Source organism: Massilia sp. CFBP9012 (assembly GCF_034045115.1).
Lineage (GTDB): Bacteria > Pseudomonadota > Gammaproteobacteria > Burkholderiales > Burkholderiaceae_D > Telluria.
In genome coordinates this window covers 170,016-226,047 of sequence record NZ_JAXCWM010000005.1, presented here as the reverse complement: position 1 = coordinate 226,047, position 56,032 = coordinate 170,016, and the positions used below count along the sequence as shown (strand labels likewise).

Sequence of the window (56,032 nt, the reverse complement as noted above, 5' to 3'; positions counted from 1 at the left end):
TGGCATCCAGGATGAAGCGGTCGCCATTGTTCAGGACGATCTTGCCGTCCTCAAACTTGCCGACGCGGATCTTCGGACCCTGCATATCGGCCATGATGGCCACTTCGCGGCCGCACTCCTGGGCGGCGCGCCGTACCAGGGCAGCACGATCGATATGGTCCTGCGCCTTGCCGTGCGAGAAGTTCAGGCGCACGACGTCGACGCCGGCGCGGATCATTTTGACGAGAATATCGAAGTCGGTCGAAGCAGGGCCGATGGTTGCGACGATCTTGGTGCCACGGTACATGGATTGTCCTTGTATAAAAACAAAGCGCAGCAGGGCTGCGCTGGGGTCTCTTTTTTAGACGCTGCGTTGCAGCAGGATGTCGACGGCAGGCAGCGTCTTCCCTTCCAGGAACTCCAGGAAGGCGCCGCCGCCGGTCGAAATGTAGCCGATCTGGTCGGCAATCTTATATTTTGCAATCGCGGCCAGGGTGTCGCCGCCACCGGCGATCGAGAAGCCCCGGGACTGGGCGATGGCCAGCGCCAGGGTCTTGGTGCCCTCGGCGAACTGGTCGAATTCGAAGACACCGACCGGACCGTTCCAGACGATGGTGCCGGCCTTGGCGACCTGCTCGGCCAGCATGGCGGCGGTTTTCGGGCCGATGTCGAGGATCATGTCGTCGTCAGCGACGTCAGCGACGTCCTTGACGGTGGCCGCCGCGGTCGGGGCGAATTCCTTCGCGCACACGACGTCGACGGGGATCGGCACCTGCGCGCCGCGCTGGGACATTTTCTCGATGATGGCCTTGGCCTCGTCGACCAGGTCGTTCTCGACCAGCGACTTGCCGATATTCAGGCCGACGGCCTTCATGAAGGTATTGGCGATTCCGCCGCCGACGATCAGGTTATCCACTTTATCGGCCAGGCTTTGCAGGATGGTCAGCTTGCTTGATACCTTCGAGCCGGCGACGATCGCCAGCAGCGGACGCTGCGGCTGGCCCAGGGCTTTACCCAGGGCGTCCAGTTCAGCGGCCAGCAGCGGGCCGGCGGCCACGATCGGGGCGAACCTGGCGATGCCATGGGTGGTCGCTTCGGCGCGGTGGGCGGTGCCGAAGGCATCGTTCACGTAGACGTCGCACAGCTTGGCCATTTTCTGCGCCAGTTCGTCGCTGTTTTTCTTCTCGCCTTTGTTGACGCGGCAGTTTTCCAGCAGCACGACCGAGCCAGGGGCGACGTCGACGCCGTCCACCCAGTCCTGTTTCAATTCGACGGATTGGCCCAGCAGCTCGGACAGGCGCTTGGCGACCGGCGCCAGGCTGTCTTCCGGCTTGAATTCACCCTCGGTCGGACGGCCCAGGTGGGACGTCACCATCACCGCTGCGCCAGCCTTGAGCGCGGCCTGGATCGCCGGCACCGAAGCGCGGATGCGCGTGTCTTCGGTGATATTGCCAGCGTCATCTTGTGGGACGTTCAGGTCAGCGCGAATAAAGACGCGCTTGCCTTGCAGCGCTTGTTGGTCGATCAGGTCTTGCAGGCGGGTGAAACGGAGAGCGTCCATTTGGTCGGCGTGGCAATAGTGAAAAAACGTCATTGTACATTAGCTGACGGGGCCGAAAACGTGCAGTATGCGCAGCGCCGTAAAGACAAGCATGCCGAATAAAATCGTTAGCAGCATGTTACGACGCCACATATAAAAGGCGAAGGCGGCGACCCCGGCCAGCAGTTTCGGGTTGGCCAGCGTGAACTGGACCTCGCCCTGCGTATCGATCAGGAAGTCGGGCCCGATGATGGCCGCCAGCGCGCAGGCCGGGGCATAGCGCAGCATTTCCTGCACCCGTGGCGGAATCGTCACACGGTGGCCGATCATCCAGAACGAGCTGCGGGTGGCGGCGGTGGCCACGCACAGCACCCCGATCACGACCCAGATTTCCCAATCAGCCACGGCGCACCTTCGCTTTCGCCAACGTTTCTTCGATCACCATGGCGGTGACCATCCCCACCAGCACCGCCAGCAGCAGCCCCAGCTTGTACGGCAGGTCGTAGGCCAGCACCGAGATCGCCCCCGCCACCAGCACGCCGCACAGGGCGGCATTATTGATCATCAGCGGCACCATGATGCACAGGATGGCCAGGGTGCCGGCAAAGCCCAGCCCCCATTCGGCCGGCACCGCGCTACCGAGGAAAATACCGACAAGGGAACCGATCTGCCAGGCAAACCAGTTCGGATACATCAAGCCCTTCAGGTAGGACAGCTTGCCCGCCACCGGCGCCAGGGTCGGATAGCGCTGCAGGAAAAGCGCGACGGTCAGATCGCCCGAGATATAGCCAAGATAAAAGCGTTGCTTCCACGGCAAGTGAGCGAAGTGCGGCCCCAGCAGTGCCGAAAAAATCACGAAGCGCAGGTTGACCACCAGGGCGGTGGCGAAGATGACCCAGATCGGGGCCTGGGCGGCGATCAGCGGCAGCGAGGCCAGTTGGGCCGAGCCGGCAAACACCAACAAGGTCATGCCCATCGCCTGCGGCACGGAAAGGCCGCTCTTGACCATGGCGATGCCGACCACCAGGCCCCAGGCGGCGATGCCGAACAGGGTCGGCAGGCCGGTCTTGAAACCTTCGTTCCAGGCGTCGCGGCTCGGCGCGTCGCCGATGGCGGCGGAAAGCTGGCCTGGATCGTCGGCCGCGCTCATGCAGCGGGTTGCGGCGCGCGCAACACCACACGCATCTCACCAAAAGGTGTGGCATTCTTGCAACGGCGGACAGGGATGTCGGCGAAGGCGGCAGGCTTGAAACGGTCGGGCATGAAACGCATGGATGGATGTGTTACGGGCTGGACGCCCAATATAACAGGCGTCGCTCTTGCTCTTTATGCTGAGCGCATTATTTTACGGTCATTTCGACAATAGAGCGAATCCGTTAAAATCCAGTCTTTGCCTAACTTGCCTGACGGAGAAACAGATGAATCAAAAGACGATGCCTGTGGTGGAGCTCACGGCCAAGGACCTGCCGGCCTATTGCCCCAACCCGGCAATGCCGCTGTGGTCCTCGCACCCGCGCGTCTTCCTCGACTTCGACCACCATGGCGAGGCCAAGTGCCCTTACTGCGGCACCGGCTATCGCCTGGCGCCGGGCACCGTGCTCAAGCACCACTGATTTTTTCGCTACTGCTCGAGCACCACTGATTTTCTCGCTACAGTACGCACGTCGTTCCCGCGCAGGCGGGAACCTAAGTTGCAGGCGTATCGATAGCGCTTGAAAAACTTGGGTTCCCGCCTGCGCGGGAACGACGTTTTAGGGCTGACAATGGTGGTGAGTTTTCTCTGAGCTGCCTTTCATTCATGCACTACCCCGCCCCCTCGTGGCTGCCTGGCGGCCACCTGCAGACCATCTATCCGGCGACCTGCATCGCCAAGCCGCCGGTCGCCTACCGCCGCGAGCGCTGGCACAGCGCGGACGGCGACTTCGTCGATCTCGACTTCGTGGATGGCCAGCCCGGCCAGCCGCTGGTGGTGCTATTCCATGGCCTGGAAGGCAGTTCCAACAGCCATTACGCCCGCGGCCTGATGGCGGCGCTCGCCGCGCGCGGCTGGTCGGGCGTGGTGCCGCATTTTCGCGGCTGCTCCGGCGAAGCCAACCTGGCGCCGCGCTTCTATCACTCGGGCGACGCGAGCGAAGTCGACTGGATCATCCGCAAGCTGCGCGCAGCCCACCAAGGCGCGCTGTATGCGGCCGGCGTCTCGCTGGGCGGCAATGCGCTGCTGCGCTGGCTGGGCGAATCGGGCCACGGCGCGGAAATCGTCGATGCCGCCTGCGCCGTGTCAGCCCCGCTCGACCTGGCGCGCGGCGGAGAAGCGCTGTCGTCCGGCTTCAATCTGCTGTATACCCGGATGTTTCTGCAGACGCTCAAGCCGAAGTGCCTGGCCAAGCTGGAGCAATTTCCTGACCTGTTCGACCGCACCGCCCTGCTGGCCGCGCGCGATCTGTACGCCTTCGACAACGTTGTCACCGCGCCGCTGCATGGCTACCGCGACACCGACGACTACTGGAACCGCGCCAGTGCCCGCCACGTGCTGCACGACGTCACGGTGCCGACCCTGGTGCTCAATGCCCGCAACGATCCCTTCTTGCCGGGCATCCATCTGCCGGCGTCGGCATCCAACGCGGTGACGCTCGAGTATCCCAAACAGGGCGGGCACGTCGGCTTTGCCGTCGGGCCGTTCCCGGGACGGATCGACTGGCTGCCGCGGCGTATCCTTCACCATTTCGACACTGTAGGCAGCATGCGCGCGCTGGCGCCGGCCGAACCGTGCGATGCTGCTAGAACCTGTCCCGGTGGGTGAGGGGAAGTTCATGGCGATGCATGGCGAGCGTGAGCAAGGCGCGAGGAGGCCGCATGGCGAGCCATGCAACGACGAGCAACGCAGCGCACGCTTGCCAGGCGCGGCAGGAACGACTCTCACCCACCGGGACAGGTTCTAAACACTATGGATGAAATCGTAAAACAGGCAATGGCCAAGTGGCCGAACGTGCCCCACTGCTATGGCTGGCTCGCGCTCGATGCGCGCGGCGGCTGGCGCATGCGCGACGAAGCGGCGCAGCGCGCCAACGCGCCGGGCGACCGGCTGAACAATGACAAGCTGGTGGGTTTCATCAACCGTAACTACCTGCACGACGAGCGCGGCAACTGGTATTTCCAGAACGGGCCGCAGCGCGTGTACGTGAATCTGGAAGCCACGCCTTTCATCGCGCGCACCGATCCGCAGCAGGGGCTGGTATTGCAGACCGGGCAGGCGCTGGCCGATGTCGAACGGATCTGTCTGAGCGATGCCGGCGCGCTGGTGTTCGTGGCGGGCGAGACGGTGGCGCAGCTGGACGACCGCGACATGGCACAGGTATTGGGCATGCTCGAGCTCGATGGCGCCGCGGCTTCGGACGAGGCGGTGATGGCGTGGCTCGAAGATGGCAACGGCCGCCTGTTCCTGCCGTGGAACGGCAAGCAGCTTGCCGTCGAGCGCGTGGCGGACGAGGAGATGCCGGCCAGGTTCGGATTCAAGCAGACGCCGGCGCCGTAGGCGCGCTCACCGCTCTTCGGCTTCTTCTTTCGCCTTCTTCTGCTTCTCCTGCAGTTCGCGCACGCGCGCATCGATCACGGCCTGGTCGTAGAACGACGCATCGCTGGCCTTGCGCGCCAGTTCGAGCTGGGCCATCGCCGCAGGAACGGCGCCGGCCAGCACGTACGACTCCGCCAGCGACATGTGCTGCAGCGCGAACTTGCCCTGCTTGGCATAGGTCCTGGCCAGCATGTCGTGCAGCTTGCGTTCCTCTCGATATTGCTGGGCCTGGTCGCGCAGGAACAGCGCGGCCTCGTCGAACCGGTCGGTCGCGATCAGCGCCTCCGCGTACTGGTGCGCGAGCGAGCGCGACAGCGGGTAGCGCTGGTGCGCCGCATCCGCTTCCTTGACCGCTTCTTCCAGCACGGCCCTTGGCTGGCCCGGCGCCATCTTGATCTCCAGCGCCAGCCCGGCGAACATGGTCGCGCCGTCGCCCACGTTCGACGCCGCCACCGACAACACGCCTTCGCGCGGCTTCATGGTCTCGAGCGCCCTGTCGAGCCAGCGCTGGGCGCCGGCCAGGTCATTCTGCTTGAGCGCCAGGTAGGCCAAGCCGTATTGGGCCCCGGCCTGCCACTGGCGGTGGGGCTGGTCTCTGAGTTGGGCCTCGAAAGTGGCGCGGATCTCGCGCCGGCCCTGCTCGCTCGCGTCCTGCAGCACGCGAGCGCGCGCGCGCACCAGATGAAAGTCGAGACTATCGACGCGCTGCTTCTTGGGAATCTCGCGGATGCGCGCCTGCATATCGGTGATCCGCTCCTGGGTCAGCGGGTGGCTGCTCAGGCTGGCCAGCCCGGGCGGCAGGTCGCCATACAGCCTGGAGGCTGCCTGCAAGCGCCGGAAGAAAGCGACGATGCCGGTGGTATCGTAGCCGCCCGCCTCCATGATCTGGAAGCCGACGCGGTCGGCTTCGCGCTCGGCGTCGCGGCTGAAGTTCAGCTGGCGCTGGACGGCCAGGCCCTGGCCGCCCATCAGCACGCCCATGGCCGCATCCGAGCTGGCCCGGGCCGCCAGCGCCGCGAGGATCATCGACGCCAGCGGCAGCAGGATATCCTGGCGCTGCTGGCCGATCCTGCGCGCGATGTGGCGCTGGGTGACGTGGCCGATCTCGTGCGCCATCACGCCGGCCAGTTCCGATTCGGTCTGGGCCGCGATGATCAGGCCCGAGTGGGCGCCGATGAAACCGCCCGGCATCGCAAATGCGTTCAGGGCCGGATCGCGCACGGCGAAGAAGTGGAAGTCGGCGTTGGTCTCGCCGCGCGCGCCGGGCACGGCGGAGACCAGGCCGTTGCCAAAATTGTTCAGGTATTCGGAGATCGGCTCATCGTCGAGGTAATCGCGATCGCGCCGGATGTCGCGCATGAACTCCTCGCCCAGCTTGCGCTCGACGACGGGCGACAGGTCGCCGCGCGCGGTGTCGCCAAGCGTGGGCAGGCGGGTCGAATCGGGCCGCCTGAACACGTCGGACTGCGCTGCAACGGGGAAGACGGTCGCCATGCACAAGGCCATGACGGACAATGAGGAGCGCCAGCGGCGCGCCAATGCTGGACGGACGACGGATTTCACGGTGCTATCATACCTGCATCCGGGTGCATGTTGCTGCCCAGCGAACCTTTTTGTAATCAGAACACACCGACCGAGTAATGACGAATCCGATCCCCACCGCAGACAACTTGACCCACTTCGACGCCACCGGCCAGGCCCATATGGTCGACGTCGGCGCGAAACAGGACACGCACCGCACCGCGGTGGCGGCCGGGACCATCCGCATGAAGCCGGAAACGCTGGCCCTGATCACGTCGGGCAATGCCAAGAAAGGCGACGTGATCGGCATCGCGCGCATCGCGGCGATCATGGCGTCCAAGCGCACCAGCGACCTGGTGCCGCTGTGCCATCCGCTGCCGATCACGCGCGTGGCGGTGGATTTCGAGATCGACGAGGCGGCCAGTAGCGTGCATTGCCGGGCGCAGGTGGAGACCATCGGCAAGACTGGCGTCGAGATGGAAGCGTTGACTAGCGTGCAGGTGGGCCTGCTGACTGTGTACGATATGTGCAAGGCGGTCGATCGGGGGATGGTGATGACCAACGTGCGGGTGATGGAGAAGCATGGCGGCAAGAGTGGCGACTGGACGGCCGATATCGACGCCTGACCAGTTCGACAACTTGCCCAATGCTGTAGACAACGTCAATACTCGGCCTATACTGATGGGCGACGCGCAATGCGTTTTTCCCCACTTCAACCAGCCATCTGCCCGAGAGGATGTGTCATGACGACCGCATACCCGCAGTTCACCGCATCGACTGTCCAGCTGAACGCCGTGCCCTATCAAGATGCATTCCTGAAAATCGCCAATGTCTACGCGGATTCGACCCGCGCCAGCGTGGAGCAGCTCTGGATCAGCTCGTCCAAGATCATCATGGAAGAGACGATGAAGGCTTTCATCGCCGCCTCGCAGTCATGCGCCGAAGCCTTGACCAGGAATGCCGTGTCGGTCCAGCAACAGTCATTCGGCCGGCTCATCAGCGCTAACCAGAAGGCGGTCGAGATCATGGGCCAGAGCTTTGCCGACGTCATGGCGGCCGGCTGGAAACCGGCGCGCTGAGCGCTCCGCTTCATCATCCTTTCGAAAGGAGTCGTCGATGGCACGCAGCATCACTCCATTCCTGATGTTCGAAGGTACGGCCGAGGAAGCGATGCGCTTCTATGTTTCGCTGTTCGCCCGCTCCGAAGTCAAGCAGATCGAGCACTACAAAAGCGGCGAGGCTGGCTGAATGACCGCTTTGGCGTGTCCTGGCAGATGAACCTGAGCTGAACCGGGGCGTTCGACCTCACTGGTCTTTCAGGCCCAGCCTTTTGGCAGCGGCAATCCTTCCTGGAGAGCCAGGCGTTCCATCGCCGCTTCCAGCACGACCCGCGCGCGGCCCGAAGCCAGCGCCAGTTCGGCATGCAGGGCGGCGTCTTCCGGATTGCGCGATGCACAATGCTGGCTGTAGCGCTCGAAGCTGCCCACCATCATCAGCAATTCGGTCAAGTGACGCGGGCATTCGCAGGTCAGGCGGTTACCAGCGGCCGCGATATTGGCCAGGTCCTCGTCGGCAAAACGCGGCGGGGCGACGGCGGCGGCCACCGGCTCCTGTAGCGGCGGGCGATGGCCGGTCAGGGCAGACTGGCATAGCAGCGCCAGTTCGTTCAGGTCGGCCGGAATACGCGCGACCAGGCAGCCTTGCGCACGCAGGGTGCGGATCGTGGCGCTCGAGCAGAAGCGGTACAGCACGACGACCGCAGCAACGCCGCTCGCCTCGCGCGCGGCGGCAATGGCCGGCATCACGCGTTCATCGAGTTCGGACTGCTCGATCACCAGTACGTCGGCGCCTGCGTCACGTGGTAACTCTTCCGCCATTGCAAGGCCCGCGGCGTTGCCGCGTACATCCAGGCCGAGGGCGCTCTGCCCCATGGCGGCGACGCGCCGCGCCAGCATGGCGCCCACCAGCAGCACACGCACCGGCGCTGCCTGGAGGGCCCGTGCCTGTCCATCCATGCCCAGCATCGATTGCAACTGATCACGACTCAGGCCAGCAAGGACACCGATCGAGTGCCCCTGGTCGACCAGCTGCTTGAGCAGGCCGAGGCGCGCGACCTGTTCGGCCGAGTAGAGGCGCTGGCCACGCTCGGAGCGCTGGGCATCCGACAGACTGTAGCGGCGCTCCCATACGCGCAGCGTTTCAACTGGCAAGCCGGCTAACCGTGCCGCTGCGCCAGTGCGGTACATGATCCGCTCTTGTCCCGTTTTGAATGAATCCATGATTGAGTGTCCCAAATTGAACCAGATATTGATAACGAATGCTGTAACACACTGAAGAAAATGACGGTTACGTGTTCAACAGTACGCGGCAGTCTGACCAGTTGCTCGCGCACGAGTGCTCCCCTTTCTTGAGATCATCAAATGAACAAGGTTTGAACCCATTTTATAGGACAGATTCGATTCACACATTAGACTACGCTACTAAATCCACGTAAATTGGCTTCAGGTCGGTTCATTGCGAACCTATCAACCCAACTTCTGGAGCCAATATGAAAAAGATCTTGATTGCTTTGCCCCTCGCATTCGCCTTCGCGTCCGTCCAGGCGGCGGACATCGTGGATACCGCGAAATCGGCCGGCACCTTCAACACCCTGGTCACTGCGGTGCAAGCTGCCGGCCTGACCGATACCCTGAAGGGTCCAGGTCCGTTCACCGTCTTTGCCCCGACTGACGCCGCCTTTGCAAAAATCCCGAAGGCCAAGCTGGACGCCCTGCTGAAAGACAAGGCAGCACTGTCCAAGGTACTGACCTATCACGTGGTGCCTGGAAAAGTCATGGCTGCCGACGTCAAGCCTGGCGACGTCAAGACCGTCGAGGGTAGCGCGTTCGCAGTAAAAGTTGCGGGCGGCAAGGTCATGGTCGACAAGGCCACCGTCACCAAGACCGACATCGCAGCCGATAATGGTGTGATCCATGTGATCGATACGGTCATCATGCCGAAGTAAACCCGGCCTCCTCGTCGAGATAGTTCCCATCCCGTTCATTCCCGGCGGTGGGAATATGTCGGCTTCATGCCTGATGACATCGTGGTAAATTGCCGGCTTGCCTGCGGCACCCGGCCGCGGCACTGATCGACGAGGATGGAATGACATTTCGCTTGCTGACGATGGCAGCGGCCCTGCTGGCCGCCACCACCGCGACCGCCGCGCCGCGCGGCTTTACCGTGGAAGACCTGGTCAATATGGAGCGGGTGGGCAGCCCGGCCGTATCGCCGGATGCCACGCGCGTGATCTATACCGTGCGCAGCACGGACATGGAAAAGAACCGCGGCAATACCCAATTGTGGATGGTCGACCTGCGCGCCGCCAAGCCGGCGCCGCAGCGCCTGACCCAGCATGCGTCCAGCAGCAGCGACCCGGAATGGTCGTCTTCGGGCGACGCCGTCTATTTCCTGTCGGCGCGCTCGGGCTCGTCGCAGGTATGGCGCCAGCCGGTCGCCGGCGGCGAGGCGGTACAGGTGACGAACCTGCCACTGGACGTCGACAATTTCCGCCTTGCGCCAAGCGGCGACCGCCTCGCCTTCAGCCTGGCCGTGTTCCGCGACTGCACCGACCTGGCCTGCACCAAGTCGCGCCTGGATGCCAATGAGAAGGACAAGGCCACCGGCAAGGTCTATGACCGCCTGTTCGTGCGCCACTGGGACACCTGGGGCGACCACCGCAATGCGGTGCTGTTCTCGGCGCCGCTGGGCGCGGATGGCAAGGTCGGCGGCGAGCCGGTCAGCCTGTCCGGTTCGCTCGACGGCGATGTGCCCTCCAAGCCGTTCGGCGACCGCGAAGAATACCGCTTCAGCCCGGACGGCAAGACCATCGTGTTCTCGGCGCGCATCGCCGGCAAGACCGAAGCCTGGTCGACCAATTTCGATTTGTACAGCGTGCCGGCCGCGGGCGGCGCAGCGCCACGCAACCTGACCCAGGACAATCCGGCCTGGGATACCAAAGGCACCTTCTCGCCCGACGGCCGCACCCTGGCCTATCTTGCGATGGCGCGTCCCGGCTTCGAGGCCGACCGTTACCAAGTCATGCTGATGGACGTGGCCAGCGGCCAGAAGCGCAAGCTGGCGGCCGACTGGGATCGCTCGGCCGGCAGCCTGGTGTGGCGTGCGGATGGCAAGGCGCTGATCGTCGATGCCGAAGACATCGGCCAGCACCGCCTGTTCTCGATCGACGTCGCCAACGGCAAGGTGACGCCGCTGACCGACAAGGGCGCGGTCGGCGCCTATGACCTGCGGCGCGATACCCTGGTCTACACCCACGCCAACCTGCAGTCGGGCGCACAACTGTTCTCGATGAAGCTGGGCGGCAAGCCGATGCAATTGACCGATGTGAACACGGAACGCTTGAAGGACGTGCGCTTCGGCGAGTCCGAGCAGTTCTCGTTTGCCGGCGCCAATGGCGAGACCGTGTATGGCTACGTGATGAAGCCGTGGAATGCGCAGCCCGGCCAGAAATATCCGGTCGCCTTCATCGTCCACGGCGGCCCGCAAGGCAGCTTCGGCAACAGCTGGAGCTACCGCTGGAATCCGCAGGTGTATGCGGGCGCGGGTTACGCGGCCGTGTTCATCGACTTCCACGGCTCGACCGGCTATGGCCAGAAGTTCACCGATTCCATCAGCAACGACTGGGGCGGCAAGCCGCTGGTCGACCTGCAGAAGGGATATGACGCGGCGGTGCAGAAATTCTCGTGGCTCGATCGTTCACGCGATTGCGCGCTGGGGGCGTCGTACGGCGGCTACATGATGAACTGGATCGCGGGTAACTGGTCGGATGAGTTCAAGTGCATCGTGAATCACGATGGCGTGTTCGATACGCGCGGCATGGCGTACTCGACCGAGGAACAGTGGTTTACCGACTGGGAGAGCGGCGGGCCTTACTTCAAGGTGCCGGAGAACCATGAGCGCTTCAATCCGGTTCATCACGTGAACAAGTGGAAGACGCCGATGCTGGTGATTCAGGGTGATCTGGATTTCCGCATTCCTACCGCGCAGGCGTTGGGGACGTTTACCGCGCTGCAGCGCATGGGTGTGGAGAGCAAGCTGCTGGTGTTCCCGGATGAGAACCATTGGGTGTTGAAGCCGGCGAACTCGGTGCAGTGGCATCACACTGTGGTGGGGTGGCTGGATCAGTATCTGAAGACGCAACCTGCTGCGAAATAAGGCTGAAAAGCAAAAAGCCCGCTGTGAAGCGGGCTTTTTGCTAGGCAAGCGAGGATTACTCGGTCGGGGTGGTGGTCGGGGTCGTCGCTGGTGGATTGTTTTTGGTAATCGCTTCCGAGGCAGCTTCATTGGTGATGGTTGCCGATGGAGTATTCCTCCAAGCCAGAGTCGCCGCGCCTTCTTCAGTCACAGGTTCCATGGTGATCGTACCGCCGTTGACGCCGTCACCGATCGTACTGCTCAGAGTAACAAGGATTTCACCACCGTCAACTGCAACACTAGCGATTTCTGAAGTCGCGAACGTTGCTGGAACACCGTTACTACCGCTGTCGCAAGAGTCCAAGCCACCGTTTTCCTGCGAGCACACCGCTACGGCGGTTTTGACGGAAGAAACCGACGCAAGCGCCGCAGCAACCTTCGAACGAATGGTGTAGTTGCTGTACTGCGGAATTGCGACCGCTGCCAGGATACCGATGATCGCAACGACGATCATCAGTTCGATCAGGGTGAAGCCGCCTTGGGCGTTTTTGCTTGGCATTTGCTTGAAGTTCATTTTTCTCTCCAGGAGTGGTATTTCAAAAAGTAGGACTACGTATCTTGTACTGCTCTGCTGCTACGCTTTCCTATATGCAAGCGGCGTGCCAGCTCGAAAGTAGCAAGAAACTGTCGATTTTATGAATACCCTGATAACAAAATGCTGTGCCATGACAAAATCTGATGCCTCCAGTGACAAAATTTGTCAGTGCCATGCGGCAATTTTTGTCAGGCGACGAAGATTGGCGACGAAAAATGGACTCGCAAATAAAAACGGGGAGCCGAAGCTCCCCGTTTTAGCGCTCGATCAAGAAATCGTCAGGATTACAGCATTGCCTTCAGCAGACGCGCCATTTCCGACGGGTTCTTGGTGACGGTGATGCCGCAGGCTTCCATGATTTCCAGCTTGGCTTGCGCGGTGTCTGCGCCGCCCGAGATCAGCGCGCCGGCGTGGCCCATGCGCTTGCCTGGAGGCGCGGTGACGCCAGCGATGAAGCCGACGACTGGCTTCTTCATGTTGTCCTTGATCCAGTAAGCCGCGTTGGCTTCGTCCGGGCCGCCGATTTCGCCGATCATGATGACCGCGTCGGTGTCAGGATCGTCATTGAACATCTTCATGACGTCGATGTGCTTCAGACCATTGATCGGGTCGCCGCCGATGCCGACTGCCGACGATTGGCCCAGGCCCAGTGCGGTCAGCTGGCCGACTGCTTCATAGGTCAGGGTGCCCGAACGCGACACGACGCCGATACGGCCCTTCTTGTGGATGTGACCTGGCATGATGCCGATCTTGATTTCGTCAGGGGTGATCAGGCCTGGGCAGTTCGGACCCAGCAGCAGGGTCTTGGAACCGGCTTTGGCCATGCGATCCTTGATTTCCATCATGTCGCGGACAGGGATGCCTTCGGTGATGCAAATTGCCAGGTCCAGCTCGGCTTCGACGGCTTCCCAGATTGCAGCTGCTGCGCCAGCTGGTGGGACGTAGATCACCGACACGTTGGCGCCAGTTTCTTTCTTGGCTTCAGCAACGTTAGCGAAAATTGGAATGCCTTCGAAGTCCTCGCCGGCTTTCTTCGGGTTCACGCCAGCAACGAAGGCTTCCTTGCCGTTCGCGTAGTCGCGGCACATACGGGTGTGGAACTGGCCGGTCTTGCCGGTGATGCCCTGGGTGACTACTTTGGTATCTTTGTTGATCAGAATCGACATTTTTATTTCCTTAGCGAATTAGGCTTTACCAGCGGCGGCGGCAACGACCGACTTCGCTGCGTCTTCCATCGTGTCTGCGGCGATGATCGGCAGGCCCGATTCAGCCAGCATCTTCTTGCCCAGATCTTCGTTGGTGCCCTTCATGCGCACGACCAGTGGCACTTGCAGCGACACGGCTTTCGAAGCAGCGATCACGCCTTCAGCGATGACGTCGCAACGCATGATGCCGCCGAAGATGTTGACCAGGATAGCTTTCAGGTCAGGGTTCTTCAGCATGATCTTGAAGGCTTCGGTCACTTTCTCGGCCGTAGCGCCACCGCCCACGTCCAGGAAGTTGGCCGGCTCGCCGCCGAACAGCTTGATGGTGTCCATGGTCGCCATGGCCAGGCCGGCGCCGTTCACCAGGCAGCCGATATTGCCGTCGAGCGAGATGTAGGCCAGGTCGAATTTCGATGCTTCGACTTCAGCTGGATCTTCTTCGTCCAGGTCGCGGTAGGCGACGATTTCCGGACGGCGGTACAGGGCGTTGGCGTCGAAGTTGAACTTCGCGTCCAGGGCGATGATCTTGCCGCTGCCGGTGACGATCAGTGGGTTGATCTCGGCCAGCGATGCGTCGGTTTCCCAGTAGGCTTTGTACAGGCCTTGCAGGTTGGCGCGAGCATCGGCGATCGAGCCAGCAGGCACGCCGATCTTGGCGGCGACATCGTCAGCCTGCGCATCGGTCAGGCCGACTTTAGGGTCGATCACGACATTGTGGATTTTTTCTGGGTTGCTGTGCGCGACTTCTTCGATGTCCATGCCGCCTTCCGACGAGGCCATCAGCACGACTTTCTGGGTGACGCGGTCGGTAACCAGCGACACGTACAGCTCTTGTTTGATGTCGGCGCCTTCTTCGATCATCAGGCGACGCACTTTCTGGCCTTCAGGGCTGGTCTGATGGGTGATCAGCTGCATGCCCATGATCTGCTCGGAGTATTCCTTGACCTGCTCGATCGACTTGGCGACCTTGACGCCACCGCCCTTGCCGCGGCCACCAGCGTGGATCTGTGCCTTGACGACCCAGACCGGACCGCCCAGCTCTTCAGCGGCTTTGACAGCGTCTTCGACCGACATGCACGGAATGCCGCGCGGAACGGTCACTCCGAATTTTCGGAGGATCTCTTTGCCCTGGTACTCATGGATCTTCATGCTGGCTTCCCTTCTTCTATTACTGAATTAGAAATACGGTTGAACTACAAAGATAAAAACGACGAACGCTAACCCGAGACGGCCTTGATCGACCAGCGTGGGTAGTATTTGGCCACGGCAGGGCCGTCGCTGCGCAGGGCATGGCAACGGTCGAGCTCAAATGGACGGTCGGTTGACGAACCGCCGAGCCCACCTGGGGCGTCGACATTGTCGTCAGCAAAGGCTTGCAAGGCTGCGGTCGGCAGCACCTGGGCCAATTCGGTCAAATGGGTGCAGCCGAGCACGCCGGATAGGCGGTCTTTCAGATGCAACCGGAAATGGTTCACGAGCGAGAGCCCGATCAACTTTTTGTAGGCAGGGCCGATGGTATCGCAATAGCCCGGATACGGGACGGCATCGGATGCGGCTTCGGCGTCGACGATGTTGAGGTCGCGGTCAATGGTCACGCGCAGCTTGAGGTCGTGCACCGGCGTGCCGCCGGGCCGTTCGCCGGAAGCAAGCGCAACAGTACGCGTCTTCACATCGCGGATGCTGGCATCGAGGTCCCACAAGCCATCGTCGCGCGCGAACGCTTCGACTGTGATGGCGCGCGTATGCCGGAGCGAGCGCGATACGGGAGGTGACAGAGGCATAAATACCAGTGCCGTCGAGACGGCGGTTAGTGATGCAGCCGGTGTGCTTTGTGCACGTCACCGCAGCTTCTGCGGCGACAACCGCTCATGCGGCGCTGCTTAAACCCGCAAAGTTTAGCACAGCGTCCACAGCGGCGCATGGGAAAGAAAGGTCGCTAAGGGATACTACGAGGAGATGAAGGGACTTCGAGACAATATGACGGCGCGTTTGTCGCTTATATTATTCACCTGTCTTTAATGAACGCCGCCACCCCATTCACAATATGAATATAAGATATGTATTTGGGATAGGATCAGTGGATGACCTGGATGGCCAGGCGAGAAAAAGCGCCAGCGTGCAGCGCCATCACCCGTTGAGGAATATGCCTTGGGCATATCGGGAATGACGCTCCACGCTGGCGCCTGGAGAGAGTGTGTCCGCTGATCATTGTCAAGGACATCGTGCCCCTGGAGGCACGGCGTAATGACGCACATTGATGACGCACATTGTAGTCGAACGCGTGGACGGAAACCCGTCCACCCTACGCCAGGGCGGCCCTTACTCTGGCAGCTCGTCGTCCGCGGGGCTACCCTGCATCGCCACCCGCGCAGCACGCTGGGAAAACCCGCGCTGCAACAGAAAGCGCATCTGCTTGGCGCGCATCGCCGCGTCGGTGGCGACGGTGCCGAACTTGCGCTGCCAGACTTCGACGGCGCGCGCGGTCTCGCTGTCGGACAGCCCGGCCTTGATCTCGACCAGCGCATCGCCGGTGACGCCATGGCTTTGCAGCTCGGCCACCACACGGCTATTGCCGTAGCGGCTGGCCTTACGGTTGATCAGGGATTCGGCGAAACGTTCCTGCGACAGCCAGTTATTCTTTTCAAGAAAATCCAGAAGGGCGTCGACGTCGTCGTCTTCCTGGGCATACTTGGCCAGCTTGCGCCGCAATTCGAACCGGCTGTGCTCGCGCTGCGACAGATAGCGCAGCGCGCGCGCCTTGAGGCTCAGTGCCGGTGCTGGCATGCGGACACCATCGTCGACAACATGGCGCGGACGGACGGGCAGTAGGCACCCAAGGCGCTACCCTGCCGCGCCGTCCTCGCCAGACGATTATTCACCAACAGCCTGCAGCTTCGGCTTGTCGTCGCCACCGGCTGCTGCCGGCGGCAGTTCGCGCACGCCCAGGGCGGCACGGACCTTGTTCTCGATCTCACGCGCCAGGGCTGGACGATCCACCAGGAACTGACGGGCATTATCCTTGCCCTGGCCGATACGCTCGCCGTTATAGCTGTACCACGAGCCCGACTTCTCGACGATCTTGTTGTCGGCGCCCAGATCCAGGATTTCGCCTTCGCGCGAGGTGCCTGCTCCGTACAGGATGTCGAAGTGGGCCTCTTTGAACGGTGGCGCGATCTTGTTCTTGACGACCTTGACCTTGGTTTCGTTACCGATCACTTCGTCGCCCGACTTGATCGAGCCGGTACGACGGATGTCCAGGCGCACGGAGGCGTAGAACTTCAGTGCGTTACCGCCAGTGGTCGTCTCTGGGCTGCCGAACATGACGCCGATCTTCATGCGGATCTGGTTAATGAAGATCACCAGCGTGTTGGTGCGGTTGATCGAACCGGTGAGCTTGCGCAGCGCTTGCGACATCAGGCGCGCCTGCAGGCCCGGCAGCGAGTCGCCCATATCGCCTTCGATCTCGGCGCGCGGGGTCAGTGCCGCCACCGAGTCGATGACCACCAGGTCGACGCTGCCCGAACGCACCAGTGCGTCGGTGATCTCAAGGGCCTGCTCGCCGGTGTCGGGCTGCGAGATCAGCAGATCGCTCAGGTTGATGCCCAGTTTTTGGGCATAGGTCACGTCGAGTGCGTGCTCGGCGTCGATGAAGGCGCAGGTGCCACCCAGTTTTTGCATCTGGGCGATGGTCTGCAGCGTCAGGGTGGTTTTACCCGACGATTCAGGGCCGTAGATCTCGACGATACGGCCGCGTGGCAGGCCGCCGACGCCCAGGGCGATGTCGAGGCCCAGCGAGCCGGTGGAAACAGTCTGCACTTCTTCGACCGGCGCATTGGCATCCATGCGCATGACCGAGCCCTTGCCGAACTGCTTTTCGATTTGCGCCAGGGCGGCTGCCAGCGCCTTGCCCTTTTCAGCGGCGTTCAATGCGGATTTTTTGTCGTCCATGGTGTACTTTCAATCGTGGAGTAGGCAAGGTGTGGGCGCGCACGCGCACTTCAATAGCCACTACTGTATAAAAATCCAGTGGTTTTTGCAAGCACTAATACGTGACCATTTTGTCAATAAATGGGGTGAGGCTCGCATTGTTGCGACAAATCAAACACAATAGGACCTGGAACGTGACTACGTGTCCACTGTCCCATGCACGTCGTTCCCGCGAAGGCGGGAACCCCAGGCCGCCGCAATGCCAGCACGTATAAGGCAGCGGCACGCACGCAAACTTGGGTCCCCGCCTGCGCGGGGGCGACGAGCGAGAGTCAACAAGCAAATAACGAGGTGCCACCATGCGAATTCTGCTCGCCGAAGATGATAGCGTACTTGCCGACGGCCTGACGCGCTCCCTGCGCCAGTCCGGCTACGCCATCGATTACGTCAAGAACGGTCAGGATGCCGACACCGCCCTCTCCACCCAGGAGTTCGACCTGCTCATCCTCGACCTCGGCCTGCCGAAGATGTCGGGGCTCGAAGTGCTGCGCCGCCTGCGCGCCCGCGCCTCGCTGCTGCCGGTCCTGATCCTCACCGCCGCCGATTCCGTCGAGCAGCGCGTGGAAGGCCTCGACCTGGGCGCCGACGACTACATGGCCAAGCCGTTCGCCCTGTCCGAACTCGAGGCGCGGGTGCGCGCCCTCACCCGCCGCGGCGCCGGCGGCGGCCCGGCCGTGGTGCGCCACGGCCCACTGGTCTACGACCAGGTCGGCCGCAGCGCCTACATCAACGAGCAGATGCTCGACCTGTCGGCGCGCGAACTCGGCCTGCTCGAGGTGCTGCTGGCGCGCACCGGCCGCTTGGTATCCAAAGAACAATTGGTCGACCATCTGTGCGAATGGGGCGAAGAAGTCTCCAACAACGCGATCGAGGTCTACGTGCACCGCCTGCGCAAGAAGATCGAAGTCGGCGGCGTGCGCATCGCCACCGTGCGCGGCCTGGGCTACTGCCTCGAGAAATTCTCCGAGGCCGCGGCGAGCGCCTCCGCTGAACGCGCAGCAGCAACGGCATCGGCAACCGTCGCCGACAGGTGAACGAACGCGACGCCGGCTTCACGGCCGGGACTGAGTACACTCCGGCCACGACGGCCGAGCCGACCTACATCCCGCCGAATCCCGAGCCGGACGAGAACATCCGGCACTCGCTGTTCGGCGAGATCCTCGACTGGATGCTGGCCCCGCTGCTATTGCTGTGGCCGATGAGCATCGCCATCACCTATCTCGTCGCCAAGTCGATCGCCAACCAGCCCTTCGACGACGCGCTCGAAGACCGGGTCACGGTGCTGAGCCAGCAGATTCGCAACGTGGGCGGCAAGGCCGCCGGCCAGTTGCATCCGTCCGGCCGCGACATCCTGCGCGCCGACGACGTCGACAGCGTCTATTACCTGCTGGCCGGGCCCGATGGCGAGCTGCTGGACGGCGACCGCGACCTGCCGCGTCCGCGCCTGAACGCGGCCGACGAGCACGCACGCAGTGGCGCGGTCGAGTTCCGCAACGACAGCATCCACGGCACGCCGATCCGGGTCGCCTACACCTATATCAATCTCGACCCGCTGCACGAACGCTCCCCGCAGCCGCCGCTCGAACCGCCGCTGGCTTTGGTGCAGGTGGCCGAGACGCTCGATAAACGGGCGCACCTGGCGGGCGAAATCATCAAGGGCGTGATCCTGCCCCAGTTCATCATCCTGCCGGTGATCCTGGCCCTGGTGTGGTTCGCGCTGTCGCGCGGCCTGACCCCGCTGGCCGAGCTGCAGCAGCGCATCCGCGCGCGGCCCCAGGACGACCTGTCGCCGATCGATCCGCGCCAGGTGCCGGAAGAGATCTCGCCGCTGGTCGGCTCCTTCAACGACATGCTCGAGCGCCTGGGCGAATCGATGGCGATGCAGAAGCGCTTCATCGCCGACGCCGCGCACCAGATGAAGACCCCGCTGGCCGGCATGCGCATGCAGTCCGAACTGGCCCTGCGCCAGCTCGACCCGGCCGAGATCCACCGCTCGCTGGAACAGCTGGCCAAGAGTTCGGAATCGGCCACGCGCCTGGTGAACCAGCTGCTGGCGCTGGCGCGCGCCGAAAACCAGCCGCAGGCCGGCCTGGCCTTCGCCGGGATCGACTTGCCGGTGCTCGCGCGCGAGACGGTGCGCGACTGGGTGCAAGCCTCGTTCGCGGGCGAGATCGACCTGGGCTTCGAACCGCCGGCCGCCGACGAAGGCCCGGTCGTCATCGCAGGCCAGCCGCTGATGCTGCGCGAACTGCTGTCGAACCTGATCGACAATGCGCTGCGCTACACGCCGGCCGGCGGCAGCGTCACGGTGCGCGTGCGGCGCGACGGCGCCGGCGGACCTGCGCTGCTCGAGGTCGAGGACACCGGCCCCGGCATCGCTCCCAACGAGCGCGAACGCGTGTTCGAGCGCTTCTACCGCATCCTGGGCAGCAATACCCAGGGCAGCGGCCTGGGCCTGGCGATCGTGCGCGAGATCGCGCGCCAGCACGGCGCCGAGATCGACATCTTCAACAACCCGCGCTGCCAGTCCAAGCGCTTCCCGGGCTGCCTGTTCCGCCTGACCTTCCCTCCCCCGCTCCATGAACCCGACGCCGCCCCCTGATCCCCACCATGACGAAGCGGCACGCCGCCGCGCCGCCAACGCCACGCACTGGGAACGCACCCGCAAGATGACCCTGCTGCTGCTGGCGCTGTGGCTGGCGACCGGCTTCGGCACCGTGTTCTTCGCGCGCGAGCTGGCGCGCTTCGAGGTGTTCGGCTGGCCCCTGTCGTTCTATATGGCGGCGCAAGGCGCCTCGCTGGTGTCGCTGGCCATCATCGGCTTCTATGCCTGGCGCATGCGCCGGATCGATCGCGACGCCGCCGCGCAGGCCGCGGCCGGGGCGGAGCCACGATGAGCGGCAAGCCACCCTATTTCAGCAAGCTGGCGCGCTACTACCTGTGGTACACCGGCTGCTTCGCCCTGTTCCTGGTTGCGGTCGCCCTGCTCGAGCAGGAAGGCATGCCGCGCCTGTGGATCGGCCACCTGTTCATGTTCGCCACCATCGCCCTGTACGCGATCATCGGCGTGATCTGCCGCACCTCGAGCGTCACCGAATACTACGTCGCCGGACGGCGCGTGCCGGCCATGTTCAACGGCATGGCCACCGCCGCCGACTGGATCTCGGCGGCCAGCTTCATCAGCCTGGCCGGCGGCCTCTACCTGCAGGGCTTCGACGGCCTGGCCTTCATCATGGGCTGGACCGGCGGCTTCGTGCTGGTCGCGCTGCTGATCGCGCCTTATCTACGCAAGTTCGCGCAATACACCGTGCCCGATTTCCTGGCGGCGCGCTACGGCGGCGGCGCCGGCGGACGCGGCGCCCCGGTGCGCGCGCTGGCGGTCGGCGCCACCATCCTGGTGTCGTTCACCTACGTGGTGGCGCAGATCTACGCGGTCGGCCTGATCGCTTCGCGCTTCACCGGCGTCGATTTCTCGATCGGGATCTTCCTGGGCCTGGCGAGCATCCTGGTGTGCTCGTTCCTGGGCGGGATGCGCGCCATCACCTGGACCCAGGTGGCGCAGTACATCATCCTGCTGGTCGCCTTTTTGATTCCAACCATGTGGCTGTCGGCCAAGCATGCCGACAATCCGATTCCCGCGGTGGCCTATGGCTCGCTGATGCCCAAGCTGACCGCGCGCGAAGCCGAACTGGCCAGGGACCCGCGCGAAGAACAGGTGCGCGCCGAGTTCCGCCGCAGGGCCGACGCATACGCGGGGCGGCTGGACGCCCTGCCCGAATCGCTGGAGACCGGCAAGCTGGAAGCCCAGCGCCAGCTGGCGGCGGCGCGCGCGCGCAATGCCTCGCTCACCGAGGTGCGCCAGGCCGAGCGCGCGTTGGCCACCTACCCCAACTCGGTGGACGAGGCGCGCTCGCAGTGGAGCGAGCGGCGCGACGCCAACCTGGCGCGGGCGCGGCCGCCCGAACCGCACGCCGAACCCTTCCCCGGCGCCACCAAGGAGGAATCGGACAACCGCCGCAACAACTTCCTGGCGGTGGTGTTCTGCCTGATGTTCGGCACTGCGGCGCTACCCCACATCCTGATGCGGGCCTACACCACGCCGTCGGTGAACGACACCCGGGTCTCGGTGTTCTGGACCCTGTTCTTCATCCTGCTGGTGTACCTGACGATTCCGGCGCTGGCGGTGCTGGCCAAGTACGACATCTATACTTCGCTGGTGGGAAGCGACTTTTCGGCGCTGCCCACCTGGATCTCGTACTGGGCCAATGTGGACAAGGCCAATCCCCTGGTGAGCGTGGCCGACATCAACGGCGACGGCATCGTGCAGCTGGCCGAATTCGCGATCGACGCCGACGTGCTGGTGCTGGCCACGCCGGAGATCGGCGGCCTGCCCTACGTGATCGCGGGCCTGGTCGCGGCCGGCGGCCTGGCGGCGGCGCTGTCGACCGCCGACGGCCTGCTGCTGGCGATCTCCAACGCGCTGTCGCACGACGTCTACTACAAGATGGTCAACCCGAGCGCCTCGACCCAGAAGCGGGTCACGATTTCCAAGCTGCTGCTGCTGGGGGTGGCCTTCATCGCCGCCTATGTGGCCTCGCAAAAGCCGGCCGACATCCTGTCGCTGGTAGCGGCGGCGTTCTCGCTCGCTGGTTCTACTTTGTTCCCGGTGCTGGTGCTGGGCGTGTTCTGGAAGCGCGCCAACCACCAGGGCGCGATCGCCGGCATGCTCGCCGGCTTCGCGGTCTGCCTGTACTACATGCTGCGCGCCAGCCCGGCACTGGGCGGCAGCCTGGATGCCGCCTGGTTCGGCATCCTGCCGATGGCGGCGGGCGTGTTCGGGGTGCCGGCGGGGATGCTCACGGTCGTCGTGGTGAGCCTTCTCACACCCCGGCCCAGCCGCGGCAGCGAAGGCATGGTGGACTATATCCGGGCGCCGGAATGAGCGGGAGTGCAGCCGTGCGGCCGCATCCCCTCAGGAGAACAGAATCTGATACTGCGGTCCGCGTCCCGGCGCGCCGGCGCCAGGCAGCACGGGCGCCATGTCCAGCACGTGGGTGCCCAGCTCGGGATGGGCGATCTGGTAGCTGTCATGCGCCAGCACGACATCGGGAGGGCCGTCGAAGATCAGCGACAACGGCGTGCGCAGGTGTTCTGGCAAGCCGCGGCGCGGATGCTCGACGGCTTCGACCAGCTTCAGGGTAAAAGGACCCTGCGAAGTCTGGACGGTGAAGTCCGTGCCGACCAGGGGCTCGAACTGTGCAAGAAAAAAATCCATGGATTGAGCGCCTTGATGGTTGTGGCAACGCGACCATGCAGGCATGATGACGCTGTCTCGTTTCAGAATACCGCATGTATACGCTACCTCACCCCCTGCGCCTGCGCAATGCCGATAGGGACGATGCCGCCTTCGCATGCGCCCTGTACGCGTCGACGCGCGACGACCTGCGCGCCCTGCCACTGCCGCTGGCGATGGTCGACAACCTGATTGCGATGCAGCAGGATGCGCACGAACAGGGCCGCCGCAGCGTCTTTCCCGATGCCGAGGTGCTGATCCTGGAACACGCCGGCGAACCAGCCGGTCGCATCGTGTTCGACGCCACCGGCGCGCACTGGCGCCTGGTCGACCTGGCCTTGCTGCCGGCGCTTCGCGGGCGTGGCCTGGCGCGCGCCGCCCTCCTCGCGTTGCAGCAGCGCGCCGGGTCGCGCGGCGCCAGCATCGGCCTGTCCGTGATGCGCAGCAACGTCACCGCCATCGGCCTGTACCAGCGCACCGGTTTCGCGATCGTGGACAGCGACGAACTGCGCCACGAAATGCGCTGGCAGCCGGCATGAGCGGCGCGCCGGACGACGTCACGCGCTGGCTGCGGCTGGCGCCCGTATTCGACGTCGAGCGCCTGCGCGCCGACCTCGACACCGCACTGGCCCTGCACTGGCAAGCCCATTACAACGACCAGGCCCATCAGGGCAGCTGGACCAGCATCGCATTGCGCTCGAGCAGCGGGCGCCCGGACGACATCCATGCAGGCGACGCGCCTGGCTTCACCGACACGCCGTTGCTGCTGCGCTGCCCTTATCTGCGCCAGGTGATCGACAGTTTCGCCTGCGACAAGCAGTCGGTGCGCCTGATGGCGCTGGACGCGGGGGCGCGCATCAAGCCGCATCGCGATCCGGGCGGCGCCTTCGAAGATGGCCTGGCGCGGCTGCACGTACCGATCGCCACCGATCCGGCCGTACTGTTCACGCTCGACGGCGAAGACGTGCATTTCGGCGCCGGCGCCACCTGGTACATGAACGCCAGTTGCCTGCACGCGGTGCGCAACGACAGTGGGCAGCCGCGCATTCATCTCGTGCTCGACTGCGTGCCCAATCCCTGGCTGCGCACACTGTTCGAGGATGCGGGATGGCGGGCTCCGCCGGGGCCGAAGTATGGCGACCCAGTCATCACCGATGCCAATGTCGATAATGTGATCAGCCAGTTGCGCGCGCTTGGTACACCGGCGGCCGAGGCCATGGCAACCCGGCTAACATACCTGGCTTTAAATTCGTGACTTCAAGGAAACTTCGATGCTAGGATGCTCCAACGCGCATTTGGGCATCGAGCGATGCGCGCCACGAAGCGGCAATACGAACCGCACTACTCTACATGATGTACAAATCTGAAAAAGGGGATGTCAATGGAAGCTTTTATAGGAACGATCATGCCGGTGGCGTTCACGTTCGCACCGCGTGGCTGGATGCTGTGCCAGGGCCAGCTTATCTCCATCCAGCAGAACTCGGCGCTGTTCGCGCTGCTCGGCGTCCAGTATGGTGGCGATGGCGTCAACACCTTCGCCCTGCCCGACCTGCGCGCCCGCACCCTGGTGGGCATGGGCGCGTCGCCGATCGGTATGACCGTGCTTCAGGCGCAGCAATTTGGCACCCCGAATGTGACGGCGAACTCGGCCGGCACGGCCAGCACCATGCTCACCGCCGCAAACCTGCCCCCGCACAATCACACGGTGACGATCGCGGGTGACCAGTTTGGCGCCACGTCGACCCTGCATGCCTGCTCGACCGGCCCAGGCTCTCCCGCTCCGGCGCTGAACAGCGCCCTGGGTGGTTCTGGAGGTGGTAGCGGTGCCGGCAATATTTACGTCACCGGCAAAACCCTAGACGTAGAGATGGACCCGACCAGCGTGACGACCAAGGTGACCGGCAGCGTCACCGCCACCACCAACAACTCCACCGTCGCCCCGACTGCGCTCCAGATTCCTTTCGTCACTCAGGCCACGTTCAGCGTGTTGCAGCCCTCGCTCGGCATGAACTTCATTATCTGCGTCTCTGGCATTTACCCAGCGCGCAACTGAGCGATGACGCAGCCTGGATCGGTACTGAGGCATGACGGCTGGCTGCGCTGGCCCAAGGTCGATCCCGGCACGCTCGATTCGCTGCGCGACTGGTTTCCGGTCGCGCTGGACGGCGACGAAGTCGGCTGGCGATACCTTCCCGGGCGCTTCACGGCGCCCTTTTTCGCCGATACCCTGATCGAGCAGGAACGCGCCGAACGGCGCGTCTGCCACACACCGCATGACTGGCTCGAGCGCACCGGTCCGGCAGTCCCTCCCAGCGTTTTCGTCTTTCACGCGTCGCGCTGCGGCTCGACACTGTTGTCCCAGATGCTGGCCAGCCTGCCGCAATGCGTGGTGCTGTCCGAACCGACCGTCATCGACGATTTCCTCATCCGCTACGGCTCCGCGCCGCCGGAAATCGCCGCGCCCGGCCTGCGCCGGCTGATGGGTGCGCTGGGCCAGCAGCGCCATTCCGAAACCCATGTCATCGTCAAGCTCGACTGCTGGCATATCCGCCACCTGCCGCTGCTGCGGGCCGCCTTTCCCGGCGTGCCGTTCTGGTTCCTGTACCGCGAGCCGCGGGCGATCCTGGCTTCGCATGCGCGCCAGCGCGGCCGGCAGATGGTGCCAGGCCTGGTGTTTCCAGTCGAGTTCGGCGCCGGCCTGGCGCCGGCCGACCTGGACGGCTGGTGCGCGCGCGTGCTCGAGCATATCTTCGGCGCGGCGCGGGAACACGCGCACGAACTGAGACTGCTCGACTACCGGCAGTTGCCGTCTGTCGTATGGGATGAACTGCTGGAAGAACTCGGCATTGCCTGCACGCCGGCCCAGCACCAAGGCTTGCGCACGCGCGCCGCCTTCCACGCCAAGTCGGGGCTGGCGCCGTTCGCCGGCGACCCGGCCCCGCAAACGCCAGCGGCGCCGCATCTGCTCGAGATGCTGGCGCCGCTGTATGCGCAGCTCGAAGCGCTGCGCCTGGGCCGGACGGGCTGAGGCCCGCCTCCCGCCGCTTACACCAGGAAGTCCCAGTCCAGCACACCGCGCTGGTGACCCACCATCTCGGCCGACTCGACGAAACTGGTGGCGACCTGCTCCAGGGTCATGCCGCGCTCCTCCATTGCCGCCCTCCAGAACGCCAGTCCTTCGGCCTCGGCTTCACGGTTGAACAGCGCCTGGTACAGCAAGCCGATATCGTTGGCGGCGTCGCCATTGAAGTCGCCATGCTGCGCCACGCGTTCGCTCGACGCGATCAGTTCCAGCGCGATCGTACCCCAGCTGAGGCCGTTATCGCGGTGGTCGGCCCAGTACTCGAAACCGTACAGGTCGGCCTGGCGGCCGAACACGGTCTGGTACATGCCGGCCAGCGTGTTCAGGCCCGCGCCGTTCTCGACCGCGACATTGCCGTCGCCGAAGCGCAGTTCCTCGACGTTGACCACCAGCGCCTTGGCATCCGGCGCCGCCTTGCTGCTCACGACCAGGTAGCCGTTGTGCGCCTCGATGTCGTAATCGCCGCGCACGCCCGCGAAGCTGGCCGCGTCGCCGCCCTGGCCGCCGTGCAGCGTGGTGACGCCGCTGGCCGCGGCCTGCTGTGCGCTGGCGCGTCCGCTGGCCGAACCCGCATCCACGGGCGCGCCCGCAGCCAAGGTGAGCAGGTCGCTGCCGCCGCCGGCGAACACGCCGTTGTTGTTGCCCGCCAGGACCGTGAAGTGCTGGCTGGCGCCATCGCCGGCCAGGATGGCGCCAACGCTGCCGGTGTACACCGTCGCCGCGCCGACCAGGGCCGCGAAGTCGACATCGACCAGTTCGATGGACGCGCCGTTTGCCAGGCCCGCGGTTTCGATCACCAGCGCGGTGCCTTGGGCCCCGGACGGATTGAAACCGGTCAGGACCAGCGCATCGGTCGTGCCAGGATTGCTGACCGGTTTGACCGTATGCACCAGCAGCGAGCTGTAGCTCAGGCCTTGCAGGAACGAGGTGCCGTTCTGGACCAGATGGCCCTGGTCGTCCGGTGCATGGGTCGGGGTAGCCGCCCTGATCGAGGCGATCAGGAATTCCAGCCCGCTCGCGGCGCCGACGCTGGCGCCGCTCGACGACAAGCCGAAACCTACCGGCAACTGCGCCAGCAACTGGGTCTGGCCACCGCTGGAAGCCAGCGGGATGTCGGCCAGGCTGGCCTGGCCGTCGGTCTCGTTGCGGCTGCCGGTGACGATCGGCACGGCGACCGTGGTGCCGCTCACGCCACCCGGCAGCGTGACCGGCGTGGTCGTGACCGGCATGCCGTCGACCACGGCCGGCGGATTCGGTTGCGGATTCGGGTTGGGGTTTGGATTGGGCTCCGGGTCCGGATTCGATACCGTGACCGTCAACTGGAATGGAGCGCTCTTGACCGACTCGTTGCCGGCCTTGTCATCCTGGGTCACGGTCAGGGCATGGGCGCCGCCGCCCAGCGAGACTTCGATGCTCCACACGCCGTCGGAGTTGGCCTGGCCGGAACCGATCCGCTGGTTGCCGTTGTACAGGTAGACCATGGCGCCCGGATCCGCGCCGCCACCCTCGATGACCTGGGTGGTGCTCTCGGTGCGGCCGTCGCCTTTCTCGCCGGTGTCGCTGCCGGCGGCCAGCTTCGGCACGGCCGGCGCGTCCGGGGCCTTGGTGTCGATCGCCAGCGCCGGCGTCACGCCGTTCGTGCCCAGGTTGCCGGCCAGGTCGGCATAGCTGCTGGCGGCGACCGTGATGCTGGCGTTGCCTTCGAAACCATCGGCCGGCGTGAACGTGGCCGTGCGCGTGGCGCCGCTGCCGCTGATCGCCGACAGGACGCCGCCGCTCACCACCACGTCGCCCGCCGCGCCGTTCCAGGTGAAGGTTGCGCCTGGATCTTCGCTGAACGTGAAGGTGATGGTCGCGCTCTCGCCGCGCTTGACTGCGCTCACATTGCTGGTGATCGTCACGCTCGGCGCCAGGGTGTCGAGACGGTAGTCCCTGGAGTACTCCTCGCCGGCGTTGCCGATGGCGTTGACCACCCGCGCCGCCACGGAATCCTCGCCCGCGAGCAGCGCGGTGCCGATCGACCAATTCTCGGCATCGATGCTCGCGCGGCTCCAGTGCTTGCCGCCGTCGACCGATACTTCGACGTATTCGCCGGCCTTCAGTTGCGCATCGAGCTCGCCGCTGATGATCTGCGCCGCGGTCCTGGTGACCAGGTCGGTCTGGAAGGTGCCGGTATCGGCAGAGAACTTGAGGCTGGTTGCCTTGGTGGTCGGCGCGTCGGTCACGATCTCGAGCTTCAGCGGGGCCGACGCCGGACCGGCATTGCCCGCGGCATCGGTCGCGACCGCGGTGATGTCGTATTTGCCCTGGACCAGCGCGACATCGCTGGCAATGCGCCAGGTGCCGTCGGTCGCGACGACCGATCCGATCTCCCGTTCTCCCGCGAACAGCGTGACCGTGGAGCCGGCTTCGGCCGTGCCGCTGAAGGTCGGGGTAGTGTCGCCGGTGATGTCGTCGTCGTCCTCGCTGCCGGTGTCCGACTCGGCCACCAGGTCGGGGATGGACGGCGCCGCCGGCGCCCTGGTGTCGAGCACCAGCGTCGGCGACAGGCCCGGGCCGCCGTTGTTGCCGGCAGCGTCGACGTAGGCGCCCGCGCCGACCGTGATGCTGGCCGTGGTCGTGTCGACGTTATCGTCCGGCGTGAAGGTGGCGCTGAACGTCAGGCCATCCCGTGTCAGGTCGCCCAGCGTGCCGCCCGAAAGCTGGATGTCGGCCTTGGTAAAGCTGTTGCCCGGATCCTCGCTGAAGGTGAAGGTGATGGTCGCGGTTTCGCCGATCCTGAGCTTGGCGACATCGCTGGTGATGGACAAGGTCGGTGGCGTGAAGTCGATCGTGATCTCGGCACCGGTTGCTGCCGCGCTCTCGTTGCCGGCCGCATCGACCGCGCGCGCGCTGATCGTATGCTTCCCTTCGCCCAGTGCCGCCACCGGCGCGATCGACCATGCGCCATCGACGGCCGTACCAGTGCCGATCACATTGTCCCGTGCGTCATACAGGACCACCGTGGCGCCCGATTCAGCGGTGCCGGTGAAGGTTGGACGGTCGTTGGCCGTGATGCCGTCTCCCGCGACGCCGGTGTCGCTGACGACGGCGAGCACCGGCGCCGAGGGCGCAGCCGGCGCCAGGGTATCGAAGGTCAGCGAGGTCAGCGACGCGGACGCGCTGTCATTGCCGGCCAGGTCGGTGAACAGACCCGCATCGATGGAGATGCTGGCGCTGCCGCCGTTCTGGCTGACGTTCGGGGTGAAGACAGCAGTGCGCTCGAGGCCGCTGCCGCTGACTGCCGACAGTGTGCCGCCAGTCACCGTGATGACCTCGCTGGACAATGTCACTCCCGGATCTTCGCTGAAGGTGAAGGTGATGGTGGCGGTGTCACCGGCCTTGAGCTTGGGCTTGTCGCTCGTGATCTCGACGGTCGGGGCTTCGGTGTCGAGCGTGTATGCGTATTTCCCCACCGGACCGGCATTACCGATCGCATTGATGACGCGTACTTCCACCTCGTGCTCACCTTCTTTCAGGGTCGCGTCCAGGGACCATGTCGTATCGCCGGCCACGGCCTCGGCGTCCCGCCATTTTCCGTCGAGGTAGACCTCGACCTTCTCGCCACTGGCGAGCGCGGCGGAAAGCGTGCCTTCCAGCGTCTGGCTGGCGACGTTCGTGATGCGGTCGCCGCCGATGCCGCTGTCGGCGCTGAGGGTGAACGTCAGGTTTTCCGTGTCCGGCGCCGCGGTGATGATCGTGACGGCGAGCGCGTCCGAGGCAACGCCCTGGTTACCGGCGAGATCAGTCGCCCTGACCGTGAAGTCGTAGTCGCCCCCCTCCAGCGCCTCGTCGACCGTGACGCTCCACTTGCCGTCGGTGTCGGCCTTGCCGCTGCCGACCACGTTCCCATCGGCGTACAGGGTGATGGTCGCGTCTTTCTCGGCGGTGCCGGTGAAGGTGGGCATGGTGACGCCGGTGATATCGTCCTGGTCGTCGTCGCCGCTATCCGATGCCTCGGCCAGGTCCGGCGCGGATGGCTTGCCGGGCGCAGCCGCATCGTATTCGTAGGCATGGCTGAACGCCTCGCCGGCATTGCCGGCGGCGTCGAATACGCGCACCACCAGCGTTCCCGTGCCCGTGATCTGTACGCCGGCGAGCGACCACGCGACGCCGTCCGCATCGATGCCGGCCTGGGTAAAGCTCGCACCGTTATCGATCGAGACGCCGACCCATTCGCCCTGTGCGAGCGGCGCCGTCAGTACGCCGGACACCACCTGGTCCGCTTTGTTGGTCACGAAATCGTCGGCCCGCGCACCGGTGTCGTCCGAGAACTTCACTTTATCGACCTGCGCCGTCGGCGGGGTAAAGTCGATCGTAACCGACGTGCCGCTGGAAGCGACACTGACGTTGCCCGCGACGTCGACCGCCTCGGCGGTGATGGCATGGGTAGCGCCGCCAAGCTGGTTGACCTCGAGCGACCAGCTGCCGTTGGCCGCGGCAACCGTGCTGCCGATGAAATCGCCGTCAGCGTACAGGTTGACCGTGGCGCCGCCTTCGACGCTGCGAGCCACGCCGTAGAAGGTCGGGGTGCGGTCGTTGGTGATCGTATCGACCTTCGATCCGCTATTGCTGTCGGCGTGCAGCAGCGGCGCCTGCGGCTGGTCGGGCGCCACGCGGTCGACCGTGAGCGTCAGCACTGGAGAAGCACCGCCCGTGTTGCCCGCCTTGTCGGTGGCGCGGGCGGTGATCGCGTGCGACCCATGGGCCAGCGGCAGGTCGATCGACCAGCTGCCGTCGAGGTTGGCGGTCGTGCTTGCGCCCGGGATCGCGACGCCGCCGCTGTACAGCGTGATCACGCTGCCGCCTTCGGCGCTGTTGGCTGCGCCGCCGATGGTCTGGGTGACGGCATTGGTGATATTGTCGTTCTTGACGCCGCTATCGCTGCCGGTCGCCAACACTGGCAGCGTCGGCGCGCCCGGCGCAAAGGTGTCGATGACCAGGGAGAGCGGGTTGGAGGCGATGCTGGCGTTGCCGGCCTCATCGCTGGCCACGACGGTGACCTGGTAGCTGGCGCTGGCCAGCACGCTGCTGGTGACGTCCCAGCTGCCGTCGGCATTCGCGGTGGTCTGGCCGATCAGGGTGGCACCGGCGTACACACGCACCGTGGCGAGTCCTTCGACGCTGCCGGCACCGCCAGAGAATGTCGGGGTGCTGTCGCTGGTGATGTTGTCGCCCACGACGCCGGTGTCGCTGGCTGCTTGCAGGACCGGCTGTGCCGGCTTGCCTGGCGCCAGTGTGTCGAAGGTGATCGACGACAAAGAGCCGGCGCCGCCGTTGTTACCGGCTGCGTCCGTGTATCTGCCGGCTTCCACTGTGATGCTGGCCTCGCCGTTATTCACGCCGTCGGTCGGTGTGAAGGTGGCGGTCCAGGACCTGCCATTACCACTATCGGTCAGGTTGCCGAGCGTGCCCCCACTGACCTGGACGTCGCTGCGCTCGAAGCCGTTGACCTGTTCGCTGAACGTGAAGGTGATCACTGCGGTCTGGCCAATCTTGAGCGGACCGGGGACGTTGCTGGAGATGGCCAGCGTCGGCGCCAGGGTATCGATGACGATGGCCTTGCCGCCACCAAGTGAGTCCGCAGTATTCAGGGCAGGCAGGACCAGCGACGCGTCGGCGCCGCCGTTGCTTCCCTTGATGGTGGCGCCGGCTAGGCTGAGCGAACCGGTGCTGAAGTAATTGAGGTCGGTGCTGCTATCGCCGGACTGGATCGTGTATTTGAAGGTCAGGGTATTGCTGCCGCTGCCGCTGTCGTACAGCGCAAGGCGGTCGGTAGCACCAGTCTCGAGCTGCAGGGTCGGAATGCCGCCGGCCACGGTCACAGCCTGGTCGAAGGTAACGGTCACGAAGATGTCCTGGCCAACTCCGTAGGCGCCGTTCGCGTTGGTGGACGAGACGGACGTCACTACCGGCTCCGGCGGACCTGGCGGTTTGATATCGACCAGTTCGAAGTCATCGAACGCGAGGTAGATCATCTTTCCGCCGTTCGACGACGGGTCGGCTTTCACAGTAAGCTTGGAAATCCCGACCAGTCCAACAAAGTTCAATATTTCATACGTGACGTCGCTATCTGATGGGTAATCCGGGGTACTCACCGTCTGGGGGCTGCCTATCGGATTCCCGTTCGCATCGTAGGCGATGAAGATGAGATCCTGGCCCAAGCTGCCAGTCTCATAGTTCGCCACGCGAATGGATTTCGGCGTAAATATCTGTTCATTCTCGAACGAAAAGGAGATGGCGGTCTCGCCCTGAGCACCCAAGTCACTGCTAATGTAACCCTTGTCGTAATTGAAGATACCCTTGGTGAGGCCGTCGATTTTGAGCAAGTAGTCGGCGTCGTTATTTACCCTGTACAAAATATCTATGCCGGGATTGGTTTCGCTGCCGTCACTAGCGAAATTGGCGAAACTCTGAAAATTAATAATGGCCGAAATTCCCGTGCCCGCCAACGTCCGCTGGTAAGACGCCGCCAGTGCCGGATCGACCACTGCCGTGGTGTCGACGTCACCACTCACAATTTCCAATACCCAGTCACCGCCCTGCGCGGCGTCACCAGTCAGGTTGTTCGACGCCGCCACGTCGGCGCCGGTGGCAGCAGCCAGGCTGCCGACCAGCGCAAGGCCCGCATCACCGGCGCCCACATTGCAGCCATACAGCAGGATGTCCCCACCCTCGGCCATGCTGCGGCCGATCGCCTGCAAGTCGGCGGCATGCGCTGACACGTCGGCAGCGCCCAGCATCAGTGAACCGAGGCTGACACTGCCTTGCTGTCCATGCGAGATGACATGCAAGGCATCGATGCCGCTGCGTCCTTCCAGAGCGTCGGCGATCTGGCGCAAGCCATCGCGGGCGGCGTCGAGAATGACGATTTCCTTGTCGGCACCAAAGCCGCGGATCAGCGTGTCGATGTCCGGCACGTCGCGTTCGATGAAGACGATTTCCTTGCGCGCGGCGGCAATTGCCAGTTCCGGTACGGTCTGGCTGAATACGGCAGCGTCAATGGCCGGGTTCGGTGTCGATGCGATGAACAATTCACCGAGGGCGGCCTGCTGGTGTTTGGACGTCATGCTTGCTTTCCTTGTTGTGCGCTCTGCGGCGCGATCACATTGGCGGCGCTGCCGGCCGTATCGGTCCAGAAGGACATCTTGTTGAATCGGTCAAACAGGTCGGGCGGGATGATGGTCTGGCGCGGCTTGTACTCGACCCGCGAGCGCACCTTGTGCAGCCCGGGCGCGCCGAGCCGGACATCGAATTCCTCGGCGTCATACTCCACGTTGTCGAAGTCGTGCGCGAAATGCGGTTCGCCCAGGAAGTCGTAAATCAGCGGCATGACCTTGGCAGGGGCCCTTGCCAACAGCTCGTAGTCGACCAGCAGCAGCGACGACGCATGCTCGCCATAGAAGGCTTCGCGCAGGGCGGCCCAGGGATGGCCGACGGTGCCGTCGTGCTGGCCCAGGCCTTCCAGGCGGCTGGTCACGGTGCCACGCGCACCGGCGCTGCCGAACAGGCGCGTGTGTTCATACGGATTGGCGCGGTACAGGCGTTCGAAGCTGTCCATGATCCAGGCCACGCTGCGCACGCAGGCGATCACTTTCGCCTCTGGAAACAGGTCGCGCACCAGCGGCATGCGCGCGCACCAGGAGCGGCTGGTGTCGAACACGACCTCGCGCCCAGCGTCCTGGTAATAAGAATCGAACAGGCCGCGCAGCAGTGCGCGGCGCTTGTCGCGGCTGACGACGGACGCGAACTCACTGCTGGCGCTGACCTGGCCCAGTACCGCATTGCAGAGCGATGCGACGGGGCTGCTCATGCCGGCATGGAAGCGCGGATTCTGCAGCAGGATGCCCGACAGCAAAGTCGAGCCGGAGCGCGGCAGGCCGGAGATAAAGTGGAACTTGCGCTCCTGAACAGCGATACTTGAAGTCATGAAGAGACGAACGGACGCGGCAGGCGTCCTGTGACCGAAATATCCTTGATGATCCTAGAAAAATAGCTGGGCAGCAACGAATTCTGCATATTCAGAAGTCGTTTTTTGCAAGTTCGGTACGATTTTGTTGGTTTTTGTACCGACCTATCAATTTCGTCAGGTGACAAAGTATCAAGGCGTGAGGATTGATGAGATTTTTCCCTGGTAGCAAATGCTAGGCTAGGCCATGCCATCACCGGCCCTATAAAAACAATCTTTTCACGGAAAAACATGTCTGTATTTACCCGCGCCGCATGCGCCGTCGCCCTGGCCGCCTCTGCCCTGTGCGCTGTGCCTGCAACCCTGGCCCAGGCGCCGGCCACCGCCACGCCGCCACCGATCTCCGCCTTCTTCGCCAATGCCGCCTTCGGCGGCGCCAAGCTGTCGCCCGACGCCCGCCACCTGGCGGCGCGCTCGTCCACCAAGGGCCAGCGCGACTTCCTGGTCGTGGTCGACCTGCAGAACAACAGCGGCAAGATCGTCGCCTCGTACAACGATGCCGACGTCGGCGATTTCGAGTGGGTCAACAACGAGCGCCTGATCTTCAATACCCGCGACCGCAACGTCGGCCTGGGCGACACCACCAAGGCGCCCGGCCTGTACGCGGTGGACCGCGACGGCGCGCAATTCGTGCAACTGGCCGAGCGCACCGGCGGCGGCCTCGTCACCGCCAGCCCCAAGGGCCGGCGGCTGCTGCCCTGGCATACCTATATGCTGGGCCAGCGTGGCGCCCAGGATTCGGACCACGTCTACGTAATCAGCCCGGTGCTGGACATGAAGCGCGAAGTCCGTTACGTGAATCTGCTGCGCCTGAATACCCGCACCGGTTCGACCCAGGCCGTGCCGCGTCCGGGCAACGCCAAAGGCTGGCTGCTCGACCACAAGGGCGAGCCGCGCCTGGCCAGCACCAGCGAGGACGGCCGCATCACCCTGCATTACCGCGAGCCCGGCGACGGCAGCTGGCGCGAGCTGGCCAGCTACGCGAGTTTCGGCGATGGCCAGAACATGGTCCAGCCGGTCGGCTTCGGCCCGGACGGCACGCTGTACGTGGTAGCGCGCGGCGGCAGCAAGTTCACCTCGCTGTACGCCTACGATGTGGCCACCCGCAAGCTCGGCGCCGAGCCGCTGCTGAGCGCGGCCGGCTACGACATCGACGGCAGCCTGGTGGTCAACCGCGACAAGATCCTGGGCATGACGCTACGCACCGATGCGGTCTCGAACGAATGGTTCGATGCGGGCATGAAAACCCTGCAGGCAGCCGTCGACAAGGCGCTGCCGGCCACCATCAACGTCTTGTCGGTGCCGGCCCAGGCCGATTCGCCGTGGGCGCTGGTGGCCTCGTATTCGGACCGGATTCCGGCTGTCTACCACCTGTACAACCGCCAGACCGGGCAAGTGAACAAGGTCGCCGACACCCGCCCCGGCATCGTTCCCGCGCAGATGGCCCGCCAGGAATTCGTGCGCTACAAGGCGCGCGACGGACTCGAGATTCCCGCCCTGCTGACCCTGCCCGCCGGCGCCAAGCCCGGCGGCCTGCCGCTGGTGGTGCTGGTGCACGGCGGCCCTTATGTGCGCGGCAAATCCTGGGGCTGGGACCCGGAATCGCAGTTCCTGGCCTCGCGCGGCTACGCGGTGCTCGAGCCAGAATTTCGCGGCAGCACGGGCTTCGGCGCCCACCACTTCCAGGCCGGCCTGAAGCAATGGGGACTCAGGATGCAGGACGATCTCGCCGACGGCGCGCGCTGGGCGATCGCCAAGGGCATCGTCGATCCGCAGCGCATCTGCATCGCCGGCCCCAGCTACGGCGGCTATGCCACCCTGATGGGCCTGGTCAACGATCCCGATCTGTACAAGTGCGGGATCAACTGGGTCGGCGTCACCGACCTGGGACTGCTGTTCGACAATGGCTGGGTGTACAGCTCGGATGCGACCGACGAGTTGAAGGCCTACACGCTGCCGCAGATGCTGGGCGACCCGGTCAAGGACGCGGAGCGCTTCAAGGCGACCTCGCCGATCCAGCAGGCGGCGCGCATCACGCGGCCGCTGCTGCTGGCCTACGGCGGGGTCGACGAGCGGGTGCCGCTCAACCACGGCACGCAGTTGCGCGACGCGGTCATGCGCACCAACCAGCAGGTCGAATGGGTCCAGTATCCGGAAGAAGGCCACGGCTGGGCACTGGAAAAGAACCGCATCGATTTCTATACGCGGGTCGAGAAATTCCTCGACAAGCACATCGGCAGCGGCGCCGCGCGCTGACCGGACGCGCGTTCAGGCGGCGCCGATGATTCCGCGCCGCGCGAGTTCTTCCAGGAGCCTGGCGACTTCCTCGCCCACCGTCGAGGCGGCGCTGTCGACCAGCACCTCGGGCGCTTCCGGCGCCTCGTAGGGCGAGGATACGCCGGTGAATTCCGGCAGCTGCCCGGCGCGCGCCTTGCGATACAGCCCTTTGGGGTCGCGCTGTTCGCATACGGCGAGCGGGCAGCGGCAATACACTTCAATGAAGTGCGGCGCCGGCACCAGCGCGCGGGCGCGCTGCCGGTCGGCACGCAGCGGAGAAATGGCGGACACCAGCACGATCTGGCCGCTCTGGCAGAACAGGCGCGCGACCTCGCCGATGCGGCGGATGTTTTCGGAACGTTCGGGGAGAGAGAAACCGAGGTCGGCGCACAGGCCGCCCCGCACCTTGTCACCGTCGAGCACGAACACACTGCAGCCGCGTTCGAACAGGGCGCGCTCAAGGGCTTCGGCCAGGGTGGTCTTGCCGGCGCCGGAAAGACCCGTGATCCAGACCACCGCGCCGCGGTGGCCGGTCCGCAAGCGCCGCTCCTCGTCGGTGACGGCGGCCGGCGTTGCGGGGAACGTCATGCGCTTACAGGACGATGGTCTGCGCCTGGCCTTCTTCGCGGGCGCGGATCTCGCCGATGCGGTACACGGTCTCGCCGGCCGCTTCCAGCTGGGCGAACGCCGCATCGGCGTTTTCTTTCGAGACGATCACGGTCATGCCGATGCCGCAGTTGAACACACGGTGCATCTCGGCATCGGCCACGCCGCCGTGCTGCTGCAGCCACTTGAACAGCGGCGGCATGGTCCACGACGACGCGTCCAGCACCGCGGTGAGCTTATCCTGCAGCACGCGCGGGATGTTCTCGACCAGGCCGCCGCCGGTGATGTGCACCAGGCCCTTCACTTCCATCGACGCCATCAGCGCCAGCAGCGGCTTGACGTAGAGGCGGGTTGGCGCCATCAGCACGTCGGACAGCTTGCGGCCGTGGAAATCGGATTCGAGGTCGGGCTTGGCCACTTGAATAATCTTGCGCACCAGCGAGTAGCCGTTGGAGTGGATGCCCGACGACGCCAGGCCCAGCACCACGTCGCCCGGGATGATCTTGCTGCCGTCGATGATCTGCGATTTTTCGACTGCGCCGACGGCGAAGCCGGCCAGGTCGTATTCGCCGTCAGGGTACATGCCCGGCATTTCGGCGGTTTCGCCGCCCAGCAGGGCGCAGCCCGACTCTTCGCAGCCCTTGGCGATGCCCGAGACAACGGCGGTGGCGGTGGCCACGTCCAGCTTGCCGCAAGCAAAGTAATCGAGGAAGAACAGCGGCTCGGCGCCCTGCACCAGGATGTCGTTGACGCTCATGGCGACCAGGTCGATGCCGACCGTGTCGTGACGGTTCAGCTCGAACGCCAGCTTGAGCTTGGTGCCCACGCCGTCAGTACCCGAGACCAGGACCGGTTCCTTGAACTTCTTGCTGATCTCAAACAGACCGCCGAAGCCGCCGATCCCGCCCAGCACGCCTTCGCGCATGGTGCGCTTGGCGAGCGGCTTGATGGCTTCGACCAGGGCGTCACCGGCATCGATGTCGACACCCGCGTCGCGGTAGGAGAGAGAAACATTAGATGGTTGGCTCATGGTATTTGGCAGCGGAGGCGGTAAAATAGGAGGCGACCGGCAAAACTGGTCAATCCACTATTTTAGCAAAACGGTTCCCCTCATAAGCCGTTTAACGAATATAACATCGAAACTTGACCTTACTGGCATGCCATTTTCCCCCACGTCAGGCATGAAACGGCCCACGCCATGAAACAGCTGGTGCTCGATTTAGGCGCCGAACCGGCCCAGAGCCTCGACACCTTCCAGGTGGGGGCGAATGCCGAGATGGCGCACCTGATGCACCTGTTCGCCGAGCGCAGCTCGCGTGAACACTTCGCCTATCTGTGGGGCGACACCGGCGCCGGCAAGACCCACCTGCTGCACGGGCTGGCGGCCAGCCCCGGCGCGCGCTATATCGCGGCCGACGCGCCCGCCGCCTCCTTTTTGCACGCGCCGGATGTCACGCTCTACCTGCTCGACGATTGCGACCGCCTGAGCCCGCAGCGCCAGATCGACGCCTTCGCCCTGTTCAACCAGATCCGCGAGCACGGCGCCTACATGGTCTGCACCGGCCCGGTGCCGCCGGCGGTGCTGGGGGTGCGCGAAGACCTGCGCACGCGCATGGGCTGGGGCCTGGTGTACCAGATCCACGGCCTGTCGGACGACCAGAAGATCGCGGCGCTCACGCACGCCGCCGAGGCGCGCGGTTTGACCTTGTCGGCCAGCGTGTTACCCTATTTGTTGTCTCATTTCAAACGCGACATGCGTTCCCTGTCGACCATGCTGGACGCGCTGGACCAGTATTCGCTCGAAACCCAGCGCCCGGTCACGCTGCCCCTGCTGCGCGACCTGCTGTTGCAAGAGAACCTGCCGCTTGAACCCAAAGAATGAAAAACCTTGCCCTGTTTGACCTCGACCACACCCTGCTGCCGCTCGATTCGGACCACGAATGGGGCGAATTCCTGGCGCGGGTCGGCGCGGTCGACGGCGCTGCCTACCGCGCCCGCAACGACGCCTTCTTCGCCCAGTACAACGCCGGCGTGCTCGATCCGGTCGAATACCTCGAGTTCGCGCTCGGCACCCTGGCGAGCTTTCCGCGCCTGGAGCTCGAGGCCTTGCACGCACGTTACATGCGCGAAGTGATCGAGCCAGCGATCAAGCCGCAAGCCCTGAAGCTGGTGCGCGAGCACCAGGACGCCGGCGACCTGGTGGCGATCATCACCGCCACCAACCACTACATCACGGCGCCGATCGCGGCCGCCTTCGGCGTCGAGCACCATATCGCGGCCATGCCCGAACGCGACGCCGCCGGCAAGCTCACCGGCCGCCTGGCGGGCACCCCGACCTCGGGCCCAGGCAAGATCACGCATATGCACGCCTGGCTGGAGCGCCTGGGGCAGCCGTTCGGCAGCTTCGGCCGCAGCCATTTCTACAGCGATTCGCACAACGACATTCCGCTGCTGTCCATCGTCTCCCATCCGGTCGCGACCAATCCGAGCGCCGCGCTCGCGAGCCACGCGCAGCAACAGGGCTGGCCAACCATCCAACTATTCAATGATTAAAAAATTCATCCGTAAAATCCTGGGTGTGAAAGACCAGCGCGACGCAACCGAACCGACCATCCTCGGCCCGGAAGAACATGGCATCGACCCCAAGAACGTCTCGTCCAACGCGATCCGGGTCACGCAAACCCTGCAGGAAGCCGGCTTCAAGGCCTTCGTGGTCGGCGGCGCCGTGCGCGACCTGCTGCTGGGCGTGAAGCCCAAGGACTTCGACATCGCCACCGACGCCACGCCCGAACAGGTCAAGAAGCTGTTCCGGCGCGCCTTCATCATCGGGCGCCGGTTCCAGATCGTGCACGTGATGTTCGGCCAGGACCTGCTGGAGGTGACCACCTTCCGCGGCAACGGCAGCGACAACGCGCCGAAGGACGAACACGGCCGCGTCCTGCGCGACAACAGCTTCGGTCCACAACATGAAGACGCGGCGCGCCGCGACTTCACCATCAACGCCATGTACTACGACCCGGCCAGCCAATCGGTGCTGGACTACCACGGCGGCATGGAAGACATCCGCGCCAAGCTGCTGCGCATCATCGGCATGCCGGAAGCGCGCTACCGCGAAGACCCGGTGCGCATGCTGCGCGTGGTGCGCTTCGCGGCCAAGCTGGGCTTCACGATCGAGCCGACCACGCGCGCGCCGATCCCCGTCATGGCCCCGCTGATCGACAATGTGCCGGCGGCGCGCGTGTTCGACGAGATGCTCAAGCTGCTGCTGTCGGGCCACGCCCTGGCCTGCCTCAAGGAGCTGCGCTCGGCCGGCCTGCACCATGGCCTGCTGCCGCTGCTGGACGTGGTGCTGGAGCAGCCGATCGGCATGAAGTTCGTGACCCTGGCCCTGGACTCCACCGATGCGCGCGTCAAGGCCGGCAAGGGTGTGTCGCCCGGCTTCCTGTTCGCGTCGCTGCTGTGGCACCAGGTGCTGGAAAAATGGACCGCCTACCGCGCCGCCGGCGAAGCGCCGATCCCCGCGCTGCACCTGGCGGCCGACGCCGTGCTGGAAACGCAAACCGAGAACCTGGCCCTGCAGCGCCGCATCGCCACCGATATGCGCGACATCTGGGCCATGCAGCCGCGCTTCGAGCGCCGCGCCGGCCGCGCGCCGTACAAGCTGCTGGAACACCCGCGCTTCCGCGCCGGCTACGACTTCCTGCTGCTGCGCTGCGCCTCGGGCGAACTGCCGGCCGAAGTCGGCGAATGGTGGACCGAGTTCTATGCGGCCGAAGGCGGCGACCGCGAGCGCCTGGTGGTCGAAGCCAGCACACGCGAGCGCGAAGGTGGCGCCAATGGCGCGCCGAAGAAGCGCCGTCCGCGCCGTGGTCCGCGCAAATCCGGTGGCGAAGGCAGCCCGGCGCCGGCAGCAGGCGGCGGCGAGGAATGATCGCCTGGGTCGGGATCGGCGCCAACCTGGGCGACGCCCAGGCGAACGTGCTCGACGCGCTGGCGCGCCTGGCGCGGATGGGTGGCAGCACGCTGCTGCACACCTCGAGCCTGTACCGCACCGCCCCGATCGATTCCAGCGGCGACGACTACATCAATGCCGTGGCCTGCATCGACACCAGCCTGGCCCTGCACGACCTGCTCGCCGCGCTGCAAGCCATCGAGCAGGCCCATGGCCGCGAGCGGCCCTACCACAACGCGCCGCGCACGCTCGACCTCGACCTGCTGCTGTACGGCGACGAGGTCATCGTCAGCCCGACCCTGACAGTGCCGCATCCGCGCATGCATGAACGCGCCTTCGTGCTGCAACCGCTGCTCGAAATCGCACCCGACATCGACATTCCCGGCCACGGCCCGGCGCGCAATTTCGCGGCGCTGGTGGCCGGCCAGACCATCGCCAAGCTCGCGTAGGAAAGCGCACGCCATGAACCTGCCCGTCTGGGCCCAGACCACGGGCCTCCTGATCCTGTCGAACGTCTTCATGACCTTCGCCTGGTACGGCCACCTGAAAGGCCTGCAGCACCGCGCCTGGTACGTGGCGGCCCTGATCAGCTGGGGCATCGCGCTGTTCGAATACCTGCTGCAGGTGCCGGCCAACCGCATCGGCCACACCCAGTTCTCGCTGGCCCAGCTCAAGATCATGCAAGAGGCGATCACCCTGACCGTGTTCGTGCCGTTCGCGATGTTCTACATGAACGAACCGTTCAAGCTGGACTACGTCTGGGCGGGCCTGTGCCTGGTCGGCGCCGTCTACTTCATCTTCCGTTCATGACCATTTGCCTGCAGCTTCGCGGGCGCCGCATTACACTACGCGGATCTGGACGTTCCAGTTTTACCAAAGGATTTGTATGAGCTCTTATTTGCAGGGTAACGATATGGCCACGACCGGCGCCGCCACGGTGCCGATGCCGGTGCCAGCGTTGCCGAAGGCCGTGACCGTTCCCGCGCTGCTCGCCAAGCGCGCAGCCGGCGACAAGATCGCGATGCTGACCTGCTACGACGCCAGTTTCGCATCGCTGATGGACCGTTGCGGCGTCGAGATCCTCTTGATCGGCGACTCGCTGGGCATGGTCTGCGCCGGCCACGACTCGACCCTGCCGGTGACGGTGGCCGACATGGTCTATCACACGGCCTCGGTCGCGCGCGGCAACAAGAACGCGCTGGTGCTGGCCGACATGCCCTTCGGCAGCTACGGCAACCCGCAGCAGGCCTACGACAGCGCGGTGCAGCTGATGCGCGCCGGCGCCCACATGGTCAAGATCGAGGGCGGCGCCTGGCTGGCCGACACCGTGCGCCTGCTGGTCGAACGCGGCATTCCGGTGTGCGCGCACATCGGCCTGACCCCGCAGTTCGTGCACCAGCTGGGTGGTTTCAAGGTGCAGGGCAAGACCGGCGAAGGCGCCGAGCGCCTGAAGAACGACGCGCTGGCGCTGCAGGCGGCCGGCGCGGCCGTGGTGCTGCTCGAGGCGGTGCCCGCGACGCTGGGCAAGGAAGTCACCGAGATGCTCTCGGTGCCGACCATCGGCATCGGCGCCGGCCCCGACTGCTCGGGCCAGGTGCTGGTGATGCACGACCTGTTGGGCGTGTTCCCGGGTCGCAAAGCGCGCTTCGTCAGGAACTTCATGGATGGCCAGACCAGCATCGACGCGGCCGTCATGGCCTATGTCGCGGCCGTGAAGGACGGCAGCTTCCCGGCGCCGGAGCACTGCTTCTAAGAGAGCATCATGGGCCAGCAATCGACTTCGCGTCTGTTCCTGGCCCTGTGGCCGTCGGCCGCAAAGCTGGGATCACAAAGCTGGGATCACAAAGCTGGGGTCACAAAGCTGGGGTCAGGTCCGACCCCACGTCCTGTGCGCGAGTACGTTACCGCTTGAGCACCCCCGCGCTCAGCGCGATGACGATCCCCGACAGCGACAGCGCACCGAGCGCCACCATCACGCTCGAGTGCACCGCCACCCAGCCCAGCACCGGCGGCGCCAGCAGCAGGCCGCCATAGCCCAGCGTCGCCACCGCCGCCACGCCCGCGCCGGGATGCATGCCGGGGATGCGCGCGGCGGCGCCGAACAGCAGCGGCACCACGTTCGCCGCGCCCAGGCCGACCAGGGCGAAGCCGCAGCTCGACATCACGAAATTGGTGCTGAGGACCGCCAGCGCCAGGCCAGCGAACATGGCCAGGCCGCCGATCACCATCACCCGCGTCGCGCCGACGCGCAGGATGATGCGGTCGCCGGCGAAGCGGCAGGCCGCCATCGCGATCGAGAACGCCGAGTAGCCCAGCGCCGCCGACGCCGGCGAGGCGCCGGTGCGCTCCTCCAACAGCAGCGCGCTCCAGTCGACCAGCGCGCCTTCGACCGCGAAGCACAGCAGCGCCAGCAGGCCGAGGCCAAGGGCGGCGCCGCGCGGCAGCATGAAGTGGCTGCCGCTCGCATGCGCGGCGAAGCCCAGCACGCGCGGCGCCGTCAGGGCCAGCACCACGGCGGCCGCCACCGCCACCATCAGCGCGCCTTCGCCATGCCCCAGGCCCTGGCCGACCAGCACGCCGCCCAGGCTCGCGCCGAACAGGCCGCCCAGGCTGAAGAAGCCGTGGAACGACGACATGGTGGGCAGGCCGCGTGCGGTCTCGACCTCGCTGGCGTTGGCGTTCATGGCCACATCCAGCGCTCCGTTGGCCACGCCGAACAGGAAGGCCGCCACGAACAGCAGCGGCAGGCTCGGCATGCCCATGATCACGGCCGTCATCAGTGCGAAGGCAAAGCCCGACAACAACACCATGCGGCGCGTGCCCCAACGCCCGGTCAGGCCGCCCATCAGCGGCATCGCCATCAGGGCGCCGCCGGCAATCGTCAGCAGCACCAGGCTCAGCATGCCGGTATCGATGCCCATGCGCGCCTGCACGGTCGGCACGTGGGCTGCCCACAGGCCGATGCCGGCGCCGTTGAGGAGGAAGACGGTCGAGATGGCCCAGCGGCCGGCTTCGACGCTGCGGGGAATCGCGTTGGTGACGTGGGTCATGCTTCGGCCTTTGCAGTCAATGTCAGATCGAGTTGAGGATGGCGTTCGCGCAGACGCGCAACGGCCTGCGGCGGCGCATCGGATTCCAGCACCAGCTGGTCGATGCGCTCCAGCGCGCCGAACAAGAAGGCGGCGCGCTCGTCGAAACGTTCGTTGAGCACCGCGGCAGCGCAGCGCGCGCTCACCGCCAGCATCGCTTCCTTGAGCGCCGCCTCCTCGGGATTCGAGGCGGCCAGGCCGCGTTCGACATCCACGCCGCAGACGCCCACCAGCGCCAGGTCGGGCCGCAGGCGCCCGACCTCGGCCAGGGTGGCCGCGCCATAGGTCGCGCCTTCGTCAGGGTGATAGGTCCCGCCCAACAGCACGATGCGCGTACGCCTGAAATGCCCCAGCGCGAGCGCGATCTGCGGACTGTTGGTGACGATGGCCGCCGCGCAGCCGTCTTCCAGCAGGCGCGCCAGCGCCAGGTGGGTCGAGCCGGCGTCGATCAGCACCGTCTCGTCCGGGCGGATGCATGCGCGCAGGCCGTGCGCCAGCAGCATCTTGCGCGGCAGGTCGGCCTCGGCGCGCTCGCCGAAACTGGCCGCGCGCCGCAGCCGCACCGCGCCGCCGTGCACGCGCCGCAGCAGGCCGGCGGCGTCGAGATCGCGCAGGTCGCGCCGGATGGTGTCTTCGGACGTCGCCAGCCGCCCCGCCAGCTCGGCGGCCAATACCCGCCCCTCACGCTCGACCGCGTCGACGATCGCCTGGCGCCGTTCTTCCGGCAATTGCATAGTTCGCTCCAGTTCGTTTGATGCGCCACTGTACACAAACCGGCAATTTCATGCAACAACATGCAGAAACGCGCAGAGATGCGCGTCGTCGCATCCAGGACGCAACTGGCGCCGTATTTCCTGCAACTGAGCGCATGGCATGGCGCAAGCGACGCAATCTCGACGATACTTTGCAGATGAACCAGACCAAGCCCGCTTTCCTTTCCCCCATGTGGCGCATCTACCTCGGTGCCTGGCTGGCCTATATCGTGTTCATTGCACTGGTGCTTCAGAACGAAACCCTATTGAGCGGCAAGTTCGATCCGGTCATGGTGTTCTACGCGTTCGTGAGCATCGCACCGGCCGTGCCGGTATTGGCATTGACCTGGCCGCTCACGGGCTGGTTCGAACAGCGCCAACTGGGACTGACCTGGCGTTTCGCGATTCATCTGGCGGCGGCGCTGCTGTTTGCCAGCGGCGCACATTTGCTGCAGGTATTGCTGCAACAGACCCAGGATCGTGCACTGGACTGGCATATCTGGCCATTCATGTACAACGTGATGATCTATGTGATGGTGGCAGGAATCTTTCACACCGTGCGCGCCAATGCCGCCGCCCAGCGCCAGGCCCTGGCCGTCCAGCAGGCGCAAACCTTGCTGGTGGCCGCCGAACTGGGCGCGCTGCGCAGCAAGCTCAATCCCCACTTCCTGTTCAACACCCTGCATTCGATCATCGCCCTCACCCAGCGCAATCCGGCCGCCGCCGAGACGGCGCTGTTTCAGTTCTCCGACATGCTGCGCTACGTGCTGGACACCGAGCGCAGCGGCAATGACCGCGTCACGCTCGACGCCGAGCTGCAGTTCGTGCGCGACTACCTGGAGCTGGAGCAGCTGCGCCTCGGGCCGCGCCTGCAGGTGCAATGGGATCTCGATCCCGACGCGGGCGACTTCGTGCTGCCGGCCCTGACCCTGCAACCGCTGATCGAGAACAGCATCAAGCACGCGTTCAATCCCTACACCCGCCCCGGCCTGCTGCGCATCGAGAGCCGGCGCGACCCGCAGGCCGGCACGCTGCGCCTGACCGTAAGCGACGACGGCCCCGGCGCCGCGCAAGAGACGATCGCCGCCTCGCCCGGCCTGGGCATCCGCACCATCGGCCGTCGCCTCGAACTCGATTACGCGGGACGCGCCGCGTTAACGATCGATTCTCGCCCCGGCGCCGGCTTTGCTGCCTGCGTCACCTTGCCCTGTGCTTGAGACCATGACCAAGACCGTATTCTTCGCCGAAGACGAACCGCTCGCGCGCGACGTGCTGCGCGACGCCATCTATGCCCACCGTGGCCTCCTCCTGGTGGGCGAAGCCGCCGACGGCGCCAGCGCGCTCGAACGCATCGGGCAGTTGCGGCCAGATGTCGTGTTCATGGACATCCAGATGCCCGAGATGACCGGCCTCGAGGTGCTGCGCCGGCTCGACTACCTTCCTAGAATCGTGTTCACCACCGCCTACGACCAGTACGCGGTGACCGCCTTCGAGCTGCACGCGGTCGACTACCTGCTCAAGCCGTTTACCAGGGCGCGGTTCGCGGCCAGTGTCGCGCGCCTGCTCGAAGGCGCCGAACAGCAGCAGGATCGCGCCGGCATCGAGGATGCACTGGCGCGCGCGGCGAGCGGCCCGGTGCGGCTGGACCGCATCCTGGTGCGCGACCGCGGCCGCATCTTCCCGCTCGCCGTGGGCGAGATCGAATACATGAAGGCCGATTCGAAGTACACGGTGATCGTGGCGCGCGGCCAGCACTTCCTGGTGCGCATCGGGATCTCGGAACTGGAAACGCAGCTCGACCCGCAGCGCTTCATCCGCGTGCACCGCTCGGCGCTGGTCAATCTCGATTTCGTCGAATCGATGCGCGCCGACGAGCAGTCGCAACTGCAGATCTTCATGCGCGACGGCGCCTGCATCGGCGCCAACCGCGAAGCCTCGAAGCTGCTGCGCGATATGTCGATCTAGGCGCCTTACCATCAAAACAACATCGACCGGCAAAACGGCAAAGTTGGTCCTGCCGCCGGCTTCTGCATTTATAATCGCGGATTTTCCGCCCGATAATAATTCCTGGACTTCGGAGCATTCACCAGCATGAATATCACCCTGATCTCTTTCGTCGTGCTCTACCTGTTGGGTACGCTTGCCCTGGGCATGTGGGCGGGCACGCGGATCAAGAACACCAGCGACTTCGCCGTCGCCGGCCGCAGCCTGCCGCTGATCATGGTGATCACCACCACCTTCGCCACCTGGTTCGGCGCCGAGACCGTGATGGGCATCCCCGCCAAATTCGTGCAGGGCGGCCTGAACGCGGTGGTCGAGGATCCGTTCGGGGCCGGCATGTGCCTGATCCTGGTCGGCGCGTTCTTCGCCGCCCGCCTGTATAAACTGAACCTGCTGACGATCGGCGACTACTACCGCCAGCGCTACGGCAAGGGCATCGAGGTGTTCTGCTCGGTGGCCATCATCATGAGCTACCTGGGCTGGGTCGCGGCCCAGATCACGGCGCTGGGCCTGGTGTTCTCGGTGCTGACCGCAGGCGCCATGTCGCCGGCCGTGGGCATGATCGTCGGCACCCTGACGGTGCTGATCTACGTGGTGGTGGGCGGCTTCCTGGCCGTCGCCGTGACCGACTTCATCCAGATGATCGTGCTGGTGGTGGGCATGAGCGTGATCGCCTGGTTCGCCGCCGACCTGGCCGGCGGCGCCGGCAACGTGCTGGCGATGGCCCAGCAGGCCGACCTGTGGCGCTTCCTGCCCGAGCCGAGCCTCAAGGACGTGATGTTCTTCATCGCCGCCGCGGTCACGATGATGTTCGGCTCGATCCCGCAGCAGGACGTGTTCCAGCGCGTGATGTCGGCCAAGGACGCGCCGACCGCGCGCACCGGCGCCATCGTCGGCGGCGCCAGCTATATCGTGTTCGCCTTCGTGCCGATGTTCATCGTGGCCGCCGCCGTGGTCGTGATGGGCAGCACCGCGCTCGACCTGGCCCAGAACGACTACCAGCGCCTGCTGCCGACCTTCGTGATGACGCAGATGCCGCTGGTGATGCAGATCCTGTTCTTCGGCGCCCTGCTGTCTGCGATCAAGAGCACTTCGTCGGCCACCCTGCTGGCGCCGTCGACCAGTTTTGTCGAGAACATCCTCAAGAACCTGCGTCCCGGCATGACCGACCGCGAACAGCTGTTCGCGATGCGCGTCTCGATCGTCGTGTTCGCGGCCCTGGTGCTGCTGTACGCGATCGCGATGGAAGGCACCTCGATCTACGAACTGGTGTCGGGCGCCTACCAGGTGCCGCTGGTCGGCGCCTTCATCCCGCTGGTGATGGGCCTGTACTGGAAGCGCGCGACCACCCAGGGCGCGATCCTGTCGATCGGCGCGGGGTTGTTCACCTGGATCCTGTTCTTCGAGCAGATCACGTCGCTGGGCGAGCATTTCCCGGGCCAGCTGGCGGGGCTGATCGCGGCCTTCATCGGCATGGTGGTGGGGTCGCTGGCGCCGCAGGTGTTGAAGAATCGTGGCGAGACACAGGATGTGCTGGAGGCGCGGGCGTAAAGTAGTTGTTGGTACTTAGGTTCCCGCCTCCGCGGGAACGACGTGCGATAGGTGCGGGCCACGGTCGACGATCGTGGCCCGAGTCATTTATACGTCGTTCCCGCGGAGGCGGGAACCCAAGTTTGCATGAACAGCAACGCGCTTCAATCAAACATGCAACAACAAATGCTCCCGCTCCCACGGGCTGATCACCTGCATGAACTCCCGGTGCTCGAGCTCCTTCACCGCCGTATACACGTCGATGAAGCGCTCCCCCAGCACGTCGCGCAGCCGGTCCTCGCGCCGCAGCAGGGTGATCGCCTCCGATAACCCCTGCGGCAGCTCCACCGGCATGTCGTAGGCATTCCCTTCCACCATCGGTGACGGTTCGATCGCTTCCGTCATGCCCAGGTAGCCGCAGGCCAGCGTGATCGCCAGCGCCAGGTAGGGATTGGCGTCGGCGCCGATCACGCGGTTCTCGACCCGGCGATCCTGCGAGCCCGACACCGGCACCCGGAAGCCCACCGTGCGGTTGTCGATGCCCCACTGCAGGTTAATCGGCGCCGCCGTCTCGCGCACGATGCGGCGGTAGGAATTCACATAGGGCGCGACGATCGCCATCGCCGACGGCATATAGCGCTGCAGGCCGCCGATATACTGCTGGAACAGCGTCGACGGTGAACCGTCGTCGTTGCTGAAAATGTTCTTGCCGCTCTCGGCATCGACCACGCTCTGGTGCACATGCATCGCCGAACCCGGCTCGCCCGCCATCGGCTTGGCCATGAAGGTGGCGTACATATCGTGCTTGAGCGCAGCCTCGCGCAGGGTGCGCTTGAAATAGAAGACCTTGTCGGCCAGGCCCAGCGGCTCGCCGTGCTGGAAGTTGATCTCCATCTGGCCGGCGCCGATCTCGTGGATCAGGGTGTCGACGTCGAGATTCATCATCTCGCAGTAATCGTAGATGTCCTCGAACAGCGGATCGAATTCGTTGACGGCGTCGATGCTGTACACCTGGCGGCTGGTCTCGGCGCGGCCGCTGCGGCCGATCGGCGCCGCCAGCGGCAGGTTGGGGTCGATGTTCTTGGCGGTGAGATAAAACTCGAGCTCGGGCGCCACCACCGGCTTCCAGCCACGCTGCTCATACAGCTTGAGCACGCGCCGCAGCACGCTGCGCGGGGCGAAGTCGACCAGCTTGCCATCAGCGTAGTAGCAGTCGTGAATCACTTGCGCGGTGGGGTCGGCCGCCCACGGCACCATGGTGATGGTGCTCGGGTCGGCGCGCAGGATCATGTCGCGGTCGATGCTCGAGATGGCGCGCTCATAGGCGGAGTCGCGCTCGGGCGTGTTGCCGGTGACGGTCATGCCCAGCACGACTTCGGGCAGGCGCATGCCGCGTTCATCGGTGAATTTCACGCGCGGCAGGATCTTGCCGCGCGCTACCCCGGTCAGGTCGGGAACCAGGCATTCGATCTCGGTGACCCGCTTGGCGTCGAGCCACTCTTCCATGTCGGTATAGCTGAAGTTATCGCGAATTGCCATGTAGTTGCCTCACTGTCGTTGAAGGGTGCAGAAGGCAGGAGAGTCGGGGAGCCTCGGTCCCGGGCCCTTGGCAGAGGCGCTCATCCGGCGCTCCGGCGCCGTTCGTAATTCTCGCAGCGTCGTTCGTGATACTCGCGGCACGCCTGGCCGAAGGCTCCGAACATCTTCATCGAATACGGATTGTGCTGGATGCGCCACTCGGGATGCCACTGCACGGCCAGGGTGAAACCGGGCGCGTTCGACACGGTGAATGCCTCCACCAGACCGTCCTCCGCCAGGGCTTCGACCGTCAGGCCGGGCGCCAGTTCGTTCACGCCCTGCCCATGCAGCGAATTGACGGGAATCTCGGGCACGCCCAGGATGCGCTCCAGCAAGCCGCCGGGGCACAGGCTGACGTTGTGGGCGTCGCCGTACTGCTCATCCATGCCCAGCTCGGCTTTCTCGCGGTGGTCGAACTTGCCGGCGACGGTCTGCACCGCCTGGTGCAGGCTGCCGCCCAGCGCCACGTTCATCTCCTGGAAGCCGCGGCAGATCGCGATGATCGGCACGCCGCGCCGCACCGCTTCGCGGATCAGCGGCAAGGTGGTCTGGTCGCGCGCCGGATCCTGCGGCAGCGAGGGATCGAGCACTTCCTCAGAGTAATAACTGGGATGCACATTCGATGCCGAGCCGGTCAGCATGATGCCGTCGATGGTGCCGAACAGGGTGTCCAGGTCCAGCGACGCGCCGAGCGACGGCAGGATCAGGGACGCGCAATCGGCGCCAAGGGTGACGGCGTCGACATACTTGTGCTGGGCCGCGTGATACGGGTGCTCGCCGAAATCTCGCGTACATGCGGGAACGATGACGATAGGGCGCATGGTTTCTACCTTGTGTTGAGCGCACGATACCGAAACAACCGGATCCTGAGCGGGGGCCTTTAATCCAGATCACAACGCCAGCGAGGCGCTTCTCCTGCCGATCTGCTAATAAAAATGCGATTCCATGTCAAAAGCTTAACGGACATCGGCGAGCCCTGCCCACACGTTACGGGCCGTCACGAAACGTTTTTAGAACAATGTGAACAGCGAAGAAACAGGCAGACAAAGTCCCTACACCATTTGGTGGTGTCGGGCAAAGTTACATACAGTTGGTCAAAATTCCATGCGTTTTGGGTAAGCCTTTGATTTTAATCAAACGCTCATCAGTGGCACGCGATTTGCATAGTGACCCGTGCTTCATATCGAAGCGACGTGTTACTCGAAATCAAACCAAAACGGAGGGTAATCATGAAAGTCCTGAAAAAACTGGTAGGCGCCGCAGCCTTGATGGTCGCTACAACTGGTGCAGTCCATGCGATTGAATACACGAGCACGTATGACCCGGATCCGGACCGTCTCATCACGTTCATCACCCCGGTTTCATATTCCCATGACCTGACCTCGTCCGGACTGCCGGATAACGCCACGCTGAACTCGGCGATCCTGGAAGTACGCCTGTGGGATCTGCTGCTGGGCAGCGAAACGGTCAGGTTCTTCTTCAATGGCAACCTGTCCGACACGGTCCAGAATGTCAGCTTCTTTGGCCAGACCTACGATTTCGGCGTCGAAACGGAGCTGCAGCAGACCGGCATCCTGAACGTCACGCTCACCGTCGCCGGCCTCTTCCAGAACGTGAATCTGGCATGGTCGCGGCTGACCGTCGACGTGGACCCGATCACGCCGAGCGAGGTGCCTGAACCGGCTACCCTGCTGACCCTCGGCGCCGGCCTGCTGGGCGTGGCGGCTACCCGTCGTCGCACATTCCGCAAGGACTGATCGTCCTGCCGGCGGCGATGTCGCCGGCGCGGTTTGAAGGACCTGCCGCGGGCGGCGCCGCGGCAGGTCCTGTTTCATTCAGGCCGGCGCGCGACTACGCCGTCTGGAGGTTCACTTCTTGTATTCGTCGTACTTGCGCATATCGCCGCGCACCAGCTCGGCCGGATACTTGGCGCGGTTGAGCACCATCTTCTCTTCCACCGCCTGGAACAGGTCGACGTCCAGCTTGTCGGCCAGCCGCACCAGGTACACGAGCACGTCGGCCATCTCGTGGCGCACCTCGTTCAGCTTGGCGGCGCCGAGTTCGTCGGCGCGGCCCGCCTGCAGCCACTGGAAATGCTCCAGCAGCTCGGCCGCCTCGACGGAGAGGGCCGAGGCGAGGTTCTTGGGTGTGTGGAACTGGTCCCAGTCGCGCTCGTCCACGAAGGTTCGGACGATGGCGCGCAGGCGCGCGAGATCACTGTCCGCGGCGTTCGTCACGCACTTCTCCGCCGTCCAGGTAGCCGTTGAGCACGCGCTCGAGTTTCGGCGCGATCTCGTCGAAGCTGCTGACCGTGATGCCCAGGTCGCGCAGCAGGCCGTCGTGCACGCCGTACACCCAGCTGTGGATGGTCAGCGGCTGGCCGCGTTCCCAGGCGTCGCGCACGATGGTGGTGTGGGCGGTGTTCATGACCTGCTCGGCCACGTTCAGTTCGACCAGGCGGTTGGTGGCGGCGCGGCCGGCCACATTGCCCAGGTATTTGCCGTGCTTCTCGCGCACGTCGCGCACGTGGCCGAGCCAGTTGTCGGCCAGGCCGACGCGGATGTCGGTCAGCGCCGCGTGCACGCCCGAGCAGCCGTAGTGGCCGCAGATGATGATGTGCTTGACCTTCAGGACGTCGATCGCGAACTGCAGCACCGACAGGCAGTTCAGGTCGGAGTGCACGACCACGTTGGCGATGTTCCGGTGCACGAACAGCTCGCCCGGCGCCATGCCCAGCAGCTCATTGGCCGGCACGCGGCTGTCCGAGCAGCCGATCCACAGGTATTCGGGCGCCTGCTGGTCTTGCAGCGCCTTGAAGAAGTTGGGGTCTTCGGCCACCATCGAGGCGGCCCAGGTACGGTTCCGTTCAAACAGCTCTGCCGCGGTCAATCCCTTGGTCTTGTACTTGTCCATCGTGATTCCTTATATTGTCGTGTTGCCGTCGAGCGGGAGGCTTCCCGTTTGACGTTGCCGGGCCCATCTTGTGCGGGCTGAGGCGGTGCTCCTCAAAATTACGTGAAGTGTAACAGCGTTGCATGGCGCCTGGCTGCGGCCGGACCAGGCAAAAAAAACCGCCGAGGGCATGTGCCGGTCGACGGTTGAGAGCTTATTCGAAGAAGTCCTTGACCTTGTCCATCCAGCCCTTGCTTTGCGGGCTGTGCTTGGCGCCGCCTTCGATCGTCAGGCGGTCGAACTCGCGCAGCAGTTCCTTCTGCTTGTCGGTGAGCTTGACCGGGGTCTCGACCACCACGTGGCAGAACAGGTCGCCGGTATAGCCCGAGCGCACGTTCTTGATGCCCTTGCCCTTCAGGCGGAAGGTCTTGCCGGTCTGGGTGCCTTCGGGCACCGTGAACGACACCTTGCCGGTGAGCGTCGGCACTTCGATCTCGCCGCCCAGGGCTGCCTTGCTGAACGAAATCGGCATTTCGCAATGCAGGTCGTCGCCTTCGCGCTGGAACACCGCGTGCTGCTTGATGTGGATCTCCACATACAGGTCGCCCGGTGGCCCGCCGTTGGTGCCCGGCTCGCCATTGCCCGACGAGCGGATGCGCATGCCGTTGTCGATGCCGGCCGGGATCTTCACTTCCAGCGTCTTGTTGCGCTTGATGCGTCCGGCGCCGCCGCAGGCCGCGCACGGCTCGGGGATGATCTTGCCGCTGCCATGGCATTTCGGGCAGGTCTGCTGGATGCTGAAGAAGCCCTGCTGCATGCGCACCTGGCCGTGGCCGGCGCAGGTGGTGCAGGTGACGGGCTGGGTGCCCGGCTTGGCGCCGCTGCCGTGGCAGGTGTCGCACTTGTCCCAGCTCGGCACGCGGATCGTGGTGTCGAAACCGTGGGCCGCCTGTTCCAGCGTGATCTCGAGGTTGTAGCGCAGGTCGGCGCCGCGGTACACCTGCGGGCCGCCACCGCGGCCGCCACGGCCGCCGCCGAAGATATCGCCGAAGATGTCGCCGAAGGCGTCGCCGAAACCGCCCGCGCCGCCGCCGAAGCCGCCGCCCATGCCGCCGTTCGGATCGACGCCGGCGTGACCGTAGCGGTCATACGCTTCGCGCTTCTCCGGATTGGTCAGCATCTCGTAGGCCTCCTTGACCTCCTTGAACTTCTCTTCCGCTTCCTTGTTGTCCGGGTTGCGGTCAGGGTGGTACTTCATCGCAAGCTTGCGATACGACTTCTTGATCTCGTCTTCCGACGCACCCTTTGCGACCCCGAGGATCTCGTAAAAATCACGCTTCGCCATGGTCGGCACCTAAAGTTATCTGCTGAATTCTTTTCACTCAAAAAAACCGAGCCGATGGTCCCGTCAAGGTATCGGCTCGGCCTGTGCGCAGGAGTTATCGAACTCCTGCGCCGTTGACGCTTACTTTGCGTCCTTCACTTCCTTGAAGTCGGCGTCGACCACGTCGTCGTCCTGCTTGGCCGACTGCTCGCCACCGGCAGCACCGGCGCCCGCACCAGCGGCGCCCGCGCCGCCTGCCTGCTGCGCCTGCATGTCGGCGTACATCTTCTCGCCCAGCGACTGCGCTGCGCTCGACAGGGCCGCGGTCTTGGCATCGATGTCCGCCTTGTCGCCGCTCTTGATCGCGCCTTCCAGGTCGGCGATCGCCGCTTCGATCTTCTCTTTCTCGGCCGCGTCCAGCTTGTCGCCGTATTCGGTCAGCGACTTGCGGGTCGAGTGGACCAGCGCGTCGCCCTGGTTACGGGCTTCGGCCAGTTCCTTGACCTTCTTGTCTTCTTCCGCGTTCAGCTCGGCGTCCTTCACCATCTTCTGGATTTCTTCTTCCGACAGGCCCGAGTTGGCCTTGATGGTGATCTTGTTTTCCTTGCCGGTGGCCTTGTCTTTCGCGCCGACGTGCAGGATGCCGTTGGCGTCGATGTCGAAGGTCACTTCGATCTGTGGCGTACCGCGTGCTGCCGGCGGGATGCCTTCCAGGTTGAACTCGCCCAGGCTCTTGTTGCCTTGCGCGATTTCACGCTCGCCCTGGTAGACCTTGATGGTCACGGCCGGCTGGTTGTCGTCGGCGGTCGAGAACACCTGCGAGAACTTGGTCGGGATCGTGGTGTTCTTGTGAATCATCTTGGTCATCACGCCGCCCAGGGTCTCGATGCCCAGCGACAGCGGGGTCACGTCCAGCAGCAGCAGATCCTTGCGCTCGCCCGACAGGACCGAACCCTGGATCGCGGCGCCGACGGCGACGGCTTCGTCCGGGTTCACGTCCTTGCGTGCATCCTTGCCGAAGAACTCTTTCACTTTCTCTTGCACCTTCGGCATGCGGGTCATGCCGCCGACCAGGATGATGTCGTCGATGTCCGAGACCTTGACGCCGGCATCCTTGATGGCGATGCGGCATGGCTCGATGGTCTTGGCGATCAGTTCCTCGACCAGCGACTCCAGCTTGGCGCGGGTGATCTTGAGGTTCAGGTGGACCGGCGCGCCGTTCGCCATGGCGATGTAAGGCTCGTTGATCTCGGTCTGCTGCGACGACGACAGTTCGATCTTGGCGCGCTCGGCCGAAGCCTTGATGCGCTGCAGGGCGATCGGGTCTTTCGACAGGTCCAGGCCGTTGATCTTCTTGAACTCGTCGATGATGTAGTCGATCACGCGCTGGTCGAAGTCTTCGCCGCCCAGGAAGGTGTCGCCGTTGGTCGACAGCACTTCGAACTGCTTCTCGCCGTCCACGTCCGCGATCTCGATGATCGAGACGTCGAAGGTGCCGCCACCCAGGTCATACACGGCGATCTTGCGGTCGCCCTTGTCGGTCTTGTCCAGGCCGAATGCCAGCGCAGCCGCGGTCGGTTCGTTGATGATGCGCTTGACGTCCAGGCCGGCGATGCGGCCGGCGTCCTTGGTCGCCTGGCGCTGCGAGTCGTTGAAGTAGGCCGGCACGGTGATGACGGCTTCGGTGACTTCTTCGCCCAGGTAGTCCTCGGCGGTCTTCTTCATCTTGCGCAGGACTTCAGCCGAGATCTGCTGGGCTGCCAGTTTCTTGTCGCGCACACCGACCCAGGCGTCGCCGTTGTCGGCCTTGACGATCTGGTACGGCATCAGCGAGATGTCTTTCTGCACTTCCTTCTCGTCGAACTTGCGGCCGATGAGGCGCTTGACGGCGAACAGGGTGTTCTTTGGATTGGTGACTGCCTGGCGCTTGGCCGGCGCGCCGACGAGGATCTCGCCGTCTTCCTGGTAGGCGATGATCGACGGCGTGGTGCGCGCGCCTTCGGCGTTCTCGATCACCTTCGGGGTACCGTTTTCCATGATGGCGACGCAGGAATTGG

The 56,032-nt window shown here is 64.7% G+C and carries 52 protein-coding genes (2 of these 52 only partly in view); 27 read left to right on the top strand and 25 right to left on the bottom strand.

Going from position 1 to position 56,032, the window contains the following annotated elements:
• The 4 genes in view from pyk to SOM61_RS10095 are tightly spaced (at most 54 nt apart) and all read right to left on the bottom strand, a layout consistent with a single transcriptional unit that may run on beyond the window.
• On the bottom strand, positions 1-286 hold the 5' portion of the coding sequence (gene pyk, locus SOM61_RS10110; protein WP_320473962.1) for a pyruvate kinase. 1,163 nt of this gene lie to the left of the window's left edge; the window shows 286 of its 1,449 coding nt (coding positions 1-286); the start codon lies at positions 284-286; the stop codon falls past the left edge of the window.
• 54 nt (positions 287-340) lie between these two features.
• Complete coding sequence (locus tag SOM61_RS10105; RefSeq protein ID WP_320473961.1) at positions 341-1,540, bottom strand: phosphoglycerate kinase; 1,200 nt, start codon at positions 1,538-1,540, stop codon at positions 341-343.
• 39 nt (positions 1,541-1,579) lie between these two features.
• On the bottom strand, positions 1,580-1,924 hold the full coding sequence (locus SOM61_RS10100; RefSeq protein WP_320473960.1) for an AzlD domain-containing protein: 345 nt from the start codon (positions 1,922-1,924) through the stop codon (positions 1,580-1,582).
• Positions 1,917-2,669, bottom strand: coding sequence for an AzlC family ABC transporter permease (locus tag SOM61_RS10095; protein WP_320473959.1), 753 nt, complete (start codon positions 2,667-2,669; stop codon positions 1,917-1,919). The genes SOM61_RS10100 and SOM61_RS10095 overlap by 8 nt, the downstream gene beginning before the upstream one ends.
• A 268-nt stretch (positions 2,670-2,937) precedes the next feature.
• Between SOM61_RS10095 and SOM61_RS10090 the strand changes: the two genes are divergently transcribed.
• The 3 genes from SOM61_RS10090 to SOM61_RS10080 all read left to right on the top strand — a co-directional run bounded on the left by SOM61_RS10090 (position 2,938) and on the right by SOM61_RS10080 (position 5,051).
• Positions 2,938-3,132, top strand: coding sequence for a zinc-finger domain-containing protein (locus SOM61_RS10090; protein ID WP_109346137.1), 195 nt, complete (start codon positions 2,938-2,940; stop codon positions 3,130-3,132).
• A 185-nt stretch (positions 3,133-3,317) separates the two neighbouring features.
• Positions 3,318-4,319 carry a YheT family hydrolase gene (locus tag SOM61_RS10085; protein WP_320473958.1) on the top strand — a complete coding sequence of 334 codons (1,002 nt, stop codon included), beginning with the start codon at positions 3,318-3,320 and terminating at the stop codon, positions 4,317-4,319.
• Between the two features lie 144 nt (positions 4,320-4,463).
• Positions 4,464-5,051, top strand: coding sequence for a DUF2946 family protein (locus SOM61_RS10080; protein WP_320473957.1), 588 nt, complete (start codon positions 4,464-4,466; stop codon positions 5,049-5,051).
• A 6-nt stretch (positions 5,052-5,057) separates the two neighbouring features.
• Here SOM61_RS10080 and SOM61_RS10075 read toward each other — a convergent pair whose 3' ends face one another.
• On the bottom strand, positions 5,058-6,596 hold the full coding sequence (locus tag SOM61_RS10075) for a M48 family metallopeptidase (protein ID WP_320474123.1): 1,539 nt from the start codon (positions 6,594-6,596) through the stop codon (positions 5,058-5,060).
• Between the two features lie 134 nt (positions 6,597-6,730).
• Between SOM61_RS10075 and moaC the strand changes: the two genes are divergently transcribed.
• From moaC to SOM61_RS10060, 3 genes are all read left to right on the top strand, one after another.
• Entirely contained in the window at positions 6,731-7,237 is a 507-nt protein-coding gene (gene moaC, locus SOM61_RS10070) for a cyclic pyranopterin monophosphate synthase MoaC (protein WP_320473956.1), read from the top strand.
• A 117-nt stretch (positions 7,238-7,354) separates the two neighbouring features.
• Positions 7,355-7,690 (top strand): hypothetical protein, encoded by a 336-nt coding sequence (locus tag SOM61_RS10065; protein WP_320473955.1) that lies wholly within the window; start codon positions 7,355-7,357, stop codon positions 7,688-7,690.
• 37 nt (positions 7,691-7,727) lie between these two features.
• Positions 7,728-7,859, top strand: coding sequence for a VOC family protein (locus tag SOM61_RS10060; RefSeq protein ID WP_320473954.1), 132 nt, complete (start codon positions 7,728-7,730; stop codon positions 7,857-7,859).
• 68 nt (positions 7,860-7,927) lie between these two features.
• On the opposite strand, the gene SOM61_RS10055 is transcribed toward SOM61_RS10060, so the two are convergent.
• The gene (locus SOM61_RS10055; protein WP_320473953.1) at positions 7,928-8,890 is read right to left on the bottom strand and encodes a MerR family transcriptional regulator; all 963 of its coding nucleotides are present in this window, start codon (positions 8,888-8,890) and stop codon (positions 7,928-7,930) included.
• Positions 8,891-9,159: 269 nt separating this feature from the next.
• Here SOM61_RS10055 and SOM61_RS10050 point away from each other — a divergent pair, with 269 nt between their 5' ends.
• Positions 9,160-9,615 carry a fasciclin domain-containing protein gene (locus tag SOM61_RS10050; protein WP_320473952.1) on the top strand — a complete coding sequence of 152 codons (456 nt, stop codon included), beginning with the start codon at positions 9,160-9,162 and terminating at the stop codon, positions 9,613-9,615.
• A gap of 140 nt (positions 9,616-9,755) precedes the next feature.
• Complete coding sequence (locus SOM61_RS10045; RefSeq protein ID WP_320473951.1) at positions 9,756-11,825, top strand: S9 family peptidase; 2,070 nt, start codon at positions 9,756-9,758, stop codon at positions 11,823-11,825.
• Positions 11,826-11,880: 55 nt separating this feature from the next.
• On the opposite strand, the gene SOM61_RS10040 is transcribed toward SOM61_RS10045, so the two are convergent.
• From SOM61_RS10040 to recA, 6 genes are all read right to left on the bottom strand, one after another.
• Positions 11,881-12,378 (bottom strand): pilin, encoded by a 498-nt coding sequence (locus SOM61_RS10040; protein WP_320473950.1) that lies wholly within the window; start codon positions 12,376-12,378, stop codon positions 11,881-11,883.
• A gap of 305 nt (positions 12,379-12,683) precedes the next feature.
• The gene (sucD, locus tag SOM61_RS10035; RefSeq protein ID WP_147935614.1) at positions 12,684-13,565 is read right to left on the bottom strand and encodes a succinate--CoA ligase subunit alpha; all 882 of its coding nucleotides are present in this window, start codon (positions 13,563-13,565) and stop codon (positions 12,684-12,686) included.
• A gap of 18 nt (positions 13,566-13,583) precedes the next feature.
• Positions 13,584-14,753 carry an ADP-forming succinate--CoA ligase subunit beta gene (sucC, locus tag SOM61_RS10030; protein ID WP_147935615.1) on the bottom strand — a complete coding sequence of 390 codons (1,170 nt, stop codon included), beginning with the start codon at positions 14,751-14,753 and terminating at the stop codon, positions 13,584-13,586.
• A 68-nt stretch (positions 14,754-14,821) separates the two neighbouring features.
• Positions 14,822-15,385 carry a DUF2889 domain-containing protein gene (locus SOM61_RS10025; RefSeq protein WP_005664964.1) on the bottom strand — a complete coding sequence of 188 codons (564 nt, stop codon included), beginning with the start codon at positions 15,383-15,385 and terminating at the stop codon, positions 14,822-14,824.
• Between the two features lie 538 nt (positions 15,386-15,923).
• The gene (gene recX, locus SOM61_RS10020; protein ID WP_320473949.1) at positions 15,924-16,388 is read right to left on the bottom strand and encodes a recombination regulator RecX; all 465 of its coding nucleotides are present in this window, start codon (positions 16,386-16,388) and stop codon (positions 15,924-15,926) included.
• Positions 16,389-16,475: 87 nt separating this feature from the next.
• Positions 16,476-17,552, bottom strand: coding sequence for a recombinase RecA (gene recA, locus SOM61_RS10015; RefSeq protein ID WP_123069054.1), 1,077 nt, complete (start codon positions 17,550-17,552; stop codon positions 16,476-16,478).
• Between the two features lie 338 nt (positions 17,553-17,890).
• Between recA and SOM61_RS10010 the strand changes: the two genes are divergently transcribed.
• Genes SOM61_RS10010 through SOM61_RS09995 form a run of 4 tightly spaced genes read left to right on the top strand, consistent with a single transcriptional unit; the run spans position 17,891 to position 22,533 of the window.
• Positions 17,891-18,625 carry a response regulator transcription factor gene (locus SOM61_RS10010; RefSeq protein WP_320473948.1) on the top strand — a complete coding sequence of 245 codons (735 nt, stop codon included), beginning with the start codon at positions 17,891-17,893 and terminating at the stop codon, positions 18,623-18,625.
• A complete protein-coding gene (locus SOM61_RS10005; protein ID WP_414674962.1) occupies positions 18,622-20,193 on the top strand; it encodes a sensor histidine kinase in 1,572 nt (523 codons plus the stop codon). Before SOM61_RS10010 ends, SOM61_RS10005 begins: the two co-directional genes overlap by 4 nt.
• Positions 20,171-20,488 carry a DUF4212 domain-containing protein gene (locus SOM61_RS10000; RefSeq protein WP_320473947.1) on the top strand — a complete coding sequence of 106 codons (318 nt, stop codon included), beginning with the start codon at positions 20,171-20,173 and terminating at the stop codon, positions 20,486-20,488. Before SOM61_RS10005 ends, SOM61_RS10000 begins: the two co-directional genes overlap by 23 nt.
• On the top strand, positions 20,485-22,533 hold the full coding sequence (locus SOM61_RS09995) for a sodium:solute symporter family protein (protein WP_320473946.1): 2,049 nt from the start codon (positions 20,485-20,487) through the stop codon (positions 22,531-22,533). The genes SOM61_RS10000 and SOM61_RS09995 overlap by 4 nt, the downstream gene beginning before the upstream one ends.
• A 30-nt stretch (positions 22,534-22,563) precedes the next feature.
• Here SOM61_RS09995 and SOM61_RS09990 read toward each other — a convergent pair whose 3' ends face one another.
• Positions 22,564-22,866 carry a DUF6916 family protein gene (locus SOM61_RS09990; RefSeq protein WP_320473945.1) on the bottom strand — a complete coding sequence of 101 codons (303 nt, stop codon included), beginning with the start codon at positions 22,864-22,866 and terminating at the stop codon, positions 22,564-22,566.
• A 74-nt stretch (positions 22,867-22,940) separates the two neighbouring features.
• Here SOM61_RS09990 and SOM61_RS09985 point away from each other — a divergent pair, with 74 nt between their 5' ends.
• The 4 genes from SOM61_RS09985 (at position 22,941) to SOM61_RS09970 (ending at position 25,912) form a co-directional block, all read left to right on the top strand.
• A complete protein-coding gene (locus SOM61_RS09985; protein WP_320473944.1) occupies positions 22,941-23,423 on the top strand; it encodes a GNAT family N-acetyltransferase in 483 nt (160 codons plus the stop codon).
• Entirely contained in the window at positions 23,420-24,139 is a 720-nt protein-coding gene (locus SOM61_RS09980; RefSeq protein WP_320473943.1) for an aspartyl/asparaginyl beta-hydroxylase domain-containing protein, read from the top strand. Before SOM61_RS09985 ends, SOM61_RS09980 begins: the two co-directional genes overlap by 4 nt.
• 126 nt (positions 24,140-24,265) lie before the next feature.
• The gene (locus SOM61_RS09975; protein WP_320473942.1) at positions 24,266-24,937 is read left to right on the top strand and encodes a phage tail protein; all 672 of its coding nucleotides are present in this window, start codon (positions 24,266-24,268) and stop codon (positions 24,935-24,937) included.
• Between the two features lie 3 nt (positions 24,938-24,940).
• Positions 24,941-25,912 carry a hypothetical protein gene (locus SOM61_RS09970; RefSeq protein WP_320473941.1) on the top strand — a complete coding sequence of 324 codons (972 nt, stop codon included), beginning with the start codon at positions 24,941-24,943 and terminating at the stop codon, positions 25,910-25,912.
• A gap of 17 nt (positions 25,913-25,929) precedes the next feature.
• On the opposite strand, the gene SOM61_RS09965 is transcribed toward SOM61_RS09970, so the two are convergent.
• A complete protein-coding gene (locus SOM61_RS09965) occupies positions 25,930-33,075 on the bottom strand; it encodes an Ig-like domain-containing protein (RefSeq protein ID WP_320473940.1) in 7,146 nt (2,381 codons plus the stop codon).
• A complete protein-coding gene (locus SOM61_RS09960; RefSeq protein ID WP_320473939.1) occupies positions 33,072-33,935 on the bottom strand; it encodes a sulfotransferase in 864 nt (287 codons plus the stop codon). Before SOM61_RS09960 ends, SOM61_RS09965 begins: the two co-directional genes overlap by 4 nt.
• A gap of 270 nt (positions 33,936-34,205) precedes the next feature.
• On the opposite strand from SOM61_RS09960, the gene SOM61_RS09955 reads away from it, so the two are divergent.
• Positions 34,206-36,230 (top strand): S9 family peptidase, encoded by a 2,025-nt coding sequence (locus SOM61_RS09955; RefSeq protein ID WP_320473938.1) that lies wholly within the window; start codon positions 34,206-34,208, stop codon positions 36,228-36,230.
• A gap of 12 nt (positions 36,231-36,242) precedes the next feature.
• Here SOM61_RS09955 and cysC read toward each other — a convergent pair whose 3' ends face one another.
• Both cysC and purM read right to left on the bottom strand, forming a co-directional pair.
• Positions 36,243-36,839, bottom strand: coding sequence for an adenylyl-sulfate kinase (gene cysC / locus SOM61_RS09950; protein ID WP_320473937.1), 597 nt, complete (start codon positions 36,837-36,839; stop codon positions 36,243-36,245).
• Positions 36,840-36,843: 4 nt separating this feature from the next.
• The gene (gene purM / locus SOM61_RS09945) at positions 36,844-37,887 is read right to left on the bottom strand and encodes a phosphoribosylformylglycinamidine cyclo-ligase (protein ID WP_320473936.1); all 1,044 of its coding nucleotides are present in this window, start codon (positions 37,885-37,887) and stop codon (positions 36,844-36,846) included.
• Between the two features lie 168 nt (positions 37,888-38,055).
• Between purM and hda the strand changes: the two genes are divergently transcribed.
• From hda to panB, 6 genes are all read left to right on the top strand, one after another.
• A complete protein-coding gene (gene hda / locus SOM61_RS09940; RefSeq protein ID WP_320473935.1) occupies positions 38,056-38,739 on the top strand; it encodes a DnaA regulatory inactivator Hda in 684 nt (227 codons plus the stop codon).
• A complete protein-coding gene (locus SOM61_RS09935) occupies positions 38,736-39,410 on the top strand; it encodes an HAD family hydrolase (RefSeq protein WP_320473934.1) in 675 nt (224 codons plus the stop codon). Before hda ends, SOM61_RS09935 begins: the two co-directional genes overlap by 4 nt.
• Entirely contained in the window at positions 39,403-40,788 is a 1,386-nt protein-coding gene (gene pcnB / locus SOM61_RS09930) for a polynucleotide adenylyltransferase PcnB (protein WP_320473933.1), read from the top strand. Before SOM61_RS09935 ends, pcnB begins: the two co-directional genes overlap by 8 nt.
• Positions 40,785-41,258 (top strand): 2-amino-4-hydroxy-6-hydroxymethyldihydropteridine diphosphokinase, encoded by a 474-nt coding sequence (folK, locus tag SOM61_RS09925; protein WP_320473932.1) that lies wholly within the window; start codon positions 40,785-40,787, stop codon positions 41,256-41,258. The genes pcnB and folK overlap by 4 nt, the downstream gene beginning before the upstream one ends.
• 13 nt (positions 41,259-41,271) lie before the next feature.
• The gene (locus SOM61_RS09920) at positions 41,272-41,619 is read left to right on the top strand and encodes a DMT family protein (protein ID WP_005664942.1); all 348 of its coding nucleotides are present in this window, start codon (positions 41,272-41,274) and stop codon (positions 41,617-41,619) included.
• Between the two features lie 76 nt (positions 41,620-41,695).
• Complete coding sequence (panB, locus tag SOM61_RS09915; RefSeq protein ID WP_414674961.1) at positions 41,696-42,562, top strand: 3-methyl-2-oxobutanoate hydroxymethyltransferase; 867 nt, start codon at positions 41,696-41,698, stop codon at positions 42,560-42,562.
• Between the two features lie 148 nt (positions 42,563-42,710).
• On the opposite strand, the gene SOM61_RS09910 is transcribed toward panB, so the two are convergent.
• Both SOM61_RS09910 and SOM61_RS09905 read right to left on the bottom strand, forming a co-directional pair.
• A complete protein-coding gene (locus tag SOM61_RS09910) occupies positions 42,711-43,859 on the bottom strand; it encodes an MFS transporter (protein WP_320473931.1) in 1,149 nt (382 codons plus the stop codon).
• Positions 43,856-44,632: a DeoR/GlpR family DNA-binding transcription regulator gene (locus SOM61_RS09905; protein WP_320473930.1), complete on the bottom strand. Its 777-nt coding sequence runs from the start codon at positions 44,630-44,632 to the stop codon at positions 43,856-43,858. Before SOM61_RS09905 ends, SOM61_RS09910 begins: the two co-directional genes overlap by 4 nt.
• 176 nt (positions 44,633-44,808) lie before the next feature.
• Here SOM61_RS09905 and SOM61_RS09900 point away from each other — a divergent pair, with 176 nt between their 5' ends.
• The 3 genes from SOM61_RS09900 (at position 44,809) to SOM61_RS09890 (ending at position 48,202) form a co-directional block, all read left to right on the top strand.
• Positions 44,809-45,867, top strand: coding sequence for a sensor histidine kinase (locus tag SOM61_RS09900; RefSeq protein ID WP_320473929.1), 1,059 nt, complete (start codon positions 44,809-44,811; stop codon positions 45,865-45,867).
• Positions 45,868-45,871: 4 nt separating this feature from the next.
• Positions 45,872-46,615 (top strand): LytR/AlgR family response regulator transcription factor, encoded by a 744-nt coding sequence (locus SOM61_RS09895; RefSeq protein WP_320473928.1) that lies wholly within the window; start codon positions 45,872-45,874, stop codon positions 46,613-46,615.
• A gap of 126 nt (positions 46,616-46,741) precedes the next feature.
• Positions 46,742-48,202, top strand: coding sequence for a high affinity choline transporter 1 (locus SOM61_RS09890; protein WP_320473927.1), 1,461 nt, complete (start codon positions 46,742-46,744; stop codon positions 48,200-48,202).
• A 147-nt stretch (positions 48,203-48,349) separates the two neighbouring features.
• Here the strand turns inward: SOM61_RS09890 and SOM61_RS09885 are convergent, their stop codons facing one another.
• Entirely contained in the window at positions 48,350-49,720 is a 1,371-nt protein-coding gene (locus tag SOM61_RS09885) for a glutamine synthetase family protein (protein WP_147935632.1), read from the bottom strand.
• A gap of 80 nt (positions 49,721-49,800) precedes the next feature.
• Positions 49,801-50,580: a gamma-glutamyl-gamma-aminobutyrate hydrolase family protein gene (locus SOM61_RS09880; protein WP_320473926.1), complete on the bottom strand. Its 780-nt coding sequence runs from the start codon at positions 50,578-50,580 to the stop codon at positions 49,801-49,803.
• Positions 50,581-50,988: 408 nt separating this feature from the next.
• On the opposite strand from SOM61_RS09880, the gene SOM61_RS09875 reads away from it, so the two are divergent.
• Positions 50,989-51,516 (top strand): PEP-CTERM sorting domain-containing protein, encoded by a 528-nt coding sequence (locus SOM61_RS09875; protein ID WP_320473925.1) that lies wholly within the window; start codon positions 50,989-50,991, stop codon positions 51,514-51,516.
• 111 nt (positions 51,517-51,627) lie between these two features.
• Here SOM61_RS09875 and SOM61_RS09870 read toward each other — a convergent pair whose 3' ends face one another.
• The 4 genes from SOM61_RS09870 to dnaK form a co-directional block, all read right to left on the bottom strand.
• Positions 51,628-51,996: a nucleotide pyrophosphohydrolase gene (locus SOM61_RS09870; protein ID WP_320473924.1), complete on the bottom strand. Its 369-nt coding sequence runs from the start codon at positions 51,994-51,996 to the stop codon at positions 51,628-51,630.
• Positions 51,974-52,672 carry a carbonate dehydratase gene (can, locus tag SOM61_RS09865; RefSeq protein WP_123069023.1) on the bottom strand — a complete coding sequence of 233 codons (699 nt, stop codon included), beginning with the start codon at positions 52,670-52,672 and terminating at the stop codon, positions 51,974-51,976. The genes SOM61_RS09870 and can overlap by 23 nt, the downstream gene beginning before the upstream one ends.
• Before the next feature lie 193 nt (positions 52,673-52,865).
• Positions 52,866-53,996, bottom strand: a complete 1,131-nt coding sequence (gene dnaJ, locus SOM61_RS09860; protein ID WP_320473923.1) for a molecular chaperone DnaJ — start codon at positions 53,994-53,996, stop codon at positions 52,866-52,868.
• Positions 53,997-54,116: 120 nt separating this feature from the next.
• Positions 54,117-56,032: the 3' portion of a molecular chaperone DnaK gene (gene dnaK / locus SOM61_RS09855; RefSeq protein WP_320473922.1), read on the bottom strand. The gene runs 34 nt beyond the window's last position; 1,916 of the gene's 1,950 nt are visible here — the last part of the coding sequence; its start codon lies off the right edge, out of view; it ends in the stop codon at positions 54,117-54,119.

What these genes read in the sequence shown, in the direction of transcription:
- SOM61_RS10105 (WP_320473961.1), bottom strand. Translation starts at nt 1,540, where the DNA reads ATGGACGCTCTCCGTTTCACCCGCCTGCAAGACCTGATCGACCAACAA.
- SOM61_RS10095 (WP_320473959.1), bottom strand. Translation starts at nt 2,669, where the DNA reads ATGAGCGCGGCCGACGATCCAGGCCAGCTTTCCGCCGCCATCGGCGAC.
- SOM61_RS10090 (WP_109346137.1), top strand. Translation starts at nt 2,938, where the DNA reads ATGAATCAAAAGACGATGCCTGTGGTGGAGCTCACGGCCAAGGACCTG.
- SOM61_RS10085 (WP_320473958.1), top strand. Translation starts at nt 3,318, where the DNA reads ATGCACTACCCCGCCCCCTCGTGGCTGCCTGGCGGCCACCTGCAGACC.
- SOM61_RS10080 (WP_320473957.1), top strand. Translation starts at nt 4,464, where the DNA reads ATGGATGAAATCGTAAAACAGGCAATGGCCAAGTGGCCGAACGTGCCC.
- SOM61_RS10075 (WP_320474123.1), bottom strand. Translation starts at nt 6,596, where the DNA reads ATGGCCTTGTGCATGGCGACCGTCTTCCCCGTTGCAGCGCAGTCCGAC.
- moaC (WP_320473956.1), top strand. Translation starts at nt 6,731, where the DNA reads ATGACGAATCCGATCCCCACCGCAGACAACTTGACCCACTTCGACGCC.
- SOM61_RS10065 (WP_320473955.1), top strand. Translation starts at nt 7,355, where the DNA reads ATGACGACCGCATACCCGCAGTTCACCGCATCGACTGTCCAGCTGAAC.
- SOM61_RS10060 (WP_320473954.1), top strand. Translation starts at nt 7,728, where the DNA reads ATGGCACGCAGCATCACTCCATTCCTGATGTTCGAAGGTACGGCCGAG.
- SOM61_RS10055 (WP_320473953.1), bottom strand. Translation starts at nt 8,890, where the DNA reads ATGGATTCATTCAAAACGGGACAAGAGCGGATCATGTACCGCACTGGC.
- SOM61_RS10050 (WP_320473952.1), top strand. Translation starts at nt 9,160, where the DNA reads ATGAAAAAGATCTTGATTGCTTTGCCCCTCGCATTCGCCTTCGCGTCC.
- SOM61_RS10045 (WP_320473951.1), top strand. Translation starts at nt 9,756, where the DNA reads ATGACATTTCGCTTGCTGACGATGGCAGCGGCCCTGCTGGCCGCCACC.
- SOM61_RS10040 (WP_320473950.1), bottom strand. Translation starts at nt 12,378, where the DNA reads ATGAACTTCAAGCAAATGCCAAGCAAAAACGCCCAAGGCGGCTTCACC.
- sucD (WP_147935614.1), bottom strand. Translation starts at nt 13,565, where the DNA reads ATGTCGATTCTGATCAACAAAGATACCAAAGTAGTCACCCAGGGCATC.
- sucC (WP_147935615.1), bottom strand. Translation starts at nt 14,753, where the DNA reads ATGAAGATCCATGAGTACCAGGGCAAAGAGATCCTCCGAAAATTCGGA.
- SOM61_RS10025 (WP_005664964.1), bottom strand. Translation starts at nt 15,385, where the DNA reads ATGCCTCTGTCACCTCCCGTATCGCGCTCGCTCCGGCATACGCGCGCC.
- recX (WP_320473949.1), bottom strand. Translation starts at nt 16,388, where the DNA reads ATGCCAGCACCGGCACTGAGCCTCAAGGCGCGCGCGCTGCGCTATCTG.
- recA (WP_123069054.1), bottom strand. Translation starts at nt 17,552, where the DNA reads ATGGACGACAAAAAATCCGCATTGAACGCCGCTGAAAAGGGCAAGGCG.
- SOM61_RS10010 (WP_320473948.1), top strand. Translation starts at nt 17,891, where the DNA reads ATGCGAATTCTGCTCGCCGAAGATGATAGCGTACTTGCCGACGGCCTG.
- SOM61_RS10000 (WP_320473947.1), top strand. Translation starts at nt 20,171, where the DNA reads ATGAACCCGACGCCGCCCCCTGATCCCCACCATGACGAAGCGGCACGC.
- SOM61_RS09995 (WP_320473946.1), top strand. Translation starts at nt 20,485, where the DNA reads ATGAGCGGCAAGCCACCCTATTTCAGCAAGCTGGCGCGCTACTACCTG.
- SOM61_RS09990 (WP_320473945.1), bottom strand. Translation starts at nt 22,866, where the DNA reads ATGGATTTTTTTCTTGCACAGTTCGAGCCCCTGGTCGGCACGGACTTC.
- SOM61_RS09985 (WP_320473944.1), top strand. Translation starts at nt 22,941, where the DNA reads ATGTATACGCTACCTCACCCCCTGCGCCTGCGCAATGCCGATAGGGAC.
- SOM61_RS09980 (WP_320473943.1), top strand. Translation starts at nt 23,420, where the DNA reads ATGAGCGGCGCGCCGGACGACGTCACGCGCTGGCTGCGGCTGGCGCCC.
- SOM61_RS09975 (WP_320473942.1), top strand. Translation starts at nt 24,266, where the DNA reads ATGGAAGCTTTTATAGGAACGATCATGCCGGTGGCGTTCACGTTCGCA.
- SOM61_RS09970 (WP_320473941.1), top strand. Translation starts at nt 24,941, where the DNA reads ATGACGCAGCCTGGATCGGTACTGAGGCATGACGGCTGGCTGCGCTGG.
- SOM61_RS09965 (WP_320473940.1), bottom strand. Translation starts at nt 33,075, where the DNA reads ATGACGTCCAAACACCAGCAGGCCGCCCTCGGTGAATTGTTCATCGCA.
- SOM61_RS09960 (WP_320473939.1), bottom strand. Translation starts at nt 33,935, where the DNA reads ATGACTTCAAGTATCGCTGTTCAGGAGCGCAAGTTCCACTTTATCTCC.
- SOM61_RS09955 (WP_320473938.1), top strand. Translation starts at nt 34,206, where the DNA reads ATGTCTGTATTTACCCGCGCCGCATGCGCCGTCGCCCTGGCCGCCTCT.
- cysC (WP_320473937.1), bottom strand. Translation starts at nt 36,839, where the DNA reads ATGACGTTCCCCGCAACGCCGGCCGCCGTCACCGACGAGGAGCGGCGC.
- purM (WP_320473936.1), bottom strand. Translation starts at nt 37,887, where the DNA reads ATGAGCCAACCATCTAATGTTTCTCTCTCCTACCGCGACGCGGGTGTC.
- hda (WP_320473935.1), top strand. Translation starts at nt 38,056, where the DNA reads ATGAAACAGCTGGTGCTCGATTTAGGCGCCGAACCGGCCCAGAGCCTC.
- SOM61_RS09935 (WP_320473934.1), top strand. Translation starts at nt 38,736, where the DNA reads ATGAAAAACCTTGCCCTGTTTGACCTCGACCACACCCTGCTGCCGCTC.
- pcnB (WP_320473933.1), top strand. Translation starts at nt 39,403, where the DNA reads ATGATTAAAAAATTCATCCGTAAAATCCTGGGTGTGAAAGACCAGCGC.
- folK (WP_320473932.1), top strand. Translation starts at nt 40,785, where the DNA reads ATGATCGCCTGGGTCGGGATCGGCGCCAACCTGGGCGACGCCCAGGCG.
- SOM61_RS09920 (WP_005664942.1), top strand. Translation starts at nt 41,272, where the DNA reads ATGAACCTGCCCGTCTGGGCCCAGACCACGGGCCTCCTGATCCTGTCG.
- panB (WP_414674961.1), top strand. Translation starts at nt 41,696, where the DNA reads ATGAGCTCTTATTTGCAGGGTAACGATATGGCCACGACCGGCGCCGCC.
- SOM61_RS09910 (WP_320473931.1), bottom strand. Translation starts at nt 43,859, where the DNA reads ATGACCCACGTCACCAACGCGATTCCCCGCAGCGTCGAAGCCGGCCGC.
- SOM61_RS09905 (WP_320473930.1), bottom strand. Translation starts at nt 44,632, where the DNA reads ATGCAATTGCCGGAAGAACGGCGCCAGGCGATCGTCGACGCGGTCGAG.
- SOM61_RS09900 (WP_320473929.1), top strand. Translation starts at nt 44,809, where the DNA reads ATGAACCAGACCAAGCCCGCTTTCCTTTCCCCCATGTGGCGCATCTAC.
- SOM61_RS09895 (WP_320473928.1), top strand. Translation starts at nt 45,872, where the DNA reads ATGACCAAGACCGTATTCTTCGCCGAAGACGAACCGCTCGCGCGCGAC.
- SOM61_RS09890 (WP_320473927.1), top strand. Translation starts at nt 46,742, where the DNA reads ATGAATATCACCCTGATCTCTTTCGTCGTGCTCTACCTGTTGGGTACG.
- SOM61_RS09885 (WP_147935632.1), bottom strand. Translation starts at nt 49,720, where the DNA reads ATGGCAATTCGCGATAACTTCAGCTATACCGACATGGAAGAGTGGCTC.
- SOM61_RS09880 (WP_320473926.1), bottom strand. Translation starts at nt 50,580, where the DNA reads ATGCGCCCTATCGTCATCGTTCCCGCATGTACGCGAGATTTCGGCGAG.
- SOM61_RS09875 (WP_320473925.1), top strand. Translation starts at nt 50,989, where the DNA reads ATGAAAGTCCTGAAAAAACTGGTAGGCGCCGCAGCCTTGATGGTCGCT.
- can (WP_123069023.1), bottom strand. Translation starts at nt 52,672, where the DNA reads ATGGACAAGTACAAGACCAAGGGATTGACCGCGGCAGAGCTGTTTGAA.
- dnaJ (WP_320473923.1), bottom strand. Translation starts at nt 53,996, where the DNA reads ATGGCGAAGCGTGATTTTTACGAGATCCTCGGGGTCGCAAAGGGTGCG.